51 protein-coding genes and 1 tRNA gene (2 of these 52 cut by a window edge) are annotated in these 57,671 nt (G+C 64.6%); 14 read left to right on the top strand and 38 right to left on the bottom strand.

The window, feature by feature from the left end; translation table 11 throughout:
• Both VGG51_14995 and VGG51_15000 read left to right on the top strand, forming a co-directional pair.
• On the top strand, window positions 1-669 hold the 3' portion of the coding sequence (locus VGG51_14995) for a hypothetical protein (GenBank protein ID HEY1884334.1). The gene continues 327 nt to the left of window position 1, outside the view; only the last 669 of its 996 coding nucleotides appear in the window; its start codon lies off the left edge, out of view; the stop codon is at window positions 667-669.
• The gene (locus VGG51_15000; GenBank protein HEY1884335.1) at window positions 623-1,321 is read left to right on the top strand and encodes an MOSC domain-containing protein; all 699 of its coding nucleotides are present in this window, start codon (window positions 623-625) and stop codon (window positions 1,319-1,321) included. The genes VGG51_14995 and VGG51_15000 overlap by 47 nt, the downstream gene beginning before the upstream one ends.
• 188 nt (window positions 1,322-1,509) lie before the next feature.
• On the opposite strand, the gene recR is transcribed toward VGG51_15000, so the two are convergent.
• Genes recR through dnaX form a run of 3 tightly spaced genes read right to left on the bottom strand, consistent with a single transcriptional unit; the run spans window position 1,510 to window position 4,043 of the window.
• Window positions 1,510-2,109 (bottom strand): recombination mediator RecR, encoded by a 600-nt coding sequence (recR, locus tag VGG51_15005; GenBank protein ID HEY1884336.1) that lies wholly within the window; start codon window positions 2,107-2,109, stop codon window positions 1,510-1,512.
• Window positions 2,106-2,414: a YbaB/EbfC family nucleoid-associated protein gene (locus VGG51_15010; protein HEY1884337.1), complete on the bottom strand. Its 309-nt coding sequence runs from the start codon at window positions 2,412-2,414 to the stop codon at window positions 2,106-2,108. Before VGG51_15010 ends, recR begins: the two co-directional genes overlap by 4 nt.
• Before the next feature lie 18 nt (window positions 2,415-2,432).
• A complete protein-coding gene (dnaX, locus tag VGG51_15015; protein ID HEY1884338.1) occupies window positions 2,433-4,043 on the bottom strand; it encodes a DNA polymerase III subunit gamma/tau in 1,611 nt (536 codons plus the stop codon).
• A gap of 142 nt (window positions 4,044-4,185) precedes the next feature.
• Between dnaX and VGG51_15020 the strand changes: the two genes are divergently transcribed.
• Both VGG51_15020 and VGG51_15025 read left to right on the top strand, forming a co-directional pair.
• Window positions 4,186-5,823: an ATP-dependent DNA helicase RecQ gene (locus tag VGG51_15020; GenBank protein HEY1884339.1), complete on the top strand. Its 1,638-nt coding sequence runs from the start codon at window positions 4,186-4,188 to the stop codon at window positions 5,821-5,823.
• Window positions 5,816-7,417 (top strand): pilus assembly protein N-terminal domain-containing protein, encoded by a 1,602-nt coding sequence (locus VGG51_15025; GenBank protein HEY1884340.1) that lies wholly within the window; start codon window positions 5,816-5,818, stop codon window positions 7,415-7,417. The genes VGG51_15020 and VGG51_15025 overlap by 8 nt, the downstream gene beginning before the upstream one ends.
• Here the strand turns inward: VGG51_15025 and VGG51_15030 are convergent.
• The 28 genes from VGG51_15030 to VGG51_15165 all read right to left on the bottom strand — a co-directional run bounded on the left by VGG51_15030 (window position 7,414) and on the right by VGG51_15165 (window position 40,413).
• Window positions 7,414-8,439 (bottom strand): glycosyltransferase family 1 protein, encoded by a 1,026-nt coding sequence (locus tag VGG51_15030; GenBank protein ID HEY1884341.1) that lies wholly within the window; start codon window positions 8,437-8,439, stop codon window positions 7,414-7,416. The genes VGG51_15025 and VGG51_15030 overlap by 4 nt on opposite strands.
• Window positions 8,436-9,263, bottom strand: a complete 828-nt coding sequence (locus tag VGG51_15035) for a hypothetical protein (protein HEY1884342.1) — start codon at window positions 9,261-9,263, stop codon at window positions 8,436-8,438. The genes VGG51_15030 and VGG51_15035 overlap by 4 nt, the downstream gene beginning before the upstream one ends.
• A 49-nt stretch (window positions 9,264-9,312) precedes the next feature.
• On the bottom strand, window positions 9,313-10,236 hold the full coding sequence (locus VGG51_15040; GenBank protein HEY1884343.1) for a hypothetical protein: 924 nt from the start codon (window positions 10,234-10,236) through the stop codon (window positions 9,313-9,315).
• Window positions 10,237-10,389: 153 nt separating this feature from the next.
• Window positions 10,390-10,794, bottom strand: a complete 405-nt coding sequence (locus VGG51_15045; protein ID HEY1884344.1) for a hypothetical protein — start codon at window positions 10,792-10,794, stop codon at window positions 10,390-10,392.
• A gap of 14 nt (window positions 10,795-10,808) precedes the next feature.
• Entirely contained in the window at window positions 10,809-11,747 is a 939-nt protein-coding gene (locus tag VGG51_15050) for a DUF3084 domain-containing protein (GenBank protein ID HEY1884345.1), read from the bottom strand.
• Window positions 11,744-12,847, bottom strand: a complete 1,104-nt coding sequence (locus VGG51_15055; protein ID HEY1884346.1) for an LptF/LptG family permease — start codon at window positions 12,845-12,847, stop codon at window positions 11,744-11,746. The genes VGG51_15050 and VGG51_15055 overlap by 4 nt, the downstream gene beginning before the upstream one ends.
• Before the next feature lie 7 nt (window positions 12,848-12,854).
• The gene (gene lptB, locus VGG51_15060) at window positions 12,855-13,598 is read right to left on the bottom strand and encodes an LPS export ABC transporter ATP-binding protein (protein HEY1884347.1); all 744 of its coding nucleotides are present in this window, start codon (window positions 13,596-13,598) and stop codon (window positions 12,855-12,857) included.
• Window positions 13,595-14,143 (bottom strand): LPS export ABC transporter periplasmic protein LptC, encoded by a 549-nt coding sequence (lptC, locus tag VGG51_15065; protein HEY1884348.1) that lies wholly within the window; start codon window positions 14,141-14,143, stop codon window positions 13,595-13,597. The genes lptB and lptC overlap by 4 nt, the downstream gene beginning before the upstream one ends.
• Complete coding sequence (locus tag VGG51_15070) at window positions 14,143-15,333, bottom strand: O-antigen ligase family protein (protein HEY1884349.1); 1,191 nt, start codon at window positions 15,331-15,333, stop codon at window positions 14,143-14,145. The genes lptC and VGG51_15070 overlap by 1 nt, the downstream gene beginning before the upstream one ends.
• Complete coding sequence (locus VGG51_15075; GenBank protein ID HEY1884350.1) at window positions 15,333-16,496, bottom strand: hypothetical protein; 1,164 nt, start codon at window positions 16,494-16,496, stop codon at window positions 15,333-15,335. The genes VGG51_15070 and VGG51_15075 overlap by 1 nt, the downstream gene beginning before the upstream one ends.
• Window positions 16,493-17,236 (bottom strand): metallophosphoesterase, encoded by a 744-nt coding sequence (locus VGG51_15080; protein ID HEY1884351.1) that lies wholly within the window; start codon window positions 17,234-17,236, stop codon window positions 16,493-16,495. The genes VGG51_15075 and VGG51_15080 overlap by 4 nt, the downstream gene beginning before the upstream one ends.
• A gap of 7 nt (window positions 17,237-17,243) precedes the next feature.
• Window positions 17,244-18,353: a hypothetical protein gene (locus VGG51_15085; protein HEY1884352.1), complete on the bottom strand. Its 1,110-nt coding sequence runs from the start codon at window positions 18,351-18,353 to the stop codon at window positions 17,244-17,246.
• A 12-nt stretch (window positions 18,354-18,365) separates the two neighbouring features.
• On the bottom strand, window positions 18,366-19,133 hold the full coding sequence (gene lpxA, locus VGG51_15090) for an acyl-ACP--UDP-N-acetylglucosamine O-acyltransferase (protein ID HEY1884353.1): 768 nt from the start codon (window positions 19,131-19,133) through the stop codon (window positions 18,366-18,368).
• A gap of 14 nt (window positions 19,134-19,147) precedes the next feature.
• Window positions 19,148-19,621, bottom strand: a complete 474-nt coding sequence (fabZ, locus tag VGG51_15095) for a 3-hydroxyacyl-ACP dehydratase FabZ (GenBank protein HEY1884354.1) — start codon at window positions 19,619-19,621, stop codon at window positions 19,148-19,150.
• A 10-nt stretch (window positions 19,622-19,631) separates the two neighbouring features.
• Complete coding sequence (gene lpxC, locus VGG51_15100) at window positions 19,632-20,453, bottom strand: UDP-3-O-acyl-N-acetylglucosamine deacetylase (GenBank protein HEY1884355.1); 822 nt, start codon at window positions 20,451-20,453, stop codon at window positions 19,632-19,634.
• Between the two features lie 33 nt (window positions 20,454-20,486).
• Window positions 20,487-21,509: a UDP-3-O-(3-hydroxymyristoyl)glucosamine N-acyltransferase gene (gene lpxD, locus VGG51_15105; GenBank protein HEY1884356.1), complete on the bottom strand. Its 1,023-nt coding sequence runs from the start codon at window positions 21,507-21,509 to the stop codon at window positions 20,487-20,489.
• A gap of 8 nt (window positions 21,510-21,517) precedes the next feature.
• Window positions 21,518-21,925: a hypothetical protein gene (locus tag VGG51_15110; GenBank protein ID HEY1884357.1), complete on the bottom strand. Its 408-nt coding sequence runs from the start codon at window positions 21,923-21,925 to the stop codon at window positions 21,518-21,520.
• Window positions 21,922-23,184, bottom strand: a complete 1,263-nt coding sequence (locus tag VGG51_15115; protein HEY1884358.1) for a hypothetical protein — start codon at window positions 23,182-23,184, stop codon at window positions 21,922-21,924. Before VGG51_15115 ends, VGG51_15110 begins: the two co-directional genes overlap by 4 nt.
• A gap of 19 nt (window positions 23,185-23,203) precedes the next feature.
• Entirely contained in the window at window positions 23,204-24,007 is an 804-nt protein-coding gene (locus VGG51_15120) for an OmpH family outer membrane protein (protein ID HEY1884359.1), read from the bottom strand.
• A gap of 31 nt (window positions 24,008-24,038) precedes the next feature.
• Window positions 24,039-26,261: a POTRA domain-containing protein gene (locus VGG51_15125; GenBank protein HEY1884360.1), complete on the bottom strand. Its 2,223-nt coding sequence runs from the start codon at window positions 26,259-26,261 to the stop codon at window positions 24,039-24,041.
• A 230-nt stretch (window positions 26,262-26,491) separates the two neighbouring features.
• Window positions 26,492-31,720 carry a translocation/assembly module TamB domain-containing protein gene (locus VGG51_15130; protein HEY1884361.1) on the bottom strand — a complete coding sequence of 1,743 codons (5,229 nt, stop codon included), beginning with the start codon at window positions 31,718-31,720 and terminating at the stop codon, window positions 26,492-26,494.
• 110 nt (window positions 31,721-31,830) lie between these two features.
• Window positions 31,831-33,726, bottom strand: a complete 1,896-nt coding sequence (gyrB, locus tag VGG51_15135; protein HEY1884362.1) for a DNA topoisomerase (ATP-hydrolyzing) subunit B — start codon at window positions 33,724-33,726, stop codon at window positions 31,831-31,833.
• Between the two features lie 7 nt (window positions 33,727-33,733).
• Window positions 33,734-34,561: a DUF721 domain-containing protein gene (locus VGG51_15140; protein ID HEY1884363.1), complete on the bottom strand. Its 828-nt coding sequence runs from the start codon at window positions 34,559-34,561 to the stop codon at window positions 33,734-33,736.
• Entirely contained in the window at window positions 34,555-35,664 is a 1,110-nt protein-coding gene (gene recF, locus VGG51_15145; GenBank protein ID HEY1884364.1) for a DNA replication/repair protein RecF, read from the bottom strand. Before recF ends, VGG51_15140 begins: the two co-directional genes overlap by 7 nt.
• Before the next feature lies 1 nt (window position 35,665).
• Window positions 35,666-36,781 carry a DNA polymerase III subunit beta gene (gene dnaN / locus VGG51_15150; GenBank protein HEY1884365.1) on the bottom strand — a complete coding sequence of 372 codons (1,116 nt, stop codon included), beginning with the start codon at window positions 36,779-36,781 and terminating at the stop codon, window positions 35,666-35,668.
• 239 nt (window positions 36,782-37,020) lie between these two features.
• Window positions 37,021-38,370: a chromosomal replication initiator protein DnaA gene (gene dnaA, locus VGG51_15155; GenBank protein ID HEY1884366.1), complete on the bottom strand. Its 1,350-nt coding sequence runs from the start codon at window positions 38,368-38,370 to the stop codon at window positions 37,021-37,023.
• An 862-nt stretch (window positions 38,371-39,232) separates the two neighbouring features.
• Window positions 39,233-39,328 (bottom strand) — tRNA-Leu (locus VGG51_15160).
• Window positions 39,329-39,336: 8 nt separating this feature from the next.
• Window positions 39,337-40,413 (bottom strand): P63C domain-containing protein, encoded by a 1,077-nt coding sequence (locus VGG51_15165; protein ID HEY1884367.1) that lies wholly within the window; start codon window positions 40,411-40,413, stop codon window positions 39,337-39,339.
• A gap of 70 nt (window positions 40,414-40,483) precedes the next feature.
• Between VGG51_15165 and VGG51_15170 the strand changes: the two genes are divergently transcribed.
• From VGG51_15170 to mrdA, 9 genes are all read left to right on the top strand, one after another.
• Window positions 40,484-41,341: an IS1 family transposase gene (locus tag VGG51_15170; GenBank protein ID HEY1884368.1), complete on the top strand. Its 858-nt coding sequence runs from the start codon at window positions 40,484-40,486 to the stop codon at window positions 41,339-41,341.
• Between the two features lie 2,131 nt (window positions 41,342-43,472).
• Window positions 43,473-43,751, top strand: a complete 279-nt coding sequence (gene rpmA, locus VGG51_15175) for a 50S ribosomal protein L27 (GenBank protein HEY1884369.1) — start codon at window positions 43,473-43,475, stop codon at window positions 43,749-43,751.
• Between the two features lie 66 nt (window positions 43,752-43,817).
• Complete coding sequence (gene obgE, locus VGG51_15180) at window positions 43,818-45,083, top strand: GTPase ObgE (GenBank protein ID HEY1884370.1); 1,266 nt, start codon at window positions 43,818-43,820, stop codon at window positions 45,081-45,083.
• Complete coding sequence (nadD, locus tag VGG51_15185) at window positions 45,080-45,688, top strand: nicotinate-nucleotide adenylyltransferase (GenBank protein HEY1884371.1); 609 nt, start codon at window positions 45,080-45,082, stop codon at window positions 45,686-45,688. Before obgE ends, nadD begins: the two co-directional genes overlap by 4 nt.
• A complete protein-coding gene (locus tag VGG51_15190) occupies window positions 45,666-46,091 on the top strand; it encodes a DUF3465 domain-containing protein (GenBank protein HEY1884372.1) in 426 nt (141 codons plus the stop codon). The genes nadD and VGG51_15190 overlap by 23 nt, the downstream gene beginning before the upstream one ends.
• A complete protein-coding gene (locus tag VGG51_15195) occupies window positions 46,088-46,681 on the top strand; it encodes a Maf family protein (GenBank protein HEY1884373.1) in 594 nt (197 codons plus the stop codon). The genes VGG51_15190 and VGG51_15195 overlap by 4 nt, the downstream gene beginning before the upstream one ends.
• Window positions 46,682-46,771: 90 nt before the next feature.
• Window positions 46,772-47,521, top strand: coding sequence for a rod shape-determining protein MreC (gene mreC, locus VGG51_15200; protein ID HEY1884374.1), 750 nt, complete (start codon window positions 46,772-46,774; stop codon window positions 47,519-47,521).
• Window positions 47,522-47,558: 37 nt separating this feature from the next.
• Complete coding sequence (mreD, locus tag VGG51_15205) at window positions 47,559-48,029, top strand: rod shape-determining protein MreD (GenBank protein HEY1884375.1); 471 nt, start codon at window positions 47,559-47,561, stop codon at window positions 48,027-48,029.
• On the top strand, window positions 48,026-49,882 hold the full coding sequence (gene mrdA / locus VGG51_15210; GenBank protein HEY1884376.1) for a penicillin-binding protein 2: 1,857 nt from the start codon (window positions 48,026-48,028) through the stop codon (window positions 49,880-49,882). The genes mreD and mrdA overlap by 4 nt, the downstream gene beginning before the upstream one ends.
• On the opposite strand, the gene VGG51_15215 is transcribed toward mrdA, so the two are convergent.
• Together VGG51_15215 and VGG51_15220 are read right to left on the bottom strand one after the other, a co-directional pair.
• Window positions 49,879-50,196, bottom strand: coding sequence for a hypothetical protein (locus tag VGG51_15215; GenBank protein ID HEY1884377.1), 318 nt, complete (start codon window positions 50,194-50,196; stop codon window positions 49,879-49,881). The two genes, mrdA and VGG51_15215, sit on opposite strands and share 4 nt — an antisense overlap.
• A gap of 16 nt (window positions 50,197-50,212) precedes the next feature.
• Window positions 50,213-53,422: a hypothetical protein gene (locus VGG51_15220; protein ID HEY1884378.1), complete on the bottom strand. Its 3,210-nt coding sequence runs from the start codon at window positions 53,420-53,422 to the stop codon at window positions 50,213-50,215.
• A 131-nt stretch (window positions 53,423-53,553) separates the two neighbouring features.
• On the opposite strand from VGG51_15220, the gene VGG51_15225 reads away from it, so the two are divergent.
• On the top strand, window positions 53,554-54,750 hold the full coding sequence (locus VGG51_15225; protein HEY1884379.1) for a pyridoxal phosphate-dependent aminotransferase: 1,197 nt from the start codon (window positions 53,554-53,556) through the stop codon (window positions 54,748-54,750).
• Here the strand turns inward: VGG51_15225 and trpS are convergent.
• The 5 genes in view from trpS to VGG51_15250 are tightly spaced (at most 48 nt apart) and all read right to left on the bottom strand, a layout consistent with a single transcriptional unit that may run on beyond the window.
• On the bottom strand, window positions 54,740-55,738 hold the full coding sequence (trpS, locus tag VGG51_15230; protein HEY1884380.1) for a tryptophan--tRNA ligase: 999 nt from the start codon (window positions 55,736-55,738) through the stop codon (window positions 54,740-54,742). The two genes, VGG51_15225 and trpS, sit on opposite strands and share 11 nt — an antisense overlap.
• 48 nt (window positions 55,739-55,786) lie before the next feature.
• Window positions 55,787-56,518 (bottom strand): hydroxymethylpyrimidine/phosphomethylpyrimidine kinase, encoded by a 732-nt coding sequence (locus VGG51_15235; protein ID HEY1884381.1) that lies wholly within the window; start codon window positions 56,516-56,518, stop codon window positions 55,787-55,789.
• Between the two features lie 11 nt (window positions 56,519-56,529).
• Window positions 56,530-57,180, bottom strand: coding sequence for a thiamine phosphate synthase (locus tag VGG51_15240; GenBank protein ID HEY1884382.1), 651 nt, complete (start codon window positions 57,178-57,180; stop codon window positions 56,530-56,532).
• Window positions 57,153-57,335, bottom strand: coding sequence for a hypothetical protein (locus VGG51_15245; GenBank protein HEY1884383.1), 183 nt, complete (start codon window positions 57,333-57,335; stop codon window positions 57,153-57,155). The genes VGG51_15240 and VGG51_15245 overlap by 28 nt, the downstream gene beginning before the upstream one ends.
• 8 nt (window positions 57,336-57,343) lie before the next feature.
• Window positions 57,344-57,671 carry the end of a ParB/RepB/Spo0J family partition protein gene (locus VGG51_15250; GenBank protein HEY1884384.1) on the bottom strand. Its footprint extends 533 nt past the window's final position, so the window shows 328 of its 861 coding nt (coding positions 534-861); its start codon lies off the right edge, out of view; its stop codon occupies window positions 57,344-57,346.

The following is a 57,671-nucleotide window of genomic DNA, read 5'->3' on the forward strand; positions in this document are numbered from 1 at the left end:
CTAGCGATTACGGTCGACGCGCTCGGCACGCCGTCGGGCCCCGCGAACCTTCCGGCGCGCGGCACGTGGGGCGAATACGTCGTGCAGTGCCTCGACGCTGCCGCGTTGCGGGCGCGAGTCTTTCCGCATCTCGTCGAGTCGGCGAACGGCGTCGAAATCGCGGTGGGCCGCAATCTCCCCGTGCTGCGGGAGAGCGTTGCCGCCAAGCTGACGCGCGACGCGGCGCAGCGCGCGCTGAAAGTTGCGCTGGCAAGCGCGTTGGTCGATCATATACCGGTCGTCGGACTCGTGCTGGGGGCCTTCGCATCGGCCGGAGATATGGTGGCGATCACCGGCATCCAAGTCATGCTGATGCTGCACATCGAAGCCGCCTACGGCCGCGATCCGGACGTCGGACGCACGTGGCAGCTATTACCGGTCATCGGTGGAGGTTTCGGCTGGCGTACGCTCGCGCGCGAGCTCTCCGGCTTCGTTCCGATCGCGGGGATCGCGATCAAAGGCGCGATCGCCTATGCCGGAACGATCGTCGTCGGCGAAGGCGTTACGTTCTACTACGAACATGGGCGCTATATGAGCAAGGGTCAGGCGGCCTCGCTCTACAGCCGCACGAAAGCAGACGCGCTTGCGCTCGCACGCGAGCTCCTGCGGAAGCTGCGCAATCGTTCCTAAATCTCTGCGCGCAGCTTCGCAAGCCGGCGTCCTGCTCGGTTCGCTGGAAGCGCTGCGGCGCTATCCCGTGAAGAGCCTGCGCGGCGAGCCGCTGGATCGCGCCGAGGTAGAGCAATCGGGAATTCCGGGCGATCGAGCCGCTGCGCTTTTCGCGCGAGAGGGCGCGCGAGAAGGCAAGACGTACCGCGGCAAAGAGAACGATCGGCTTCACCTGCTCGACGAGGCAGAGGCGGCTAAGGAGCTTGCGCGTGCGCGCGGCCTCGGCCTCGAGATCCGCCGCGACGAGCACTTCTTCGACGACGCGCCGCTCTCGCTGATCGTCGACGCCTGGCTCGCGGAGGTGAGCGCCCACATCGGCTATCCGGTGCAGTGGGAACGCTTTAGGCCGAACTTCTTCGTCCGCAGCTTCGAGAATGCGGCGCCGCTCGAACGGGAACTCGTCGAACGCGAGCTTCTGCTCGGCGCGGTGCGCCTGCGCGTTCGCGCTCCGATCGGGCGGTGCGTCACCGTGACGTACCACCCAAACGGCGAACCGAGCGATCCGCGGATTCTCGAGTACGTGGCGCAGCAGCGCAGCAACCAGATGGGGATCTACTGCGACGTCGTTGCGCCGGGTGTTGTGCAGTGCGGCGACGCCTTGCGGCTGCTCTGACTCGGCCTCTAAAAACAAACGAGGCGCCGATTTTTTACTCTCGGCGCCTCGCGTCCCACACCCACACCCGGTGTGCGCCTAGAATAGCGCGGCACGCCGAAGCCCACCCTAGTTAAAGCTGACTAGACCGCACGGCACTTCCAAACGGCACGTCCAAGCGGGACAAGTTTCCCTATTCCGCGCGGGCTCTACATCGCTCGGCGGCCCTCGATCGCTTTGGCGATCGTCAGTTCGTCGGCATAGTCGAGCTCGCCGCCGATGGGCAGGCCGTAGGCAAGGCGCGTGACCGCGACGCGCAGCGGCTGGATCAAGCGGGAGAGATAGAGCGCGGTCGCTTCACCTTCGGCATTCGGATTGGTCGCCAAGATGATCTCCTGCGGGTCCTCGCGGCCGATGCGTTCGACGAGTTCTTTAACGTGAAGCTGCCCCGGCCCGATGCCGTCCATCGGCGAGATCAATCCGCCCAGCACGTGATAGCGGCCCTTGAACGCGCCGGTGCGCTCGATCGCGTACACGTCCTTCGCTTCGGCGACGACGCAGATCGCCCGCGCATCGCGCTGATCGTCGGTACAGAACTCGCACGGATCGAGCTCCGAGAGCGAGTAGCAGATCGAACAGAAGTGAACCTTGTCTTTGACGGCGAGGATCGCTTCGGCTAAGCTCTGCGCTTCGTGACGCGGGCGGTTCAACAAGTGAAAGACGAGGCGCGCCGCGGTCTTCGGGCCGATCGTCGGCAGTTTGCTGAGCTCGTTGATGAGAACGGCGACGGGATTTGCGACCGTCGTCACATCAATCCGGGAACGCGCACGCCGCCGGTGACCGACGCCATCCGTTTTTGAGAAGCGTCGTTGGCCTTGCGCAGCGCGTCGTTGACGGCGACCATAACCAAGTCCTCGAGCGTCTCGATGTCCTGCGGATCGACCGCCTCTTTCGCGATCTTCACGCGCTTGAGCGTTTGATCGCACGTGACGTCAACGGTCACCGATCCCCCCGCGGCGCTTCCGGTTACGACGGTCGCGGCGAGCTCTTCTTGGGCCTTCGCCATCTCGGCTTGCATCTTCTTGACCTGGGCCATCAACTGCGCTTGATTCATCTACAAACCTTTCGGGTGTCAGGGACCTGAACGTATGCGTTCGTTTGCATAATCGAAGAGCGCGTCGGGATCGTCGGGTTCGCGGTTCGGCTCGGATCCGGCGCCGGGAGTCGCTGCCGGAGCCTTTGCGCGTCCGGCGCTCGAATCCACCCGCAGCGTGACGCGCAGCGGAACCCCCAACACGTCGGCGATCGCGCCCTCGATGATCTTGACGTGCTCGCGCAGCGCGTCGGCGCTCCAGCCGTTGGGAAAACTCAAGACGATTGCGTTGCTTTCGAGCGATTCGATCGCCGCCCGCGACAACGGCGCCCGCAAGGATTGCCGCTCGCCTTCGATCTTGCTGCGTATGCTCTGCCAGGCGGCCCGGACCTTTTGCAGTGAGAGCGCGCCCGGGGGCGTCGCCGGCGCCTTGGGCGCGGAAAGCTTGGGTGCTTGGGGTGGGATGGCCGGTGCGACGGTCGCCGCCGTTTGGTCAGTCTTTGCGGCCGCGCCGCTCAGCCGCTCTTCCAGCGCCCCCAAACGCGCCGAGAGGCCGTCGAACGTCGGGTCCTCGCCGGCTAATACGTAGCGGAGCAGCGCCGTTTCGAGTTCGAGACGCGCGTTGCCGCCGGAGCGCGCGAGCGACTGCGCTTCACCGAATACGCGCAGCGCGCGCGTTAGCGTCGCCTGTGAAAGACCGGCCGCCTGTGCGGCGACGCGCTGTGCGTCCTCCGGCGCCAGGTCGCGGACGACGAGTTCGGGGTCGATGCGCGCTACCAGCAGATGGCGGAAGCTTGCGATCAATGCGCGGGTCAAGACGGTAAAATCCGTCCCCGCTTCGCTGGCCGCCTCGATCTCGCGCAAAGCGCTCGCAGCATCGCCCGCGAGGATGGCGTCGACGAGCTTCGCGGCGTACTGCCGCCCCGTCGAGCCCAAGGCAAGGTCCAGCGTCGCAACCGTGGCCGTTTCGCCGCTGGAGAACGCGGCGAGCTGCTCGAGCATCGTCAGCGCATCGCGGAGACCGCCGTCCGCTCGATAGGCGATTGCCGCCAGGGCCTCGTCGTCGATCGGGATGTTCTCGGCCGTCGAGATCTCGCGCATCCGCTCGATCATCACCGGAACGGAGATGCGCCGAAACGTGTAACGCTGGCAGCGCGAGAGAATTGTGACCGGAAGCCGCTCCGGCTCGGTCGTAGCGAGGATGAACACCGCGTGCGGCGGGGGCTCTTCGAGGGTCCGAAGGAACGCATTGGCTCCTTCCTTGGTTAGCATGTGAGCCTCGTCGACGATGTAGATCTTCATGCGCATCGTCGCCGGCGCAAACTTGACCGCTTCCCGTAAGGTCCGGATCTCGTCGATGCCGCGATTGCTGGCAGCGTCGATCTCGAGCACGTCGAGCGCGTTGCCTGCCAGGATGGCCAGACAGTTGTCGCAGGTGTTATCTGGGGTCGGGGTCGGACCGGCCTCGCAGTTGATGCAGCGTGCTAGAATTTTGGCGGCGGATGTCTTGCCCGAACCGCGGGGTCCGGAGAATAGGTAGGCGTGGGCGAGCTTTCCGCTATCGATCGCCGAGGTAAGGGTACGAACCACGGAGTCTTGCCCGACGAGGTCGGCAAATGTGCGGGGGCGCCAGGTGCGGTACAGGGACACGGGGGCTCAACTTAGCCGACCGTTTGGTGGCGCCTGCCGGAGGGTACGGGTGAAACGAGTCGCCGGGGGAGACGGTTATGGAGAATGCTTCCCAGGGGGCGGTGGTTCGATTTCGCTGGGGTCCACTTTAAGAAAGATGCCCGTGAATCTGCGCGCAGCACTTCAAGAGAAATTCGGATTTGATGATTTTCATCCGGGTCAGGAAGACGTCGTTTCTCGCGTCTTAGCCGGCCAGGATACGCTGGCTATTCTTGCAACGGGTGCGGGCAAGAGCTTGACGTACCAGCTCCCCGCGCTGCTGCTCGAGGGTACGACCGTCGTCGTCAGCCCACTCATCGCCTTGATGAAGGATCAGCTCGACATGCTGCGCGAGCGCGGGATCACCGATGTCGTCGCGCTCAACTCGACCCTCTCCGAAGATCAAGAGCTGCGCGCTCGCGAACGCATCGCCTCGGGGACCCTCCGCATCGTCTACACGACGCCCGAAAAGCTCGAGGACGAGGCCTTCCTGCGGCTTCTCAAGTCGATCGCGGTACCGCTCTTCGTCGTCGACGAAGCGCACTGCATCAGCCAGTGGGGACACGATTTCCGGCCGGCCTATCTCGCGCTGGGCAGCGTCATTGCCGCGCTCGGCCACCCCACCGTGCTCGCGCTAACCGCTACCGCGACGCCGTCGGTCCGCGAAGACATCCTGTATCAGCTCGGACTCGACCAAGTCAAGCCGATCGTGCGCGGATTCGATCGCCCGAATCTAATCTACGAAGCGCGCAAGGCCGACAAGGAGGCCGACAAGCTGCGCATCCTCTCGACGCTGTTTACCGGAGATGACGCGCTCGAAGGGACGGGCATCATCTACACCGCTACGATCAAGAACGCGCTGGACGTGCAGCACTACCTGCGCACGGAACTCGGCATTCCCGCCGCCGTCTATCACTCCAAGCTGCATAAAGAAGATCGCACCTCGGTTCACAATCTGTTCATGGACGAGGCGATCCGCGCGGTCGTCGCGACCAATGCCTTCGGCCTGGGCATCGACAAGCCGAACATCCGGTTCGTCCTGCACTACGACCTGCCGGGTTCCCTCGAGGCTTATACGCAAGAGGCGGGGCGCGCGGGCCGCGACGGCCTCGACTCTCGCTGCATCCTAATCTACCGCATGAGCGATACCCGAGTGCAGAACTACTTCCTCACCGGGAAGTACCCCGACGTCGAGGAGGTGCAGCGCGTCTTCGGCACGATCGAGGTCTTCGGCAATCAGCCGGGGGGCGTCTCGATGGTCGATCTTCGCAAGATTCTTCAGCTCCCGCTGACCAAGCTCAAAGTAATCCTGGCGCTGCTCAAGAAGTCCGGCTATATCGAGCACGCGGGCAAGTCCGCCTACGGCTTGACGGAGGCCGTGCGTAAGCACCGCGATTTGATCTTGAACTTGGCAAACTACGACACTAAAAAGTCCTACGACCAGAGTAAGCTCGCGATGATGCTGCAGTACGCGGAGACCGTCTCCTGCCGTCGCCGCTTCATCCTGAACTATTTCGGCGAAGACTTCGACCGGACCAACTGCGGCGCGTGCGACAACTGCATCGCGGCGTTGGCGCGCGGAACGGACGAACGCGCGGCGACCGGCGGATTCCGGATCGCCGATGTCGTCTCTCACGCGAAGTTCGGCATGGGAACGGTGGAGCGCGCCGAGCGGGATTTGGTGACCGTGCTCTTCCCGAGCGTCGGTTATAAAACGCTGTTGGCATCGGCGGTACGCCATGCCGAAGCGCAAATTGCGTAGGCTGGCGCTTCTCGCCGCCCTAACAGCGCTCTGCGCCACGGCGCAAGCCCAAACACCGTCTCCCTCGCCTTCAGCTTCGCCCGCCCCCTCGCCGGCGGTTAGCGCGACGCCCGGAGTACCCGGGCAAGGTCCGACGCCGCCGCCGATCACCGTCGAGCCGGCGGCCGCCTCCGTTCCGGTCGGCTCCGCGGTGAACGTGATCGTCGGCTCGGCGATCGCGCCGATCGCCGTCACCGTCGCCGATCCCAGCGTCGCTACGGCGGCGATCGATCCGGCCTCGCAGCGGCTGGTGATCGTCGGCAAAGCGGCGGGCGCAACGGTGATCACCCTGACCGACGCCCGCGGCGTTCGTCGCGACGTGCCGGTACGCGTTGCCTTCTTTGCCGGTACGATTCCGGCGAGCCTGCCCGTCGATATCACGGGCGATCCCGCGGCGGCCGCCTTCGTGCGCGAGCAGGTCGCGCGCGAGATCAAGAACGCGACGAAGATCCGTCCCGGGGCACAAGTAATCGTCAGTTCCGATGACGTTCCGTTTCACGGGACGCTCAATCAAGACGACGTCGCGGCCTTCGACGTTCCGGTGCTCATTCAGGCGCGCGACGCCTTAGAGGTCGACGGCTCTACGCACGTCGAGGTCCGAAACATCGCCGTGCCGCGCATCTCGCCCGATTCGCTGATGGTCAGCGACTATCCGGAGCGCTTGACGGAGGTTGGCACCCTCTTTACCGCCGATCTGCGCTCGGCCGCACCGTCGCGTTTTCTCTACTTCCATTACAATCCGCCGGGACAGCCCGATCGCCGAATCGTTCTGCGCGCGCAGAATCTCTCGCGCGAACCCTCGATCGTTCAAATGATCAGCGGCCGCGGCGGCCCCTCCGCCAACGAGATGGAGGTCGGTCACGTCGCGACCAAACGCTTTCTGATCGATCTGGTACAGAATCAGGGACGCCTGATCACGATCGACGGATCGACCTCGGCGAATATCGTCGTCCAGGATCTTCCGGCCGGAAGCATCGTCTGCAATCTGCTCCAGTTGCGCGTGCTCTCGGGCGGAAACGTTCACCTCACGCTGGTCGCCCAAGATGCCACGGCCAATCCCGACGATCCGATCGCCGTTGCGGCGCTGCTCGAGGGAGCTCGCCAACACGCACGCGGCATCTACCCGATCGCCGAGTTTCACTTCGCGACGCAGTGGCGCGTCGACTCCGATTACTTGGAGCTGCCGATCGGCCATCTTCCGCTCCCCAACGATCTGCATGGCCAAGCGCTGGCCGGCGACTACGGCGTTCTCCAGTCCTTTGTCGTAAACGTGCAGAACCCGCTCTCGTCTCCGCAAACGTTTGCGATCTACGAAAACCCGCGCGGCGGGCGCGCGACCGGCACCTACATCATCGACGGGGTCCTCGTGCAATCGCACCAAGTGCCGGCGTACTCCCGATACAAAGTACGCCAATACGTCGTTCCCGCGCACGGCTTCGTCCGCGTAACGATCGTCACGATGCCGGAGGCGGGCTCGAGCCTGCCGCTGCGTTTGATCTTCGCACCCGATGACGGAAGCGTAGCGCCGGGCGGCCCCGGCTCACCGATTTACTAGGAGCCCGCGACGCTTTCGTAGATGCGCTGCATCGCCGCGGCGCTCGATTCCCAAGAGAACCGCTCGATCGCGCTGCGCCGAACGCGCGCCGCATGCGCCTCGGCCTCCCCGCTCAACGCCGCCGTCAGCGCCGCTATCCAGGCGCGCTCGTCGCCGACGCCCGCGACCACGGCGTCGTCGCCGGCGATCTCCGGAAGCGAAGCGCAATCCGAAACGACGCACGGAACTCCGGCGCAGAGCGCCTGCGCCGCGGGATAACCGAATCCTTCGTAGCGCGACGCAAGCGCCACGACCGCGGCTTCCCCGTACAGCGCTAGGAGCTCTTCGCGGGAGACGTACCCGCGCAGTTCCACTCGCGGCGCAACGTTGAGACGCTCGGCGAGCGCCGTGCACTCGGCGGCGTACTCCGTCTGCGGTCCCACCGAGACCAAACGGGCGCCGTCCAACTGCGGCAGCAGGCGAATCAGCAGTTCGAGGTTCTTTCGGCGTTCGACGGTTCCGACGGCAAGGATCGTGCGTCCGTCGCCGGCACCGCGCGCGATCTCGCAAAACTCGGGCGAGACGCCGGGATACACGACCCGCACGCTTTGCGTGGGGATGCCGCCGAGCACTTCCAGCAGAGCTCCTCGCGAAAACGACGAGTCGACGACGATCGCGGCGGCCGCGCGATACTGTGCGAGCGAAAACCTTCCGAAATAGTACCGCGCGTAGGCGCGCGCGTGCGCCTGCACGTGCAGCCACGCGACGTCGTGAACGGTGACGACGACCGGCATCGGCCGCAGCAGCGGCATCGTCCCCGACGCGCAATGCAGCACGTCCGCCCCGCTCGAGCGCGCACGCAGCGGAAGGACGGTTTGGTCCCAGCGTACGCGCCGGTCGAAGCGCCACGGATCGAGCCGCGGCTCACGCAACTCCACTACGTCGACGCCGCGGCGGCGGAGCGCCGCCGCCAAGCCCGTCACGTACTCGCCGATTCCCGTCGCCGTGCCGACGCCTAACTGCGCGTCGAGCGCGACCCTCACCGCAGATCGCGTTCCAATGCACGAACCATCAACGAATGCACGTCGAGCGCGCGTGCGCGCGCCAAATAGAGCTTCGCGGTGAACCGGTCGCCGTTTTCAAAGGCGATCACCCCGAGCCCCGCGACGGCATCGGCGCTGGTTGGATCGATCGCGACCGCCTGCCGGAAGAGCTGCGCGGCGCGCGCGCGTTCGTCGAGCAGATCGGCTTGATTGGCGTCGGCGATGACGTAGCGTTCCGAGAGCGGCGCTAGGCGTGCCGCCGCCTCGAACTCGGCCAGTGCTCTGCGCAGCCAAGCCCGCTGCGGCGCACTTCCGGGCACCTCTCTCCAGGCCGTTTCATTGGCAAACAGACCCATCTGCCAATGCGTTTGCGCGAGGGCATCGGGATGTGTGGTGCGCGCGCTCAAACGCCGCGCCAAGAGAGCCTCCAGGTCGTAGGCAGCCTGTGGATCGCCGACGGCGCGCCGTTGCGCTTCCGCCGCGACGGCGCCGGCGTCGAAGGCCGCCAGCGCGTACTCGAACGCGAGCTGCCGCGAGCCCATTGCACGTGCGGCTTGGGATAGAAGCTCGTCCCGATTCGACGAGGCGGGCAGGCGCAGTGCGTAGTGCTGTGCCGCGGCAGCGTCACCTCGCTCGAGCGCGAGCTGCGCCAGCGACGACTCGACGTACGGCGCCGGCGCGATCCGGTCGAGGACGAGATAAACGCGCTCGCCGAAGTCCTGGGGAATTCGGTGCGGAATCGTGTGCGGTGCCGCCGCGCGCGCGTCGAGTGCCTCCGACGCGAACTGTACGAGCGCGAGAGCGACGAGCAGCGACGTCAGCACGGCAGCGACCGACGCTCGAAAGAACGAGAGCGGGCGCGACTGCAGCGGCCTAAAACTTGACGGTAAAGTTGACGTCTTCGCCGGTTTGCGTGTAGCCGTTGAGCGGGAGAACGCTCTGCCCGTACCGGTTCTGGTATGCAGAGACCGAGAGGGTGCTCGACGAGGAGGGAATCGTATAGGTGAGCCGCCCGATATAGGAGTTGTTCGCTGCGTCGAGGTTCTCGAGGCCCGGCAGGACGTAGCCGCCCGAGGATCGCTGTGCGTCGTAGTTCAGATTCAGCGTCAAGCCGTGAATGACCGGAACCGCCAGACCCGCGCGCAAAGAAACCTTATTCGAGCCGGCATAGTTCGGCGCGGCCAACGCGGCGTTGGCATCGGGCAGGTGCCACGCGGGTACGGCGGGGGGTGTCGCGGTAAGTCCGCCGATATCGCTCTGAGCCGCCCCTTCGTACTGACCGGAGACGCTGAGATTGAATCCTCTTGACGCTTTGAGATCGGGATTGAACTCCAGCGGAAGATCCTTGGTGAGTGCGGGCGCGGCGGGCGAGGACGTGCTATCGAACGCGAGCGTGCCCGGACCGGGAGAGATGTTCGGCACCGGCGCGACCGGTTGATAGGCGACCGTTAGGAGCGGACTCTGCGCACCCGAAAGCTGCTCGCTCGGCTGTGACGCCGGCGGTGCGAAACGGATCTGCGTAGAGAGGAGGCCGGCGTCGGCCGCGCGCGCGAGATACGATGCATCGGTGCCCAGACTACTCACGGCGATTTGTTGCCGCAGCACGGCGACCGAACCGCCTCCCAGGTTCTGCGGTGTGCTCGAATCGGTTCCCGGTACGCGCAGCGCGAGCTCGTGCAGCGGCGACTCGCTGACGCGATCGCCGTTTTGCGCGGAAAAGGATGCCGTCGAATCTGCAGTTTCGCCGAAGAGGCGCAGCATCAGCTGCGAGGCGAGATCCGGTTCCGACCGTGGCATGGGTAGGAGGTTGGCCTGTGCGGCACGCGCCAACGTTAGCGCGAGTGCTGCGCTCGTTAGGACGGCGACGATCCGACGCACGAAACCTCCGTTCCTCTCCAGTCGATTCCCCGTGCGACGCTGCCGCCTCAGCGTGCTTTTGCGTGGGGTCTGTTAGCTTGGAGGTTGAGCGCCCAGTCCCCTTGCGAGGAAGCGGCGGGCGATGACGATCGCGGCGTAGTCGTCCACCGGCCGCCCCGGCACCTGAAGGCCGATCGGGATCAGCCGTCGCCAGCCTCTCGGCGGGTGCTCCACGAAGTAGAGGCTTCGGGCCGCGCGGCTCGTCTCGAACTCATCCACCCAGAAAATCGGCAGCTCGAAGCGCTCGACGACCCGCCCAACCGCACGGCCGTTGGTTCCCCGGCCGATCGCAATGCGCTCCACGTCGATCCTTCCGAGCAGCTCGGCCACACGCTGCTCCAGCTCCCCGACCGGCTCGATACCGGCTTCGAGGACCGTGCCGAGCGCCGAGAGCACCGCATAGCCGGCCTTGCGGCGCCCCGGGTCGATGGCCAGCACCGCCCCGTCCGCGCTCACGGCCGGGGCGTCAGGACGATCACGATCGGGATGCCGCCGACGTGCGGATAGAAATCCTCGGCGACGTACGCGGTGAGCAGAAAGGTGCCCTGGCGGGAGATTCGCTGCTGCATCTGCTGCGCGTCGGGAATTAGCTGAAGCGGCTGAATGTCGGTAAGGAACGTGGGGAGCTGCAGCCGCCGGGCCGTGATCGAGACGTAGTTCTGCAGCTGCGAAAGCGCGATGTTGATGCTCGCGCCGCTCTTGCCTGGGATCACGAGCTGCGCGATCGTGTCACCCTTGCGAAAGTAGCGGATGTCCGGCGTCACGTTGATCGCGAAGTGAATCTGGTCGTTTTCGAACAGATTCTGATCCGAGGTTACGGTGAGCATGACGTTTGCCTGCGAGAGCTTCGCCGCGGTCGTCAGATCGTTGGCGACGCCGCTGAGCTTCTTGTCTACGTCGGGCGGCAAGACGTACGGGCGCAGCCCCAAGCGAGGATAGGTCGCGTTGACGTACTTCACCGCAAAGAAGTAGTAGTCGCGAATCGTCGACAGGCGCTGCGCGGGTGACGCCGACTGGCTGATGATGCGGTAGAACGGGACCATTAACGTGTCGACCGGAAAGACGAGCCGCCCGCTGTTGACCTTGGTTTCGAGATCGCGCTGGCGAGCCTGGAGTTCCCCGATCTGGGCGTTGATCGAATTGAGCTTGAAGAACGCCGTCTTCACCTGTTGCGAGGCAAATATCGCGCCGAGCGTGACGACCAGGGCGATCACCATACCGGTCGCGATTGCGACGATCGTCGACGTGTAACGCGGGCGTATTCCGAACAGGCTCAAGCGCCGGCGGCCTACCTGATGGCCGACGCGATCGCCGACGTAGGCGACCGCACCGGCGATCGCCATGACGAACGCGACGTTGCCGATCCCGCGGACGATCTCGACGAAGCTCATACCATTGCGGCTCGGCGCAGCCGGAACAACCCGATCGCGGTGAACAGCAGATTCGGCATCCACGCCCAGAGTGCGGCCAGCGTTAGCATCGCTTCGCCCGCAAACGAGCAGATCGTCATGACGACGTAGTAAACGAAGACGATGGCCAACGAGAGCCCGAAGCCGAGGCTCGTGCTGCCGCTCGACCGGATCTGTCGCAATCCAAACGGTATGGCGATGAGAATGAAGACGAAGCTTGCAAAGGGCCGCGCCAGCTTCTCCTGATAGGTCGTAACGTACTTGCGGCGCTCGGTCTCGGTTAGCTGGCCGGAGCGGACGACGTCGGCGATCTCCGATCGGCTCATATTCTCGGGATCGTCGTTGCTCATGCGCTTGACCAAATCCGTTGGCTTTTCGCCGATTTGGACCTCCTGGAACGGGATGTGCGGCTCGGAGAGCGTCGTGCCGTCGGGACTGAAACGATAAACGCTGGAGTTCTCCAGCGTCCACTTATCGGCGCCGAACTCGGCCCGGTCGGCAAAGATGATCTGGCGGGGCTCGTTGTGGTTGTCGTATTGAATCAGCGTTACGTGGAGCAGCGCGCGCGAGTTCGGCTCGTACGCGGTCGCGATCGTCATCTGTCTTCCGCCGCCGGGCAGCGGGGCCGAAACCGTCAAGTCGCGGTTGAACGCGCTGATGTGATTGATCACGCCGTTTTCGATCTCCGTGAGCTGATCGTTGGCATACGGTACGACGCTCTCTTGGAGATAGTACGTGACCACCGACATGACGATACCGACGGCCAACAGGGGCGCCACGATTCGGGTGAAGGTAATTCCCGCCGCCTTCATCGCGGTCATCTCGCTCTCGCCCGAGAGTCGCTGAACGGCGAGCAGCGTGCCGAGCAGCAGCGCCATCGGTATCACGAGCACGACGTCGGCCGGCAGCGACCAAAGGAAGACCGTCAGCGCAGCCCACAGCGGCGCGTGATCGTTGCTCACCAGCTTGCCGATGTTCAAGATCTCGGTCGCCGCGAAGATGAGCATGAATGCCGACAGGCCGAAGACGAACGGACCGCCCAGCTCGGCCAGCATATAGCGATCGAGAATCGTAAAGCGCACTAGCGGCCTATAACCGGAATCCTTCGCCGAGATAGAATTGGCGGGCGATCGGGGAGTCGAGGACTTCCTGCGCGGAGCCCGAGACCTCGATTCGCCCGTTGTTGAGGATGTACGCGCGGTCCACGATCGCGAGCGTTTCGCGTACTTGGTGATCGGTGATGAGGATCCCGAGACCGCGGTCGCGCAGCTGACGGATCATCGCTTGAATATCGGCGACGGCGATCGGATCGATGCCGGTGAAAGGCTCGTCGAGCAAGAGAAACGAGGGTTCGATCGCCAGCGCCCGGGCGATCTCGACGCGCCGCCGCTCGCCTCCGGAAAGACTGTCCCCGCGCGCATCGACGAAAGCGCGTAAACCGAACTCTTCGAGCAATGCCGGCAGCCGCCGTTCGCGCTCGTCGTGCGGCACGCCGTTCTGCTCCCAGATCAGGCGGATGTTGTCGCCGACGGAGAGCTTGCGAAAGATCGAGTTCTCCTGTGCGAGATAGCCGACACCGTTGCGCGCGCGCGCGTACATCGGCGCGCCGGTCAGATCGATCTCGCGATCGCCGTTGGTCAGGAGCACGCTTCCGCCGTCGGGTTTGACCAGGCCGACGACCATGTAGAACGTCGTCGTCTTGCCGGCTCCGTTGGGCCCGAGCAGGCCGACCACTTCGCCCGTCTCTACCCCGGCCGTAACGCCGTTGACGACGGTGCGCTCGCCGTAGCGTTTGACGAGCCCGCGTACCTTGATCGAGGGGACCTGGCTCATTGCATCCGCATGTGCGTCAGCGAAATATCGGAATCGAAACTGGACCCGGTTGCGCGAAAGCCTTTGGGGTCGGTAATCACTACGTTGCCGTCTCCGTGTAAGCTAGCGTTGTCTCGACGATAAACGAGCTCGTCGCAGTGCAGCGTCATCCCGGCCGCTGTGTGAGCCGCCACGCCGCCGGTCAACGTGACGGTGTTCGCGGTCTGATCGACGACGGCTTGCGGAGCGCTGGCCGTGATCCTGGAGCCTTTCGGGTCCCGAAACGTAACCCGGGCATCCGAGAAGACCGAGCGCATGCTGTTCTGCGGGCCCTTGCTCTCGTACGAGCTCGCCAGCAGATCGTAGTTTATGCGGTTGTGGACTTGCTGAATGAAATGGATGGGACGATCTGCCGTGCCTTTCCCGGTGACCACGAGGGTGAGCCCGGCGCCCTTGGCGTGCGGCGTTGCGCGTGGCCGGGGCGATGGGGACCTTTTGGGCGCCTGCGGGTTGCACGCGCACAGCGTCGTTAGAACGAGCGCCGCAGCCGTTCGAATGGGCCGCACTAGGGAACCTCGCGAGAGGCCGCCGTGGCAAGCGCGAGCGCCAACGTGGGCATCCATAGTCCAAAGATTACCACGCTCACGGTGTCGATCAGGCCTTGAACGCCTACCCCGACCAGGCCGGCAGCGATGCTGCAGGAGAGCAGCGCTGCCGATGGCGTGGCGGTCGCCAGCCGCCGCTGCAGTTCTTGCACGAAACGCCACATCGTCCAGGCGACCGCGGCGACGCCGACGAGACCGAACTCGGCGAAAAACGTGAGGTAGAGGCTGTGAGCGTGGAATGCCGTCGCATCCCCGTCCGGCGCGCGTACCAGCGCGTAGAGATGCGAGAAGTTGAACGGGCCGACACCCAGCAGCGGGAAGCGGTTGATGATCTCGATCGCCGCCTGCCAAATCGAGAGGCGCGTGTAGTCTTCGCTCGGATCGTGATGCGCGTTGAAGACCAGCACGATCGCCAAAAGGCCGGCACAGGCGACCCCCGCCGCAACCGCGGGACGACGAGTACGCACAGCGACCAGGAAGGCCGCCGCCGCCGCCGCGCCCATCCATCCGGCGCGCGAAAACGTCATCACCAGCGCAATGAGTCCGACGCCGAAGACGCTCCATGCCAACGCTCGAATCGCCGGCAGACTGGCAACGCGCGCGACGGCAAAGGCGACCGGCAGCAGCACGATCAGGTACCCGGCGAGCTCTCCGGGCAGGATGAACGTTCCGGTCGCGCGCCCGTGCTGCAGCGCATAGAGTGCCGCCGGTACGCGCAGCACGACCGTTGCGATGGCAACCGCCGCCGCGATGCCCCCCGAGAGGAGATACGCGCAGAAGAGCGATGCCGCCGCATAGCGATCGCCGTAGAAGCGCATGATCGAGGAGTGCCAAATGATGCCGAGCCCGCCGATGAAGGTGAAGAGCAGACCTGAGCGCGGATCGAAGCCCAGGCATCCGGCGAGCAATCCTGCGGCGAAGATCGAGAGCAACGGTAGAAACAGCGGCTGCGAGCCGCGCAGCGGATATCGCGCGAGCATGACGATCGCGTAGACGGCAAGGATGCAGCAGCCGCCGAGCACCGCGAGCGTCGCCGGAATAGGCAGCAGCGACACACCCGGAAACGCCACCCCGGTCAGCGCGATGAAGCTTGGAAAAAGCGGAAGCGCCGAGTAGATCAGCGCGAGGCCGGGCGGAATGAAGCGCCGCATCAGTCGCCGCGCGCGAGCGCCAGGATAGTCGCGGCAATGCGCCGCGCGCCGCCCGGGCTCCCCATGCGCGCGCGCCCGATTTCGGCCATCCGCCGGCGTCGATCGGGATCGTTCAAGAGGTCGAGAACGCCGCTGACCGCCGTGGGAAGATCGCCGGGAAGTACGGCGAGCGCACCGTCGAGCAGGCCCTGCTGCCGCCGGCGGTACCAGCGGGACCCGGCGTCGCGCTCGCGATCGAAAGCAACGACCGGAACGCCCGCCGCCGCCGCGCCTTCGTTGGCCGTCCCGGCCTGTCCGAGAACGAGGTCGGCGCGCGCGAGCACCGCGCCGAGCGGCCCGTTCCACGCCCGCACGACTGCTCGCCCGTTTGCCGAAAGCGCGAACGGGATTCGCGCAGAGAGTGCGCCGCTTACCTCCCATCCGGCGCGCCGCGCTTGCGTTGCGAAGCGCTGCGGATCGAGCCCCGCGGCGATCGAGAGCACGGCCCCCGCCGTCGGATGCGCGACCGCGATCTCCGCGACGACCTGCAGCAAGAAGGCGCCATCGCCGTATGCGCTGGGGCGGCTGCCGGGGAAGAGCGCGAGCGCCGGATCGAAACCGGCGTGCGCGCGGGCCGCGTCGGCATCCCCCGCGTTACCGAAGAGATCGACGATCACGTTTGCGCTTGGCTCGACGCTCACTCCGTCTTCGCGCAGCGCACGTGCCGTCGCGTCGTCGCGTACGAAACACGCCTGCGCGCGCGAGAGCAGGCGCTTTTCGAGCCGTCCGTAGGGCGCCACGCTCACGCTTTTCGCCGTGCCCACGAAAACCGTCTTCGTTCGCGCGCGCCGCGCCATCGCCAAGCAATAGACGTCGCCCACGGCAACCACCGCGTCGTACGATCCGCGCACCGAGCCCAGAAAACGCCGCTGCGCCGCCACCAGCGATAAAAGCCCCGCGCGCAAATCGCGCAGCAAGTTGCCGACGTTGCCCATCGCGATCAAACCGCCGCTGGGCATCGCGCGGCGCGGCCCAACCTCTCGCATCGACTCGGCCGCGCTCGCGCCCACCAACGCGAGATGGTCGCGGATCGATCCGGGCTCCATCGCGCGCATCTCGAGGGCGATGCGATCGGCGATGGCCGCCTCGCCGTGTCCGTTCGAGACGAAGAGCACGCGCGTCACGATGCTTCCAGCAGCGGCAGCAACGCGAAGTCGGCGAGCACGAACCGGCCCCGCTCCGGCGCGTAAACGAGTTCGCTGCGCGAGACGAACTCTCCGTACGGGCCGGCGTGAACGATCGGCACGTCTCCGGCGTAGCGCGGCTGCGCGAGCGTGTCGTGGCTATGCCCGCCCAGCAGCAAATCGATCCGGGGTACGCGTTGTGCGAGTTTTACGTCGAGCGAGAGCCCCAGATGCGAAAGCACGACGAGGGGCTCGCGCGGCGCGAGCGCGGCGGCGTACGGGGCGATCGCCTCCCACGGATCCAGGAAGCGCCAGCCAAAGACGCGCTCCCAGAGACTGCCGACGGGATACTGCATGATCAGCAAGCCCAAAACGTGCACGCGGTAAGTTCCGCCCACACCGTCGGGCACGGCGAAGCGCAGCGACTGCGCAAAGGGCAGCTCGCGTCCCTTGACGTCGCGCAGGTTCGTGCAGACCAGCGGATAGCCCATCATCCGCGCGCGAGCGCGCAAGAGCGCAAACAGATAGTGGAACTCGCGGTTGCCGATGCTCTGCGCGTCGTAGCCGGCTTCGCGGAGTTCCCCGACGATCGGCTCGGTGCGGTGGTAGACGGTTTGGCTGCCGCGCAGCGAATCGCCGCAATCGAACAAGAGCCCCGGGCGCTGCGCGCGCAGCGCGCGCAGCCGCGGTGCGAATCCCCGATGGTCGTGAAGATCGGACGTATGGTAGATGCGAAGCACGCCCGCGTCAACCGGCGCGCGCGAGTTCGACCGCGAACTTCGCGCAGCGTTCAAGTGCATCGCTCGGGCCGAGTGCTTCGCGCATCTCCGCATAGTCAGCGTACTGGCGGGCCGAGTCGGTCATGAGCCCTTCGAGCCTCAGGGCGAGACGCTCCGGCGTTGCGTCGTCTTGCAGCAGCTCCGGAATGACTTCACGCCCCAAGACGAGGTTCGGCAGCGTTATGTAGCGATGTCTGATCATGCGCTTGCCGTACCAAATGAGTGCCGGCGGAATCACGTACAGCGCGACCGCGGGAACGCCGAGCAGCGCCGTTTCGAGGACGGCCGTGCCCGAACAGACCCAAGCGCCGTCCGCGCCGCGCAAGGCCTCCGCTACGCCGCGCGCCATCCGCACCCGGTGTAACCCTTCGCGTGCGATCGTCTCGGTGATACGCCGCTGCGCGCGGGCGTTTGCCGCCCCAATCACACCCTCCAGGTTAGGCCGGTGCGCCGCGAGCCGCGCAAATGCCGCCAACAGGAGCGGCAGGTGCCGTCGCAGTTCGCCGCCGCGGCTGCCCGGAAGCATCGCGACCGTTCCCCCGTCGGGCGGCGGCGGCGGCTTTCGCGGACGCAGCGCGTAGCGTCCGGTCAGGGGATGGCCAAAGAACTCGATGCGGCATCCGAGCCCGCGATAAAAATCGTACTGGTGTTTGAAGGCCGTCACCGGAACGCAAGCGGCGCTAACGCGGCGCGCCTTCACCTCGTCGTCCAGCCAGGTCCCCGGCGGAAAAAGGTCGAGGATCGGGCCCGCGTAGTTCATGCGCCGCAGCTGGCGGGCCAGCCGGAGATTGAAGACACCGAAGTCGACGAGCACGACCAGGTCGGGTTTCGACGCGCCGATGTGTGCGGCCGTCTGCAGCATCGCCAGCAGCAGTTTGGGAATGCGTGGAATCGCCGCGGCCGGACCCATGCTCGCCCACCCGCTGTGGTCGCGCCACAACGTGATGCCTGCCGCGCGCATCGGCGCCGCACCGATTCCTTCGAACTGCGCGTCGGGATCGTAACGTCGAATCGCCTCTGCCAGCGCAACCCCGCTGGCCTCTCCGGACGGCTCCCCGGTCGAGATGAAATATTTCAGCGGGCGCTCGTTCTACTTGAGAACGCCGCGTTCCGAAGGCGCCTCTAGGAACGCGATGATCTCGCGGCCCGGATCCGTGGTGACCTGCGCCTTCATCGCTTCGGTCGCTTGTGAGACGTTGAGCTTCGGGTCGTACAAAAGCTTATAGAAGCGCTTGATCTCTTGGCGATCTTCGGGCGAGAAGGCCGCTCGGCGAAGCCCCACGCTGTTGAGTCCGTACGGCTGGCACGGGTTCCCCTCGACGAGGAAGAAGGGCGGCACGTCTTTGGTGAGTTTGCTCATCCCGCCGACCATCGCGTGGCGTCCGACGCGCGTGAACTGATGGATGCCGGTCTGTCCGCCGATCGTAACGTAGTCCGCGACCTGTACGTGGCCGGCGAGCTGCGCGAGATTGCTCATCGTTACGCTGTTTCCTAAAACGCAGTTGTGTGCGATATGAACGTAGGCCAGCAGAAGACAATCGTCGCCGACCGCGGTCACCTGGTCTTGCCCGGTCGCCCGCTGGATGCTGACGTATTCGCGCAGCGTGGTGCGGCTGCCGATCCGAGTGTAGGCGCGCTCCCCGGCGTACTTGCGATCCTGCGACGCGGCGCCGACGGTCGAAAACGGATAGAGCTGACAATCGTCGCCGATCTTCGTCCAGCCGTTGACGACGACGTGCGCCTGCAAAACCGTCCGCGCTCCGATTACGACGTGCTCGCCGACGATACAGTACGGCCCGATCTCGGCATTCTTTCCAATCTCCGCGCTCGGATGAACGATCGCGCTGGGATGCAGCACGGAAAGGCCTGCCCTTAAACGTGCAGCACGGTGGAGTCGACCCCAAACATTCGCGGGTCGGAGACGATCGAAAACATGATCTCGGCCGAACACGCGAACTGGCCGTCGACGGTCGCTTCCGCGTTGACCCAGCCGATGTTGCGTTTGTGGCGCAGCATCGACACTTCCATATCCAATCGGTCGCCGGGAACGACGGGCCGGCGGAACTTTGCCTTGTCGATGCCGGCGAGATAGGGCGTCTTGCGAGAGAACTCGCCGGGTTCGAGAATCATCGCGCCGCCGAGCTGCGCGAGCGCTTCGATCATGTAGACGCCCGGTAAGACCGGATTACCGGGAAAATGCCCGGCGAATATCTGTTCGTTGTAGGTAATGTTTTTATAGCCGCGCACGTGGACCATGTGCTCGAACTCGAGGATGCGGTCCACGAGCAGCATCGGGTAGCGATGCGGTAAGATTTCAAAGATCTGACGGATATCGAGTTCAGCCAATCGTGCTCTCCTAGGCAGACGGTACGCGCAATTGCGTACGCAGGACGTTGGTGATCGTGCAGTGCAGCTCGTGCCCGCTTTTGACCGCGACGATCTCGCATAGCGGCCACGCTCCCAGCAACGCCAGGTCGCCGATCAGATCGAGCACCTTATGCCGCACCGCTTCGTTGGGCCACCGCAGCGGCTGCATCGGACCGTCGGGTCCAAAGACCAGGGCGTTGTCGAGGCTTCCTCCGCGCGCCAGCCCGCGCTCCAAGAGCGCTTGCACCTCGTGCAGATATCCGAAGGTGCGGGCACCCGCGATCTCGTCCCGGTAAGCGCTCTCGTCGATTTCGCTGCTGAAATACTGGGTGCCGATCGGCTCGGGGAAATCCGCCATAAAGCGCACTCGCCAGGACGGCGACGGGAGCGCGGCGATCAGCTTGTCGCCGTCGCGCACAAAGACCGGCTCGGAGAGTTCCAATCGCCGGCGTTCTTGAGACTGCGCCTCTAAGCCGCAGGCATCGATGGCCGCCACGAAGTGTGAGGCGCTTCCGTCGCAGACCGGTATTTCGGGTCCCTCGACTAGGATTTCACAGTTTGCGACCCCCATCGCGAAGAGCGCGGAGAGAAGATGCTCGGTCGTCGAGATGCTCACGCCGTCGCGGCCGACAACGGTCGCGCGGGTCGTGTCGACCACGTATTCGACCGTCGCGGGAATCCGGACCCCGCCGGCGACGAAGAACAGGCCCGCGTCGGCTGCTGCCGGGCGCAGCTCGACGCGACACGGCGCTCCGGTGTGAAGGCCGACACCCTCGAAGAAGAGCCTCTCGCGAAGCGTCGTTTGCATCATTGAAATCGGTACGCGGGCCTCTTCGGAGGTGCCTTAGTTTTTTCTTGAGGACGAGCGCTCCAGGGCGTCGACACGATCGAACAGCTTTGGCAGCTTGCGAATCATGACCTGTCGCCGCAGCTCGTCGCGGTGATTCTGCGCGGGCTGACCGGAGATCGTTGCTCCGTCTTCGACGTCGTGCCAGACGCCGGTTTGACCGGCGATCGTGACGCCGGAACCAACCGTGATGTGCCCTTTGAATCCCACTTGTCCCGCGACTCGGACGTAGTCCCCGATCGCCGTAGAGCCCGCCAGCCCCGTCAACGACGCAATGACGCAGTGCTTTCCGATCCGGCAGTTGTGCCCGATCTGAACTAAGTTGTCGATCTTCGTTCCGGCGCCGATGACCGTCGAACCCGTCTGAGCCCGGTCGACGCACGTGTTGGCGCCGATCTCGACGTCGTCTTCCAGCACCACGTTGCCGACCTGTGGAATTCGTTCGGCGCGACCGCCGACGAACGTCCAACCGAAGCCGTCGCTGCCGATGACGCAGCCGGAATGCAGAACGACCCGATCGCCGACGACGCAGCCCGGCATCAGGCTCGCATTCGGCTTGACCCAGACCGATTCGCCGAGCGCGCTCCCCTCTCCGATATAGGCGCCGGCGCCCACGACGCTCCCTGCTCCGATCGAGACGCCGCTGCCGACATAGGCATGGGCTTCGATGTAGACATCTTGCGCAAGCGATGCGTCCGGCGCGACGAATGCCGCCGGGTGCCGGAACGGCCCGCGCGGCCGCGGCGCGCGTAGACTTTCGAGCAGCTCCGCCAACGCCTGACGCGCGTCCTCGACGACGAGCAGCGGCTTGGGCGCGTCGGGCGCTGCCAGCGACTCTTCGATCAAAACCGCGGCCGCAGCGCTGCGCCAGGCCGCGGCGAGATACGTTGGTGAGGTCGCAAAAGTCAGCGCGCCCGGCCGGGCGTCGCCGATGCTTGCAATCGTTTCGATCGGAACGGTGCCGTCGCCGACGACGCGCCCGCCGACGCGCCGCGCAAGGTCCTCCAGCGTGCCGAGCACGGGATCCTCTAGACTCCCGGCGCGGGAGTAGCTTTCTCCGTGATGTTCATCGACTTTTCGATGTCGCTGGTGATGTCGGTGCCCCCGTAACCGACGCCCTCACGGGTCAACACCAGCTTCATCTGGTTTTGCGCGGCGATCTTCCCGGCGGCGTCGCGAATCTGCTGCGAGAGCTGGTCGGTGATCTTTGCGTATTTGCGCTGCAGCGCCGCCGCATCGCGCACTCGCCGCCGCGCGCTCTCCCGTCGCGAGGCGATCGACCGCTCTTCGGAGACCAGTTGATTTTGATAGCCTTGGTACTCGGGCCAGTTGCTCACGATTCGCTGCACGTCCACCAGCCCGATCTGGCTGTGCGCCGCGCAGCCGGCGAGCATCGCTGCAAATGTGATGACGATGGCGTATCTATTCTTTTTCACTCGTGTTGGCTTTCAACGTCGCTGATGACTTGGGATGTCATGTCGTATCCGCCGGCAGCGGCCCAAACGTTAACGAAAACGATGCTGAGCCCGCGATCCTTGGCGACGCGGACTGCGTCGCGCTCGACCTGACCGACGATCTGTCCGTACAGCTCGGCGCGGCGCTTCTGCAGTGAGGTGAGTTCCCTGGCGGCCGCTCCGGTGGCTCCGACATCGGCCCCGTGAATGGCCGCGAACTGGCGGTCGAGATCGGCTTTCGTGGCGTTGTATTCGGCGAGCGTCTTGCCCGCGTCGGCTTGGAACTGGCTTGCGTACTGGCGCGCAATCTTGGCGATCTGCGCGCGCACGCCCGGCGAGAGGTTCGGAGAGGCAGTAGCCGGCGCCAGACTGCGCAGCTGCGATCCAACCTCGCTGCGGTGCTCTTCGAGTTTCGCCCTCGTTTGGGCGGTGATCGTGCCGACCTGGGAGCGGATTGCGCCGGAGGTTTGGCGATCCAACTGCGCCTTGTAGGCCCGCAAGGTTGCCGCGTCGCTGCCGCGCAGAGCGTCGACTTGTGCCGCCTCCTTTGCGTTGATGGCGGCGAGCTGTTGCTGCGCCTGTTTGCGAGCCTCGGGGTCCATGGCGAGATTCGAGAGGCGCATCTTGATCGCTAAGCGTGCACCGGCATCCTGCTGCGTAAGGCGAAGCGACAGATCGGTCTCGTTCTGCTGAAGCTCTTCGGCCTTCGCGCGATACTTCTGCGCGGCTTGCGTCTCGAGCTGACTGGCGATCGAGTTGGTCGCTGCATTGTCTTGCGAGATGACGTTCTGCTGATAGGCCTGAAGGTCGGCGCTCGCGGCCTGGGCGGCCTGCTGCGCCTGCGCGGCCGAGGCGCCGCTCATCTGCTGGGCGGCGAGCGCGCCCCCGCCCGGGACCCCCGCGGCATCCAGCGCCGACGCCACCGCTTGCTGCTCGCGGAGCGTGTAGTCGCGCTGCTTTTGCGCCAGGATTTTGTTGGTGCGGTCCTGCGCGGCCCGCAGCTCCCGGTTGAGCTCCGCCGTCTGCGTCGCGATTTGGCGTGCGGTCAGCGGCACGTGCGGGCCGGAAGACTGAAGGTTGATCGCCGCGATCGCATCGTCGATCTGCGATAACTGCGGATAGAGCGGGTGGCGCTTGACGGCTTCGTCGAGGCGGACGTAACCCGTGCCGCGGATCGCGGCCGAGTGCACGTTGACGCCGCAGCCCGACGGCAAAACCGCGGCAGCGAGCGTCGCTAGCATGCCAAGCAATGCTGCGGCACTATTTCGAGAGCTCATTCTGGACATCCGTGGTGATGTCCGTGCCTCCATAAACGATATCGGCGCGATCGACGACGAGCAGCAGCTTCTTTCTGCGCGCGACGTCGGCGGTCGCCGACTTCGTGGCGTCGACCAGCGGTTTGAGCAGCTGATCCTGCTTATCGGAAATCAACTTGTTATAGGCGGTGAGGACTTGCTGCTTGTCGCTGTTGCCCCTCGCCTCGGCCATTTTCGCGGCGTAAAGCTGTCGCTGCGTACTCTCGAACTGCGACATCTGCTGATTCGCGGTCTGCACCTTCGGAATTCCGTCGAGCGCACTCTGGTCGACGAAACCGATCTCCGACGGCGGCGGGGAGGCCGCCGCTGGGGAGACCGCCTGCGGGCTCGAGAAAATCGTCTCAACGTCTTTGGTGATGTCTTGGCCGCCGTAAATCACGATTCGCTTATCGACCACGACCGAGGCGTTGTGTGCTGCCGCAACCGCCGCGATCGCCAGCTGCACTCGCTGGAAAAGCGGCCCGACGACTTCACGCTGCTTGTCGTTGAGCTGCTGCTGAAACTGCATCGTTATCCTCTGCTTGTCGGCATCGGACCTGGCGTGGGCGATCTGCGCGTTGTACTGCGCGTCCATCTGAGCCTTGAACCCCGCGAGCTGACGATTCGCGCTCAAAAAGACGGGCAGGTTGGCGACGTCGGCTTGATCGACGAAGGCGACGTCGGTGAGGTCGGCCGCTATGGCGCCCGGCATAAGCGAGGCCGCCAGCAGCAATGCGGCGGCGCTGAGAATAATTGATCGAGTTTTCATCTTCCTTCTCTGAAGCTTCGCGCCGGGGCGCCTAGAAGCTTTGCCCGATTCCGAAGCTCGTGTGCGTACCGTAGAGACCCTTGGCAAAATCGATGCGCACCGTTCGGAGGCCCAGCTGCGGCACGTCAAAGCGGATGCCGGCGCCGGCATCGCCCAAAAGTGCCCAGTCCGAGGGGTATCCGGTGATCCGGTTGGTGTAGGGATTGAGCAGCGGATAGGCTCCCCGGATTCGATAGTCGAGTTCGTCGACGAAGAACGCCAGGGTTATACGGCGGTCGAGCGCCAGCGGCTGGCGCAGCTCAATCTGACCGAGGTACGCATTGGTCGCGTAAAAGACTTGGTTATAGCCACGCATCTGCTGGTCTGAAAACGTAAAGAGCGAGCTCGGCGGAATGACGCCGGTCGACAGGTAGCCAACGCCGTGAACGCCGATGGTCGCGTCCCGCAGAATCGGGAAGAACTTCGCGAGATCGATCGTGCTCTGCGTAAAGGAGAAGTTCGAGCCGAACGTCGGCGTAGATAACGTCGTGTTGAGCAGCGCCTTCACACCCTCGCGCGGATTAAACGGATCGTCGAGCGTGATCGACTGCAAGCTCAATCCGGTCGTGATGAGATTGTACGGCGAGCCCGTGTTGACGTTGGCGATCGAGGACGCCGCGATACCGAACGAGCCGCCGTACTGATTTTGCGACGAACTGATCGGCGAGGGCGACGGCCCCACGAAGATGTTCGGCTGATTGCCTTGGAAATAATACGGTGACGGGACGTTCGTGTCGTACCGGATCTTCTCTCCGGTGACCGCAAATGACAGGATCGTGTAATCGCTGAGGCGGCGGCCGACGTTGCCGGTGACCCCGTTGGAGCTGGACGTGCTGGTCGCGACGATATTCCCAAGCTGCTGCGAGCTCGAGCTCGGATAGAGCGTAACCGGGATCGGCACGTTTGGATTGCTCGCGACCGAGCTTCCGCTTCCGGTGATGCTATAGACCGGATAATAGTACGTAGAGTGGTTGAAGAAGATCGACCCCCCGGCGGTGTAGCGCTGTCCCTGGGGGGTATTGCCGAGGTAGGGGATCGACAAGTTGAGCTGGGCGACGCCGGTCCGAGCGCCCTCCTCAAACTGAATTCCAGCCGAGTTGCCGGTGCCGTGCAGGTTGGTATCGGTTAGGCCGAGCGTCGCATAGAGGCCCAGGCCCGTCAAGCCGCCCGAATAGCCGAAGCCCACCGAGGCCGACGCGGTACGCTGCTCGGTGACGTGCCAGACGACCGTGACGTCCTGCGGCTTCTTCGGGTCCGGGCCCGGCTTGATGTCCGGCTCGACCTTCGAGAAGAAGTTCAGCGCGTTGAGGCGCTCGTAGTCGCGTTTGATCGCGTCCGTATTGAGAACCATGCCGGGGCGTTCCCGCAGTTCGCGGCGGATGACGTTGTCCTTCGTTCGGGTGTTGCCGGTGATCTCCACGACCTCGATGCGCGCGACGTAGATATTGTATTTCACGTCCGCCGTCCCGGCTTTGAGATCGATCGACGAGGGCACGATGCCGCCTTCGAAGTTTCCGAGCTCGAGGTGGAAGCGGTTCTCGTAGAGCTTCTGCAGCGCTTTCGCGTCGGCGTCGCGAACGGCGTTGGAATAGACGCTGCCCTCTTTGAGCGTCAGTGCCGGCAGAATCAGCTGCGGCGGGAGCAGGGGGTCGCCGCCGATCTCGATGTTCTTGACGATCAAGCCTTCTTGAATCGTCAGCGTCAAGGCGCCGGTCTTCGAGTCGAGATTGATATCTTTGACGTGCGTCGGCACCTGGCCGCCGTAGCCGATGCGCTCGTAGTAATTATTGATCTTCAGTACGTCTTGCCGGAAAGTATTCGTGTTGAAGACTTGGCCGACGGAGAGGTCCATGAGCGCCGAAAGCGTGTCGCTCGGCACTTTCTGATTTCCGGTGAAGTCGATCTTCGTAATAACCGGATTCTCGACGACGCGATAGGTGATGGCCACACCGTTGGGACGCGCGCGTACCAGCGGCGGCGCAATATCGGCGAAATAGCCCAGAGCGTTGATTCGCGCGAGATCGTCTTGGACGGTCTTGGGATCGTACGGCTGCCCCGGCCGCGCCCCGATCACCGACATGATCGTCGACGTCGGAACGTGGAGGTTGCCGGTGATGTCTACGGACACAATCTTCGGAGCCGCGGGCGCGGGCGCGGCTATCGCGGGCGCAAGGCTCAGCCGAAGCATCGCGAGCAGCGGAAGAATGATGCCCAAGCGCCATCTGCTTGCGCGGACGCGTCGGGGGTCAAAGGTCATCTGAAAAAGTTGTTCTCAATCTGCTCTCGACGTGGCTGGCGTGTTTAGCACGGGCACCTCGCTGCAAGCATATCGCCTGCGGCCCGGCACGCCCTGTTCCTTCCGCCTTCGCCGGGGTCCTTGCTCCGTTGCCGATGCTCCAACGCGTGCTTAATCAAGGGAACGTCTGGAGCGAATGGAGCGGCAGATCACCAGAAATAGTGCTGCAGGGTAAGGCTGAAGCCGCTGTTACCGAGCAACGGCTGGCCGACGAGATAGCCGGCGCTGTAACCGATCGGCGAGCCGGGGAGCTGTAAAAGTTTTGTCGGGCCCGATTCGTAGAAGAAGTTGAGATTTGCCGAGGTGCTCGGCCCGGGCTGGAGCACCAGTCCGAACGATTGTACTTGAGGAAGCCCGAAGGTTACGGCGTACACGGCGCTGACGGCTTTGCCGAGCAAGCGCGTGGCGGTCAACCCGACATTTCCATAATAGCCGAGCGTCAGATTGATGCTCGAGAGCCCGAGCCCTTGGCCGATCGTCGTCTCCACCGGCGCCAGGAGTCCGGCGGTGAACTGCGCGTTGAGAATGTTGAAGGCTTCCTGGCCGACGGTGATGCTGCTGTTCTGCGAAAGCGTCACGTTCGGTATCGGCGAGAGCGTGCCCAGCGGTGTAATTCCGGCCGGCTGCTGCCGGGCCAGCAGCTGCTGGCGGCTGAAGGAGATGCCGCTGACGAAGCCGCCGAGCGGCGCGATGAGCGCGAGGATCTGATCCCGCGTGTAACCCGCGGGGGTCGAGTCGAGGCCGACCTTTAGGTCGGCGATCGGACCATTCACCGTTATGGTTACGTCCGCGCTCCCGTAGGGATTGCGGGCCCGGTCGGGATCGGGATTGACGACGGTCGTGTTCGCGACGGCATGAAGCGTGGGAAGCACGCCGTCGGCGGCGTTGAACCGAACGCTCGCCTGCTGGACACGAAAGGCGCGATCGAAATAGGTCAGCGTTCCGCCGGTAGACTCGAACGTACCCTCTAAGGTCGGCGTGGCGAGCGTGCCGGCAAGCCTGACCGACCCGCTCGTTCCGATATCGAGTCCGGCGCCGTAGCCGCTCCCCCGGACCCTGACGTTCTTGCCGGCCGTCGCTCGCACGTCAAAGGCAAGCGGCAAGTCGAGCGCGTGCCCTGAACCCGACTGGGTCGCGGCTCGCAGGAATGAGGCGAAGGGTAGGGCGGCATTGCTTAGCGTCACGCTCCCCGAGAGCAGGGCCAGACCGGCCGGCTGTTTTGCCACGGTTAGGGCCGCGTCGAGCGTTCCGCTGCCGTAAGCCGGAAGGTCCAGTTGCGCCCCCCGCGCGATGGCCTTGAGGCCAATGGAGAGCCCGCTGGCGGAAAGACCCGAAGGGAACGATACCTTGCCCGACCCTGAGAGAAACCCGCTGCCGGCGCGCGCCGATGCCCGGGCGAGCGAGGCCGAGGCGTGATCGAAGACGATATCCGCCACCATCTGCGTGATAGGAACGCGCTCTAGGTCGCTGACGTACGACCCATTTGACAGCGAGACGCGGCCGACGACCGCGGGACTGCGCAGGGTTCCTGAGATACCGAGGTGCCCGTCGAGCGATCCGGTCATCTTCGTGTTCGCGCCGAGCGTATCGGCGAAGATTCCGGGATCGAGGCCGACGACGTCGACGTCGAAGCTCAATGGCTGATCCATCGTAATACCGAGCGGCGCGAGCCGCAGCGGCACGGCCCCGGTTAGGCTCGCCTCGCCTTTTTTGAAGGTCACCCCCGCGTTCGAGAGTACGAGCGCGTTGCGGCGCAAGCGCAGCTCCCCGAAGAGCGTGGAGATCGGAATTCCGTACGCTTTCACGCCGGTTCCGTCGAAGCCGGCAACGAACGTCGGCGCGCGATACGTTCCGCCGATGGTCAGCGTGGACTCGAATGCGCCGCTGACCGGAATACGCACTCGCGCAGAATCGTAGACGAGCTCGGCCAGCCGGTTTGTCGCCGCGTAGACCCGCAGATCGAGCGGCTGCGACGCGTCGAGACCGAACGTACCGGATGCGGTTGCGGTGAGCCCCGGCGTCTGCAGCTGGGCTTGGTCGACGACCACGCGCTTGCCCGCGGCGTGCAGCGTCACCTTCGCCGTATCGAGCCTGAGCGGTCCCAGCGTACCGCCGGAAATACCGGCATAGCCGCTCACGCCGATCTGGGGAAACCGGCCGTGAACCGTCGCCTCCCCGGCGGCGCGTCCGGTAATCGGAAACGCCTGTATTCCGAGCGCCGGCAGCCAGAATGACAGGTCGAAATTGCTAACGCCCGCGGCGAGATCGTAGCGCGAGCGTTCGAGCGTGTCGAGCCACTGCGGACCCGGTACCAAGTCGATCGTGCCGTGGGCGTGCATCTTGCCTTCGCTGCCGCCGACCGTCAGCATTCCGTTTACCGAGTTGCGCGCGCTCGACCACACGGCGCGCGTGTCGCCGATCGGCAGATTTCGATAGCGAAAGCTCCGGATATCGATATTGCCGCTCGTCGTAATGCGGGCCCGCCTCGAAGCCGCCGCGATGCGCACGCTGCCGTCACCGTCGAGCGTGTCGCCGGTATCGAAAAAATTGTTGAAATCGGAGAGATCGGCGTACGGCGCCTCGACTTGCATCGCTTGGACGTGCGGACGCGAAACGGCATCGAAACGCGCCTTCGTCGTGCCGACGACCACCGAACCGCCGCGCATGCTGACCCCCGCTCGATCCGCGGTCAGCGCGGCACTCGCGTCGACGAACGGGAGGCCGTTGACCTCGCCCGCCGGTACGCCGATCGCGCCGCTTACCGTCGGCGAAGTGCTTCGCCCGCCGATGTGCAGGCGCGCGTTGAACGAGCCGTCGGTCATGTAGTTTGGAAGGCCGAACGCGTGCAGCGTGCGCGCGATCTGCGAAGCGGCAACGTCGGCCGAGAGCGAGTAGCTCGGCGAGCCCGAGGTCAGCGAACCGATGCTCCCGTCTACTCGTGCATACGTGCCGCCAAGCGATCCGAGCATGCGCTTCAGCCCCACGGAGTCGCCGTGAAGATCGATCTCGGAGTCACCCGAGAGAGAAAACTGTGCGACGCGCGAGCCGTTAACCGCCACGCCCCCGAGAAAGCTCGGGATCGGCGAGCCGGCTGTTAAGTCTCCGCTCGCCGAGATCGTTCCGCCTTCGAGCGGTAGGCCGATGCCGCGCAGCTGTGACGCTGCCAGCCGATTGGCAACCAGCGAAAGCGCACCAACCTTAGCGCCCGGCCCGAGCGCAAGCGTGCCGGCGGCCACCACATCGCCGCCGGCGGCGTGCGCGTGCGCCGAGTAGATTCGCAGCCGGTTTCCTTCAACCGCCAGCGTCATACTGGCGCGATCGATTGGAATGCTTCGCAGCGTGGCACCGGGCATCGCAAGATCGGAACCGACGACGACGATCCGCGCCGCTTCGACCGCAATCGCGACCTTGCCGCTGACCGGCCCGCGGCCGTCGATGGCGTTGCCGAGAAACGGAGCGAGGCCTTCAAAGGTGCCGCGATACTTCCCGGTCGCGACGAAGCGCCGCGTCGAAAAAGCGCCGCTGCCTGCAAATACGCCCCACGGGCCGTCGGCTTGCAGACGGTTGATCGGCGCGTTCGCCAGAGTGCCCGCCAGCGAAGCCCGCAGGCGGGAGAAGGGAACTCCGGCGATGCTCGTGTTCGATGCGTGCACGACGCCGGCTAAGACGATGTCGTTGCCGGAACCCCCGCCCGCAAGCGATGCGCCGAAGAGCCCTCCCTCGATCTTCGGCATCTGCGGCAGCGTCAAGTTCGGAAACGCCTGGTAGCGCGGCGCGTGCATCGCTAGGCGGTCGGCGGTCATCCAAAATGCGCTCGTGCTCCTCGGACGGTCGAGCAGGTATGCACCGTCGAGGCTGCCGCGCGGCGTGTGCAGCCAGAACGGGTCGACGAGCGCGGTCCCGTTGCCGTTCATCTGGACGAGCGCGGCCACGCGACCGACTCCACGTGCGGAAGCGGCGCTGCCGAGCACGTGAAAGCGCAGGTCGTTGCCGCTGGCGGCCGCATCGATGACGATCGGCTCGTCGCCGAGCATCTCGTCGAGGTAGGGCAGCCGGCTCGCCGGCCCGGCGACGTGGACGCCGAACTCCGATTTGAGGTGCGCGCCGGTTTGCAGCCTCCCGCGAATCGCCATCGACACACCGCCGTAGCGGGCGAGCAGCGGCACGAGCGCAACGACCTTGGAGTGATAGACGACGCCGGCCGCTACGTCATCGAACGGCAGCGCGCGATAACTCGCGTGCGGCGCGGTCGCATTGGCAACGATCAGCGGATCGTTGATTGGACCGCGCACCGAAACGCCGAGCGTCGCCTTACCCGCAATCGGCTGGTCGCGCGTGAATGAAAACGCCTCGCGCAAATCGGCGAGGTTGCCGTGACCCCACACGGCCAGACGCAGCTGCGCCCCACCCGTGAGCGCTCCATTGAGATCGAAGATTCCCCCGCGAATCTGCAGCGGGATCTTCGCCAGCGTCGCCCGCGCGCCGGTTACGAAGAACGCGTTGTCGACGACGTTGAGCCGGGCATTGATGCCTTCGATCGGAATCGCGAGCGCGTTGAAGGCGAGGCGCGCATCTTGGACGTCGAGCTTCAGGCTCACGTGATACGCGGGCGGCACGCCCGCCTCTAGGCCGAGCGCGTAAACGACGGCGTCGAAGTTGCTCGCGCCGCCGCGCAGGATTACGACGTCGGGGCTCTGCGCGAAATAGTTCGACAGGGCGCGCAGCGGAAAACGAGCCGCCTTGGCGTGATGCGCGGCGAAGCCGGCCGCCACGTCGATTCGCCCCCGCACGGTGAACGGCTCGCGCCGCCGGCGCTCTTCAAACGCGCCTGCGACGCGATAGCTCGTCACCGCCGCCGAGTCAATGCTGGCCTCGGCGTTGATGCCGTCGATGCGTATCGTGCGCGCGCTTTGGTCGAAGGCCGTCGGCTCCCGCAGCACGACTTGCGCGTCACTGACGCGCGCGTGGAAGTGCAGCGGCACGCGGTTGACCGGCTGCGGACCGGACGGCGGCGGGCCGGCGCCCGGCAACGCGATATCGAAGCTGCCGTCACGAAATCGAGTAAGCGTTAGCTTGACGCCGACGGCTTCGACGTCGACGAGTCCGAAGCGATGCCGGCTGCCCGGAAAGAGGTCGCGCAGGGAGTAACGCAGCGTGATGCGCTTCGCGCGCAGCAAGGGCTGCGACGCGCGCGCCACCGAGAGCCCGGCAATCACGGCCTCATCCCGGTCGATGTGCAGGCCGCCAATGCGCAGCTGGTAGCCGGCAATCCCCGCACCGGCCACGAGGGCGCCGCGCAGCATCTCGTGGCGCTTTGCGACCGCGAGCCCGACAAGTATCGCCGCGGCCACCAGGCCGATTGCAAAACGTTTTCGCACGTAGAGCCCTGAGGCAGTTATACCTCCTGCGCGCGGGTTCGCCCCGCTACGTTAAGCCAGTTCTAAAGTGAAGAAGGTGCTGGCTGCGCCCAAGAGAGTTGCGCCGAAGGTTACAGATCGAGATTCTTTACGCTCTTGGCGTACTCGAAGATATACTGCTTGCGCGGCTCGACTTTGTCGCCCATCAAGTCCGTGAAGATTTGCTCGGCCTCAACGACGTCTTCGACCGTAATCTGTTTGAGGCGGCGGTGCCCCACTTCCATCGTCGTCTCGGCCAGCTGCTCGGCATCCATTTCACCCAGGCCCTTGTATTGCTGAATCGCGTAGTCTTTGCCGTCCTCGCCGACGATCGCTTTGAGCTCCGCTTCGCTGAAGGCCCACCACTGCTTTTTCCCTTTTCGGATGCCGTAAAGCGGCGGCTGAGCGATGAATACGTGCCCTTCCTCGACGAGCGGCTTCATCTGGCGGTAGAAGAAGGTAAGCAGCAGCGTGCGGATATGAGATCCGTCGACGTCGGCGTCGGTCATGATGATGATCTTGTGGTAGCGCAGCTTCTGCACGTTGAACTCGTCTCCGAAACCGGTGCCGAGCGCGGTGATCATCGTGCGAATCTCTTCGTTGGCGAGGACCTTATCCAGACGCGCTTTCTCGACGTTGAGAATTTTGCCGCGCAGCGGCAGGATCGCTTGATTGTTTGGGTCGCGGCCGCCCTTTGCGGTTCCGCCGGCCGAATCGCCTTCTACGAGAAACAGCTCGCTCTCGGCGGCGTTGGCGTTCTTGCAGTCGACCAGCTTGCCGGGCAGGCCCGAACCCTCGAGCGCGTTCTTGCGCCGCGAGAGGTCGCGCGCTTTCTTCGCTGCGTCGCGGGCGCGCTGCGCCTGCATGCACTTTTCTACGATCGCGCGTGCGTACTTCGGATTCTCTTCGAGAAAGAAGTCGAGGCGTTCGGAGACGAGGCCCGCCACGATGCTGCGCACCCTCGCATTGCCGAGCTTGGTCTTCGTCTGACCTTCGAACTGCGGATCCTGCAGCTTCACCGATACGACGGCCGTCAGCCCTTCCATGATGTCGTCGGTCGAAAGCGAGCTGTCGGATTCCTTGAGGAGACCGCGCTTGCGCGCGTACGAGTTGACCGCATTGGTAACGGCCTGACGGAAGCCTTGCAGGTGCATTCCGCCCTCGATCGTCCCGATATTGTTGGCGTAGGAGTAAATTTGATCGGCGTACGAGTCGGTGTACTGCATCGCCACTTCGACGTCGACGCCGTCGCGCTCCGCATGGGTCGAAATGATCGGCGCCAGCGTATCCTTCTTTTCGTTGAGCCACTCGACGAACGAAACGATCCCGCCGTCGAACGTGTAGCTTCGCTCGCGCGGCGTCTCACCGCGTTCGTCGCGCAGCGTGATCGCGAGCCCCCGGTTCAAAAACGCCAGTTCGCGCAGCCGCTTCTGCAGGATGTCCCAGTGGAACTCGCTGACCTCGAAGATCTCTGGATCCGGCTTGAACCACTGGAGCGTACCGGTTCCCTCGGCTCTCGCAGCCTTCTTGAGCTTTTGAACGGTAATGCCGCGCGCGAACCTCATCTCCCACAGAAAGCCGTCGCGCTTTACCTGCGTCAGCATCCACTCCGAGAGCCCGTTGACGACGGAGATGCCGACGCCGTGCAAACCGCCGGACACCTTGTAGCCGCCTTTTCCGAACTTGGCGCCGGCATGGAGAATCGTCATAACGACCTCGACGGCGGGCATCTTCTCTTCGGCGTGAATGTCGGTTGGAATGCCGCGCCCGTCGTCTTCGACCGAGCACGAGCCGTCCGCGTACAGGACGACGCGCACGTTGTGGGCGTAGCCCGCGAGTGCCTCGTCGACGGCGTTGTCGACGGCTTCGTAGACGAGCTGGTGGAGACCGCGTTCGGCCGTATTGCCCACGTACATGCCCGGGCGCTTGCGTACCGCCTCCAGCCCGCGTAAAACCTCGATCTGCTCGCCTGTATAATTCGTCGACATCAAACCTTTATTCGTTAGCGTAAAGTAAATCGTGCAGCTCGTCGCCCAAGACGTTGCGCACGGTTGCCGGGGCAATCTCTTCCGGCGGAAGTTTGCTTCGCAGGACGACGTACGAACTCGCAACCTGCCGCTCGCGGCCATCGCGCGACAGGCGTCCGGCGAGCCTCGTTTGCTCGAGCATTCCCCACCAGCGTTTGAGCAGCTGGCTCCGAAGGCTCTCGTATTCCCTCTTGCATAACCCATCGACGAGCTCGGCCGTTCCAACGAAACCCAGCCAGGGAGCTTCGAAGAGCAGGCGCGCCGTTGCGAGCGCACGCTTTTGGAGACGGGCCGCGCTGCACGTGACGCAATATTGCTCTCGCGCAGGCGCGACGAGCGCGCCGCATCCCTCGCATTCCTTCCACCCGGCTGCCCGCTTGGCCCGCCGCACGGCATCGACGTTGCGCGCAAAGCGCTCCAACGCGTGGTCCGCGCTCGCCGCCGGCGGCTGCGCGGCGCGCTGCGGCGCAGCCCGGTCGCGATTGGGCAGCGGCGCGCCGGTACGCTTGGGCAAGGCTCCCACGCGGAAGCGCAGCCGTTCGATTCCGGCGCTCGGCAGCCTGGCGGCTACGGCGTCGCGGACGCGCTCGGCAAGGAAGCTCAGTTGGTGGCTCCACGCCGCAGAACGCGTAACGACGATCAACGTACCGTCCACGACGCGCGAAGGGCTGGAGTTTTTGGCGACCTCGGCGCCGACGATCTCGCCCCAGCCGGCCTGCAGCAGGCTCAACGGATCGGAGACGGAGCGCGCGTCGGCCGGCGTCCAGCCCGAGATCGCCTGGGAGAGTTTCAGCACGCTGCGTACGCCTCGATGCAAGCCTCCTGCACCCGCGCGACGCACGCACCGGAGTGAAGGCCGGCCGGCAAGTGGGTCGCCGTCACGAAGGCTTGGTCGTACTCGCCGATCTCCGCGAGCAGCGCCGCCGCGCGATCTTCGTCGAGCTCGGAGAGCACGTCGTCGAGCAACAAGAGCGGTGCCTCGTCCGAGCGTTCGCGCATCACCGAATACTCGGCAATCTTGAGCGCGAGCACCGCGGTGCGCTGCTGACCCTGCGAGCCGTACGCAGCCAGCGATGCGCCGTCGAGCGAAAGCCCCATATCGTCGCGGTGCGGACCGGTCAGCGACGTCTTGCGCGTGCGCTCGGCCTCCCGCGTCTGCTCGAGACGTAGTTCGAACGACGCCGCAATCGCTTCACGCGAGGCGCGCTCGAAGAGAACGTTCGGCTCGTAGGTTACGTCGAGACGTTCGTTTCCGGCAAAACGCGCGTGTGCCCGGCCGGCCGCGCGCGCGAGTGCCGCGATCAGGCCTTCTCTGGCCAGCATGATTTCGGTTCCCGCATCGATCAGCGTGCGCTCGTAAACGGCGAGCAGTTCGGCATCGGGCGCGACGGTGCCGCGCAGGAGCGCGTTTTTCTGCTGGACGGCTTTGCGATACCGCGCCAACTCGTGATAGTAACGCGCCTCGGTCTGCGAAAGCGCGACGTTGAGGAAGGCCCGGCGTACGCCCGGGGTGCCCCCCGCCAGCTGCAGATCCGCCGGCACGAACGTAACGACGCGAATGCGCCCCAAATAGCCCGCATAGCGAACGCCGCCGCCGTTGACCGTGTAACTCTTTCTCGTACCGCGCGCACTTTTCTCGATCGTGCAGACCAGCTCGACCCGTCCTGCGCGCAGCAATGCCTCTCCCCGCACGATCGCCGTTTCACTTCCGCTGCGCACCGCGTCACCCTCATGCGACGTGCGGAACGATTTGCCCGTGCCGAGCATCGCGATGCCTTCGAGCAGGTTGCTCTTCCCCTGCGCGTTGGCTCCGACGTAGACGTTCAATCCGCCGGCGGGTTGGAGATCGAGTTGCGCGTAGTTGCGAAAGTTTGATAGCGTTAAGTGCTGCAGGAGCACATCACTGCCGCAGCGGCATCAGCACGTAGAGCTGCTGCCCGCTCTCGAGCGGATCGAGCGGCCGGATCGCCGCGGGCGAGAGCGGACCGAGAAACTCCATCACGACCTTCTCGCTCTTGATATGGTTGAGAATCTCGACGAGATAGCGCGCGTTGAAGGCGATCGCCAGATCCTCGCCGGTCTGCTCGACCTCCACCTCTTCGTACGCGTTGCCCGAGACGTCGGAGCTGGCCGTGACGATCAGCGTTTGGTTGGCGACCGAAAGCTTCACCATGCTGGCGCGATCGCCGGCAACGAGCTCTGCCCGGCGCAGGCTTCCGATCAGCTGGGCCGTGCCTGCGGTTACCGTGCGGTCGAACTTCGCTGGAATAACCTGCTGGTAGTTCGGGTATTGGCCGTCGACCAGACGAACCGTGATCGAGACGTCGCCGCCGCTCATCTGCAGTTGGTTGCTCTGGGCGCCGAGCGCGTTAACCGCGATCTCGTCACCGCCGCCGAGATTACGCGCCACTTCGGCCAGCGCCCGCGAGGGCACGATGAACTTCTCGGGGCCGCTCATCCCCTCGTCGAGGGTCGTCGCGAACTTCGCAAGCCGGTAGCCGTCGGTCGCGACCATCGTCAGCGCTTTTCCCTCCACCTCGAGGAGGGTGCCCATCAGCACGGCGCCGCGAGCCTCTTCACCCGAGGCCGCAAAGATCGTCGCATCGATGCCGTCTCGCAGGCGTTTGCCGGCGATCGTGAAGTGTGAGCCGCGCGCGGCGGCCGGCAGCGGCGGATACTCTTCGGGCGGCAAGGCATGGAAATCGTAGTTGCTCCGGTCGCACTTCACGCTCGCTCGCGTGGGCGTTCCCGTTACCTCCAGCGTTCCCGCGGCCAGGTTGCCGAGGTAGCTCGCGAAGAGCTTTGCCGGTATGGTGACCGAGCCGCCTTCGCTAACCTGCGCCGGGAAGGCGTGTTCGAGGGTCAGTTCGAGATCCGTCGCCCGCACCGCGATCTTGTCGCCGTCGGCTTGCAGCAAAACGTTCGAGAGAATGGGGACCGTCGTGTGCGCGTTGACGACTTTGCTGGCGGCTCCGACTGCGGCCGCGATGTCTTTGGAAGTACAGGCGAATCTCATTGCTTCCACCGTTGGGCGTGGGCTGAGGTTTTCCTAGTAAAGTATAACAGGAAGCCGCAGCAGTAGTAGAGCGGTGTATTCTGAGGACAACTCGGGATTCGTACGACGTGGCTTGGGTTTTTCGCGTGGGATAAAGGTGTGGACGGAGAAGGCCGGCTATCCACATTTCCACCGCGTGCGGGCTCGGAGCCGCTTATCCCCTCCGCGCGGGCGCCCTGTGTGGAAGGCTGTGGCCGAGATCAAGGGTTCTGGCACATTGCGATGAGCTGCCGGATCTTATTGCGGTAGGCTTCATCCCGCTGCATCTGGTCTTTGATCTTGTCGCGAGCGTACATGACCGTCGTGTGATCCTTCTTGCCGAACTCGCGCGCGATCTGCGGCAAGGAGTAGTTGGTCAGCTCGGTCGCGATGTACATCGCAATCTGGCGGGGCGCCGCAAGCCGCTGGTCGCGCCGCCCGTTGTCCATCTCTTTGACCGTCAGCCCGTGCGCGCTCGCCACCGTCTCTTTGATCTTGCCGATCGTAATGCGGTGCAGCGGCGCCGCCGCGACGGCGCTCTTGAGGACGTCGGCGGCGAGATCGGTCGTGATCGGCGCTTTGGTCAAAGAAGCGTACGCGATGACACGGATCAGGGCGCCCTCGAGCTCGCGGATATTCGACGGAATCACTTTGGCAATAAACGAGGTGACCTCGTCGGGAACCGGGATGTTCTCGCTGCCGGCCTTCTTGCGCAGAATTGCCTCGCGAGTCTCGAGATCGGGCGCCTGAATGTCGGTTAGCAAGCCCCATTCGAATCGCGAGCGCAGTCGCGCCTCGAGGGTTTGGATCTCTTTGGGCGGCCGGTCCGAGGAGATGATCAGCTGACGCCCGGACTCGTGCAGCGCGTTGAACGTGTGAAAGAACTCTTCTTGAGTCGTCTCTTTGCCGGCGAGAAATTGGATGTCGTCGATGAGCAGCACGTCGACCTGACGGTAGCGGTTGCGAAACTCCGGCGTGCGGTTGTTCTGTAGCGCGATGATGAACTCGTTGGTGAACTTCTCGCACGTGAGGTAGACGACGTTCGCCGCTAAATTGTCTTGAATGACGCGGTGGCCGATTGCGTGCATCAAGTGCGTCTTGCCCAGGCCGACTCCGCCGTACAGAAAGAGCGGGTTATAGGCGTGCGCCGGCGCGCCGGCAACGGCTTGTGCCGCGGCGTGCGCGAAGCGGTTGGAATTGCCGACGACGAACTCTTCGAACGTATAGCGAGCATTAAGATTGGCGGTGCGGAACTCTTCAAGCGGGCCAGTTCCCGCAACGGGTACCGGGCGAGCCGCCTCTACCGGATCGGCAACCGAAAGCCGCAGCTCGACGCTCGTGCCGAAGAGTTCGCTCAAAACGCCGATCATCTGGGGACGAAGCTTGCTTCCGACCCAGTCCTGAGCGAACTTGCTGTGCACCGCGAGGTGCAGTTCGTTGCCGTGGAATGATATGAACCGAATAGGTTTGATCCACATCTCGAAAACGGGCTTCGAGAAGGTCCGTTCCAACGTATCGAGCGCGGCCTGCCAAAGCTCGTTGGAGATGTCCGAGTTGATCGCAAGCGCCATCCTCTGCGTCCTCTTTCGTCGTACTGCGCCACCCCCGTGAGGGCGCATTGCCTTGGCTTAATGAAGCCGCCTTCCTGCGGAAAATATACACGACCTTATCCACTTATCCACAGGCCGCCAGCAACGCTATTTCGAGGTTTTTTCCAAATTATGTACCGGCTGTTTCCGACTCCGCGAAGTGCCGGAATTGTCCGGCGCCATAAGGCTTCCGCCCCAGTCCTTCAGGCTCGAAACGATGTATTCTCCACAACCTTGTCCACAGGTGTGGAAAGCGGGGTAGTGGTCCCTATTAGATTTATCAAACTTGGGGTGCTTGGTTGGCCAAGCGGGTTGTTAATAATACGGCGGCACAATGCTTTTTCCCATGAAGCGTGCCTCTGCTCGCCTTATCATTTTACTTTTAACTATTGCAGCCGTCGTCTGGCGTTATGCGGCTGTTCAGCAGCGATGGTGGACTTGCAGCCTCAGCCGAATGACTCAGCCCGGCTATTGCTCCCGGGCGGCTCATTTGCTAGCGACAGAGGTGGGGATCGTCCTCCTAATCGCCGCCGCAGCGTTCGTCTGGACTCGACAGCTTCCCGAGGCTTGAGGTATGCTTAAGCTATGCCAAAGCGCTCTGGCAAGCCTCCGGCGGATCCGTTCCAAGCTGCTCACTCCGTCTTCGCCCAAATAACGGGCGAGGAGCCACGAATCGTACCGGATGATAAAGACCCCGCGGCGGTGAGCCTTGGACGTCGTGGTGGCCTAAAAGGCGGCAAGGCTAGGGCCGAAGCTCTAACCGAGGAGCAGCGCAAGGAAAGTGCCCGGAAAGCCGCTGCGGCGCGATGGGCAAAAAAGACCACTACCGAAAGCGGAGAATAGGCGGAGGGGGTGGGATTCGGACCCACGGGGGCGCACCTTGACCGGAGTCCCCGCCCGAATCTAACTCGGGTGCCTTAAGCCGCTCGGCCACCCCTCCGAAGAAAACTATTCGTCGGGATTGTCCCTTTCGTAATCGAATAAGGGAAGATCCACGTAGGGGTCCTTGAGAGGCAACGCCCGGTCTACCATCCGCTTAAAATCCAGCCATGAATCCGCTGCTCGCATGAGCCCCGTCACGGCGTAAAGGTGTCTCTCCAATGCGGGTAGTCCGATATCGTCCGTAAGCCATTGGTGATGCTTTGCGCGACGGCGATTATTTTCACGCGGATTAAGACGCTGCAACTGGGTTAAGAGTTCTGGCGCTATCCGAGCATAAACAAGATCATTCGTGGAGTGAGCCACGGCATGACCAGATTTGCCTGGCCCTTCCCATTCCCATCCACGCAACCGGAACAATTCCTTGTAGAAATCATCGGGGAATCTCTTTGCCCAGGCTGCGAATTCTCGGCGTAAGTATCTATCGAGAATAGCTTGGAGGGCCTCACGGTGCCGAATGTCTTGATAACCTGTAACCTCGTCAACGAGCGCAATGATGCCAACCTTGGCAACCGCTCTAATTATAATTTCTGCGCGAATGCGCGAGAGTTCATAGTGCTTTGGTAGTCCGTTGGCCCGATCGGCATCGAGGATCGCCGTGCATATGTCCACCAGCAGCGTCACCGGATAACCCTTAACTAATGGGCCCCCTCCGCGGCGGCGAAATTCGCGCGGTTTTGCGAGTGCGTCACGCGCCTCCTCAGAGAGGTGCGGAGTGAGCCCGGCTTGCGCTACGAAACGCCTCAACTCTCCGCCGCGGATCGTCAGGGCAAGAGCCTGCATCATTCCGCGTTGGGAAAAGACGCGTTCCTCAGTCGCCAGTACGTAGCAATCGAGTTCAACGTCTCCGAGGTGAAGCAATCGGTCGGCGCTGCCATAAATAGCTTCAGGAATGTCCGGGTCCCATCGAGCGATAGCGGCGCGTCTCGCGATCTCAGAACGCTCAGTCGGCGCGAGGGATCGGGCACGCGCATCGCCCCCTTTCCGCCGCCCTTCCCGCACGTGCTTTTCCTTATGCATATCGTCGCTCATGCTTGCATTATAGAGGTATTTTCTGGAATTGCAAGCATAACCATAGCGATGCATGCCGAACAGACACCATATCGCACACGTGAAACGGCTTGTTATTGCGTGAGCGCTTTGGTATAATGGGACTATGAATCGGCTTCCCTTAGCAAAACGTGTTCAGGTCCTCTCCTGCCTGGTAGAAGGCAACTCGATCCGTGGGACTTGCCGGCTGGTCGGCGTGGACAAGAAAACGATCCTGCGGCTTCTGGAGGACGTAGGCGATGCTTGCGCCGCCTATCACCATGAGGCGATCCGCGACTTAACCTGCGTTCGCGTTCAATGCGATGAGATATGGTCATACTGTCACGCCAAAGAGCGCAACCTGAAACCGCAGTACCGAGACCACGCCGACTATGGCGACCTTTGGACCTGGATCGGAATGGATGCGGATAGCAAGTTAATCGTTTCGTGGCTGCTCGGAAAACGGACCCCACGGGATGCATACCGATTCATGCGTGACCTTGCTAGCAGGATTAAGTCCTTTGTTCAAATTTCCACGGACGGATTAGCGATATACAAAGACAATATCAAACGAGCATTTAAGCACCGCGCCGATTACGGGACCGAGGTCAAGGTTTTCGGCATTGAGGATGCGCGGCAGGAGCCGGATCGTAAATACAGTCCCTTGGTGGTCAAGGAAATGCGCCGCACGGCGGTTTTAGGTGCGCCTGATCCTGACCATATCTCAACGTCCTTCGTAGAACGGCAAAACCTTAATATGCGTATGTCAATGCGCCGGTTCACGCGGCTAACCAATGCGTTCTCGAAAAAGGCGCAGAACCTACACCGCTCGCTTGCGATCTACGTCATGCATTATAATTTTGTCCGGCGGCATCAAACGCTGAAGACTACACCGGCGATAGCGCATGGCGTAACGGATCGTCAATGGACGTTAGCGGACTTGGCGAACCTGCCCGACCTCATGCGTGAAGGTATAGCGGCCTAGGATTCTATTTCAGGCTTGCCGCTGCCGCAGGGGGCGGCGCGGATTGGAGCTTTGTAGGTCCTGGTGATCGGCGCTGACGAGCCCTACGGGAGCCTTCCTGCCGTCTTTCGTCAACCGCGGCATCTATACGGTCAACTTCGCGAACCATATATTCCAAAAGTATGTTAGTTAATTCTGACGCGGAGTAGGTGTAGTCTTGGGCTAGACGCCGAATCTCAGCGCATAGCTCCGGGGTAGGCTTAAGACTGCCACGATCCGCCATCGAGCGTCATTGTACCGCGTAACTGCAGTGTGGGGAAATTTTGTCCCCACAGTGGGGAAGGAGTGGGGACAGGCGCTCCGAATCAAGTCAAACAGACACTCCGCGAGGAAGGCTTCCGATTCACGTCAAACAGATCGGACCCCCTCAAAGTGGAAACCCCAGCGGTATGAACGCCAGGGTCTCCGGGTTACCAGCTAGCGACCGTTACTAGCCCTTAGAGCCCTTCTTGGGCTCTTTCCGTTTCCCACATAGTGGCCGTATCTTCCCGATCCGCGGATCGTAGAAGAAACCGCATGCAGGCCGGTCATCCTTACGAGGCTTTGCCACGCTCGGACCCTCCTGTTGGAGCTGCTAGCCGTCAAGATTGGCGCCTAGGTCACCGCCGTTCAGAGCGATAACGCCTCAGGTCGGTCGGAGGGACACCGACCCTTGGTTTGCCTGATACCCTTTCCGACCGGGATACCTCTAATCCCGTTGACAAAGTGTTAACGCCACAACATCTTGTAGTGACCTGAATAGTGACGCACAACAACTAGCGAACCTGCGTTCGCCCTCCCGGGGAAAGCCTACCAGCCCCACAGGAGCGTCAGGTGGTCGTCGCAACGGTAGCTCGGATCATAGATCGTGCCACCCAGGTATCTGAGACAGTCGATTTCGTCGGAGAAGTGGGACACCGGCGGTGGTGACGGCGTCGGCGGGCACATGAAGCCCGGCGGTGTTGCGCTACAACCCCCGCTGGTGGTCGGCCTTGGGCCCACGGTGACGTACCACGCCGTTCCCAAATGCGGTCGGGCGATCAGATAAAACAGCACGATCGCCAGCGCAATCCAGAAGCCTCGTGGTCCCATAGCCAGTGATTCGTCGCCTCCTCACCCGCTAACCTTACCAACCTCCTTTTGCCCTTGTTCTTGGTAAACCAAGCACCCCGCCTCAAATGGGACCACTACCGAAAGCGGGATGGCCCGTGGGTTTGAATCCGCGGGACAAGCAGCCGAAAAACCGTTAAGGAGCGCTATTTGACAGGGGTAGCCGTTGCTCTTAACCTTGAGAAATGCCTAAGCGCTCACGCAAGCCTCCCGCCGCCCCTCGGCTCGTTCTGCCGGAACGGCCGCCCAGGATCACCGATGACGACGATGACGGCTTAGCGGGGGCCCTCGTGCCAAAGAAGCCGAGGCAGCCGGTCCTCGTCGGTGGGGCGGCAGCTGCACCGCCTAAACGGCCGCGGTGACCGCTATTCGGAGCGCTTCTTCCAACGAGCAGCGGCGGCTACCTTAGCCGCTTCAGTGCGTTGCGCTGCGGTCAAGGCCTTCTTCCTTGCTGGGCCGCCTTTGAGGCCACCACGACGGCCCAAAGCGACCGCAGCCGGGTCCTTACCGTTGCCCTCGCCTGATAGCGTGGCGATCGGGTCGAGGATAGACTTGGCCGCTAGGCTTTCATCGGCCGCAGGTTTGCGTGAGCGCTCAGGCATACCCTAAGCCTACCATGCCGGCACAAGCGGGACCGAGCAGGCTTGCTCGCGGGCTGATTGGAGCTCCCGTCGGGCTCGTCGGGGCTTAGCATTGTGCCTGGGAAGTTCGGTTAAGGCATGTCTGCCCGATCGCCCCGAGCTTTTTTGGCTAGTTACATTCGAGTGCTGGATTTACGGGTTCGTCGTTTACAGCCCGGCCTTCATCGTGGGTTTTGCGAAGCATACTTCGCGCACTTTAGGCTCCTGATCGTGTTGGCGCTCATTTTCACGACTGCTTACCGGCCTAGCTTGCCCCCGTTGCCGTCTTTACGGCCGTCATCTGGGCCGCGAAGACCGCGCCTAGGCCGGGCGGGGGCGAAGGTCATTGCCTTTTGGGCGGGCTCTGCTACAATAGCGCGGCTATGTTCGATTTCGATCTGCAGCTGTTTGCGTCCAAAAAGGGTGCCGGCTCGACCCGCAACGGGCGGGATTCCAACGCGCAGCGTCTGGGAGTCAAGCGCTTCGGCGGCGAGCGGGTAGTCGCCGGCAACATCCTGGTTCGCCAGCGCGGGACGCACTTCTACCCCGGCACCAATGTCGGGATGGGGCGCGACCACACGCTTTTTGCACTCGTCGAGGGGGTCGTGCAGTTCAGCGTGAGCCGCGACCGCCAGCAGATTTCGGTAGTCCCTGCCGCGTAAGGCGCTGCGGACCATCTGCGACTGGGGCCGTTAGGCCCCTTTTCGTTATCCGGCGAAGTAACGAGCGTGCAGTTTATCGACGAAGCCGAGATCGATGTCGCCGCCGGCGACGGCGGTGACGGCATCGTCGCCTGGCGCCGCGAGAAGTACGTGCCGAAGGGTGGGCCGGCCGGCGGAGACGGAGGCCATGGCGGAAGCATCTACCTCGAAGCGACCGCGGAGCTGTCGACGCTCGTCGAGTTTCGCTTTCGCCGCACCTTTTCGGCTGAATCGGGCAAAGCCGGCGGCACCTCGAAGAAATCTGGAAAGAGCGGCGCGGATTTGACGGTCGCCGTCCCGGTCGGCACGCTCGTCTTTGGACGCGCCGGGGACTCACCCGAATCAGTCGTGGCCGATCTTGCGCACGCGGGTGCGCGGCTATTAGTCGCTAAGGGCGGGCGCGGCGGACTGGGCAATCAGCACTTTGCGACGAGCGTTCGTCAAGCGCCGCGTTTTGCCGAACGGGGTGCGCCCGGCGAGCGCGCGCACCTGCGTTTGGAACTCAAGCTCCTCGCCGACTGCGGGATCATCGGCGTCCCCAACGCGGGGAAATCTACCCTGCTCTCGGTCGTATCGTCGGCTCGGCCGAAGATCGCCGACTATCCCTTCACCACGCTCGAGCCGCAGCTCGGCGTCGTGCGCGTCTCCGATGAGGAATCGTACGTCATGGTCGACGTGCCGGGGCTAATCGAGGGCGCACACGAAGGCGCCGGCCTCGGCGACCTCTTCCTGCGGCACGTCGAACGTACGCGCGTTTTGCTGCACTTGCTCGACGGCTCGAAGCCGCTCGACGAGATTCTCGCCGATAAGGAAACGATCGAACACGAACTGCACGCGTGGAATCCGCGATTGCTGGAAAAGCCGGCGATGCTCGTGCTCAACAAGCTCGATCTGCCGAATGCGCGCGAGTGCTTTTCCGAGCTGCAGTCGCGTTTTCCGGGCGTTCGAGGTATCAGCGCCGCGACGCACGACGGCGTGCGCGAACTCGTGCTCGAGGTTTGGCGCACGATCGAATCGGCGCCATTACCCGAGATCGTCGCGCCGCAAGCGGTGCGCATCGAGCTGCGATCTCCCGATGCGTTCGCGATCGAGCGACAGGACGACGGAGCCTTCGTCGTTAGCGGCGAGCGCGTCGAACGACTGGCGGCGATGACGAACTTCGAATCCGACGAGGGGCTCGCGCGATTCGAGCGCGCGCTCGGAAAGATGGGCGTCGAGAAGCGGCTGGTCGAGCTCGGCGCGCAGGAAGGGGATACCGTTCGCATCGGGCCGTACGAGTTCACCTACTCATGAGAGTCGGAATTTTTGGGGGAACGTTCGATCCGATTCATAACGCGCATCTCTTCGTTGCAGAATCCGCGCGCATCTTGGAGCGCCTCGACCGCGTCCTGTTCGTTCCCACCGCCAACGCGCACTACCGCGAGAAGCCGCAGACCGACGCGGCGCATCGCTGCGCGATGATTCTCGGCGCGATCGGGGGCAACGAGGCGTTCGCACTCGACGATACGGACCTGCGTCGCGATTCGACCGGATATACCGCCGACTTAGTCCCGAAGCTAAGGGCGAAGTTCGGTGCGGAGCTCACCTTCATCATCGGTGCCGATTCGCTCGTGAATACCCCGTGGATGCGATTCGACGAAGTGCTGGAGGCGCTGGAGCGCTTCGTGATCGCGCCGCGTGCCGGCGTGCGAGCCGATGCTCTCGCGCGGGTTATCTCGGCGGTTCCAGCCGGGCTGCGCGATCGCGTCAGCTCCTTGAACATGCCGGAGATTCCGGAATCGTCGACGTTGATTCGCACCTTGATCTCGCAAGGCCGCAGCATCCGCTATTTGGTGCCCGAACCCGTTTGGCAGTATATCGTCGCGCAGCGCCTGTATGGCTACGCCGCTGCGCCGTAGGGCGGCGGCTGCGGCGCTGCTGGCGGCCGGGGCGCTTGGCGCGTGCTCCTCGACCCAGAGCCCTGACGATGCCGCAGTCTGCACGGCGTACACCGCGCACCGTTCGGGCGTCGAAGTCGTTGCCGGCGGCACGGTCTCGCGCAGCCTCGGCGTCCGCGCCGGGCGCAGCAGTCCTCACGAAGGCTTTCTGCTGCGGCTGGACTCGGGCTGTAAGCTCGTCGTTCGCGTCGAGGCCAACACCGATTTCACCGGCACGATTGCGCTCTCGCCGGGCGAGCGCGTCGCGGTGAAAGGGGAGTACGAGTACTATCCGCTCGGCGGCGTTATCCACTGGACGCACCGCGATCCGCGCGGGCACCACGAGAACGGATACATCACCGCCGCCGGCACGATGTACTATTGAGACTGCAGCGCATCGTTCTCGGCAGCGGCTCGCCTCGGCGGCTCGAGCTGCTGCGCTCGCTCGGGCTCCAGGTCGACGTCGTGCCGAGCGGTTATGGCGAGCCTCCTTTCGAGCATCTGACGCCCGCAGAGCTCGCTTCGTACCACGCCCGTGAGAAGCTCGCCGGCGTGCTCCACAAACTCGGCACGAGCCCCGGCCTCCCCGTGCTGACGGCCGATACGGTCGTCGATCTCGACGGGACGGCGCTCGGAAAGCCGGGCGACGCGGCGGAGGCAACGCGGATGCTGGGAGCGCTCTCGGGACGCGAGCACGCCGTGCATACGGCCTTTGCGCTGGCGACGCCCAACGGCAGCGAGGAAGAGCGCCTCACGACGCGCGTCCGCTTTTACCCCCTGGAGCCCGACGAGATCGCCGAGTATGTCGCGACCGGCGAACCGTTCGATAAGGCCGGCGCCTATGGCATCCAAGGGCGAGCGGCGTCGCTGGTCGAGGCGATCGACGGCGACTTTTACACCGTCATGGGCCTGCCGCTGGCACGCGTCGTCCGAACGCTTCGCAGGTTGGGATTTGCGCTCCCCGCACCGAAATAGCGTCGGCCCACGGCGCCCACGAGCGGAGTAGTCAGAATCTTCACCTACCGAGACGAACGCAAGCTCTTTGTACTGATCGCGATCATCATCGTGGCGGCTCTGCTGGCGCTGCTTCAGATCGGCGCGCAGCGAATCGGCGCGACCAGTCCAATTGCAAACATCGGCGGTTCGATTTTTGCAGTCGCGCAGAGCGCGATCGCTGCGACGACGCGGACCGCGCGCACGATCGGCACGACGGTGATCTCGCTGCCGCGCTTGGAGAGCGACGGCGTGCGGCTCCGCGACGAAAATCGACGGCTCGCCAAAGAGAACGCGCGGCTTCACGAACTCGCCGCCGCGTACGCTGCGACCACCGCAGTTCGTCCGGTCGTAACGCTCTACGACGGCATCGAGGCCCGCGTCATCGGCTTTCCGCCGGAGAACGAGTCGCGAGCCGTGACGATCGATCGGGGCTCGAACGCCGGGATCCACAAGGACGACGGAGTTATCGCCGCAGAGGGTGTCGTCGGACGCATCGTCTCGGTGTCGCCGTTCTCGAGCACGGTGCTGCTGGTCACCGATTACGCAAGCCGTATTCCCGCCGTCGTGCGGCGCGGGCGCTGGTGGGGCATCGCCCGCGGGAACCTTTCGAGCGTCGTCATCGAGTACGTCGAGCAAGACGCGCCGCTGCGCGCCGGCGACGTCGTCGTCACCGGCGAAGGGCGGTCGTTTCGCTCGGGAGTTCCCATCGGAACGATTGCCGCCGTCGAACGCGGCAGCACAACGCTCTATCAGACGGCCATCTTGAAGCCTTTCGTCGATCTCGGCGCCCTCGACCGCGTTGTCGTCGTCTCGAAGTAAGCCGCACGAAGCCCCGTTCGTCGGACCGCCCTGGTATGTGGCGGCGGCTTGGCTTGTTGCGGCCGTCGTCGCGCAAGCGACGATCGTGCACGCGCTGGCGATCCGCAACGTCGTACCCAGCCTCGTTTTAGTCGTCGTCGTGTGGTACGCGATCCGGGTCGACGCGCGGCGCGCGGCCGTCTATGGTTTGGCCGCCGGCCTGTGCGAAGATGTGCTCTCCCCGGGAACCGGGGCCGCATGGATGCTTTCAACCGGCATCAGCGCCGTTATCGCTAGCATGCTCTCGCGCGGTTTTTTTGCCGACTCCATTCCGCTTGTAACGGGAATCACGCTCGTAGTGACGCTGCTGCGTGCGCTGCTCTTCTGGGTTGCGATGGCGCTTATGGGTTATCCGGCCGGGCTCGGCATGATGCACCTGCACGAGGCGCTCTTCGCGGGACTTCTCAACGCGACGACCGTCGTCGTCGCGATGATCGCCTACCGGCGCTACGACGCCCTCAAGCGGTGAGCCTGCCGCGAACTCCACGGGCCTCGGGATGGCGCCTGCCGGTATGGCGTCTCGCTGCGTTTTGCGCGATCGTCGTGCTCGCGCTCGCGGCTCTGACCGCGCGCCTCATCGAGGTACAGCTCGTTGACGGCGAACGCTACCGCGCCGCCGCGCAAGCGAATCAAATTCGCTTGATTCCGGTCGCAGCGCCGCGCGGAATGATCTACGATCGCCACGGTGCGATCATGGCGCGCAGCAGTCCCTCGTTCGTCGTCGGACTGATTCCCTCGGAGGTGACGGACGCTCGCACCGAGCTCGCGACGCTCTCGCCGATCGTCGGCGTCGACGAGGCTACGCTTTGGGATCGGCTGCTCCGTCATCGCGGCGTTGCGTATCCGAGCTTTGCCGCCGTCGCGGCAAACGAGCCGTACGGTCCGGTCGTACTCGCAAGCGGTCTACCCGTGGCGACCGTCGCGCGGCTCTCCGAGGTGCTTTCGGATCTGCCGGGCGTCGACCTCGAGGTGCAGCCGATCCGCGACTATCCGCAAGGACCGGTTGCGTCGCATCTGATCGGGTACGTCGGTGCGATCACACAAGAAGAGTACGAGCGCCTCAAACATCAGGGATACACTCCCAACGACGTCATCGGCAAGGACGGGCTGGAATTCTCCTACGACCGCTATCTGCGCGGCGTGCCGGGGGGCCAACGCGTCGTCGTCGACGCGACCGGTGCGGTCGTTTCGACGATCAAGTTGGGCTCGAAGCCGCCGATTTCGGGCGACGCGCTGATCACGAACGTCGACTGGCGCTTACAGCGAATCGTCGAAGCGGCGCTTGCCGACGGACTGCGCGCCGCCGGTCATGGCCGCCGCCTCTCGGGCGCGGTCGTCGCGGAGGATCCGTGGAACGGCGGTATCCTCGCGCTGGCGAGTTACCCGAACTACAATCCGAACGACTTCGCCGCCAATCGCTGGAAACGAGTTGCCTACGATTTGACCGACGCGTCGCAGCCCTTGTTCGACCGCGCGATCGCCGCCGCCACGCCGACCGGGTCGACGTTCAAGATGGTGACCGGCTCGGCGGCGTTGACCGAAGGCGTCGTGAAGGTCGATCAGGTCGTCTACGACACGGGCGGTTGGGACTGCGGCGGCTATTACGCGCGCGACATTGCGGCCGGCGGCCTGGGCAACACGACCTTCGTGCCGGCGCTTGCCGCGTCGAGCGACGGTTATTTCTTTCGGCTCGCATGGTGGCTCGGCAACGCACGTCTGCGCAAATACGCACTCGCCTTCGGACTCGACGCCAAGTCGGGGGTCGATCTTCCCGGTGAAAACGAAGGGAACTGGCCGACCAACGCGTGGGAGATGCGCGCGTTCGGCGTCCCGATGGAGCCAAGCGATGCTTGTTTCTTAGGCATCGGACAAGGCGCGATGCAAGCGACGCCGCTGCAGATGGACAACGTGGCCTCAGCCGTGATCAACGGCGGCGCGTTGTACAAGCCGCAAATCGTGCGCGAGATCCGCGGACCGGACGGACGCGTCGTGCAGCGCTTCTCACCGCAGGTAATTCGCCAAGTTCCGGTTACCGATTCGGCGCTCGCCGCGGTACGCGCCGGCATGGCGAAGGTAACCGACCCGGGCGGCACAGCCTACGGTTTGGCGATCGACGGACTGCCGTATTCTGGAAAGACGGGCACGGTGGAAACGGCGGGCGGGAACGGCCCAAACACGACGTGGTTCATCGCCTGGGCGCCCACGGCGCACCCGAGACTCACGTTGGCCGTCTTCGTCGATCGCAGCGGGGGCTACGGCGCGACCGTCGCCGCGCCGATCGCGCGGCAGATCCTCGTGAAATACTTTAACAAAAAGCCCTAGTTTAGCAATTCGAGCGTGCGCGCAAGGCGCGCGGCGCGTTCGCCGCGATGCGTCGCGAAAAAGCGCTCGAGCTCGTCGTTGCGCCCACCCCCGGTCAGGACTCGAGCCGCAGCCAGCGCAACGGCTTCGTCGGAGTCGTCGAGCGCGCGCTGCAGCAGCTCGACCGTCGTAGGATCCTCCACTGCGCCGATGGCGAAGATGAAGTCGACTCGCTGCGCCGCGGAGAGCTTCGAGTACTGGGACGCGATAAAATCGTCGGCGGGCGGTTCTTCCCGGCGAAAAGCGCGCGTGAGCGCGTCGAAGATTCCCGGCACCCCGAACTCCGATACCTTAAGCGACCGAATGCAGCGACGCGACGACCGCATCGAGCGCGGAATCGAGCGCGACATCCTCGTGGTGCGCGAGCACGTCGATGAAGTCGTTTGAATCGGCGTCGAGCAACGCGTCGAGGGCGTCGATCAGCCTCGCGCGATAGGCGAAGAATGCGCCGCCTTGCGACGGCAAAAGGCGCGCGAGCGCCGCCCACGGCGCCGCCGTGGCGAGCGGTGTCAGGGCCAGCCGGTCGCCAAGTTCGCGCAGCTCGACGGGGTCGAGCGCGCCGCGCAGAGCGAGCGCGACCGTTGGCGGCTCCTCCGGCACGCCCCGCGCCGCCGCGGCCTCGGCGATCAGGCGCTCGAGCGTCGACCGCAGCGAGGGCGTCTCCACGTCGCGCGGGGCGATCGCATAACCGGGCAATCGCAATTTGATGAAGAGGCGATCGAACTCGTCGCGCAGGAGTTCTTTTGTTGCGCTGAGAGCGCCGCAGCGCGCGTCGCCGATGGCGTCGGGCAAGAAGGCGCGCAGTGCGAAGATGTGCGTTATCAATCCGCCGAAGCGCGCTTCGCGCAGGAAGCGCGCCGTGCGGCCGAGGCGCTGCGCGGTAAACGCCGTCAGCGTCGCCGTGGTCCCCGCCGCTTCGGCCGCGCTCACGCTTTCGTAAATCTCAAGTGGGCTCTCCGGCTCGCTTTGCGTGCCAGGAGAAAGCTGGGCTAAGGCAAACGCGCCGTTACCCTCGGCGACCGGCGTCGCCGGCGGCAGCGCGACGAAGCGGTCCTGCGTGAGCGCCGGCGCGCGATCGCTCGCTGCCGGACCGATCATTCCGTCAAGTCCGAACGGCAGTCCGGCGATTGCGTTGGCGAAGATCGGCGTCGCGCGAACTCGAAGTTCATCCGAGACGATCTCATCATCGCGATCGCCGTCGTAGCGAACGTGCGCGCTCAGCGCGATCGACGTACCGCCCGCCATGGCGTTGTGAACCACGCTGCGCCAGCGGATCGCGGCTTCGACGCCGGGGTCGACCTCGCTGAGGATGACGCCTTCCCCGCAGCAGACCGGCGGGAGCGCGCCGCCATCGCGGATCGGAACGTCGTTGATCGTCGTGGAGTTGGGAACATAGATGAGCGAATCCGGCATTGCCGTTGCGATCGCGACGAGACGCGCGGTTCCGTCCCCGCCGTTGCGCACTTGCAGCGTCCATTCCACCGTGTCACCCGGCGAGACGACGTCCGCGGGTTCGCTGCGCAGAACGCCGACGGAAAAGTCCGGCTCGGCGCTGGTGGCAATCGTCAAGCGCGCCAGCGGCACGGGAAGGACACCGTCAGCGGTGACAACGCCGTCGACCGTAACCGGCCAGTCCTTGGCGAGTCCTCGCAGCAGACGCAGCCCGAGGCGAGCCCGTGCCGCCGCGCCGGGTGCCAGCTCGCCGAAGAGCAGCGACGACCGCTCGCGCGTCGCGCCGTCGACGCTCTCGAGCCGCGCCTCCGATGAGAGGTAGGTGCGTAGGCGGACGTCGTGCGCGATATCCGTGCCGATGTTGGTCACGAGAACGTCGACGTCGGCGAGCTGATTGGGCCGCAGCACCTGTTCGCCCGCGAGATCCAAACGCGACGACTCCGCGTCGAAACCGGGATGCGAGTCGACGCGCCACGACGCCTCGGGCAGCCGAATCTCGCCGAGCTCGCGCGTGTGCAGGCCGGCGCCGATTCGGATCTCGGTCGCGTCGGCACACGGGGACGGCACGCGAGCGCGCAGCGTAAAGCGCCGCGAGGCGTACGCTTCGATCGGCCCAAGCTCGAGGGTATCTCGATGCGAGCCGACCGAACTGCGCTCGATCGAGAGCCGCGAACCGCCTTCGAAAACGCTGAGGTCTTCGAGCGGCGGCAGGATGCGCAGCCGCAGCACGCCGTCGTTGGCGTCGGCGCTTCCTTCGTTTTCGAGTGCGATGGCCGCTTCGATCTCGCCGCCCGGCGCAACGGTCGCGTTTCCCGTACGGATCAGCGTGTTGCGGCGCGGCGCGAAGGCCGGCTCGGAACGGACGACGACGCTGCACTCTAAACGCCGCTCGTTTTGTGCCCCCGACGGTTCCCAGTCGAGCGTTGCCGTTGCCGAAACGATCGTACCGTTCGCTGCCGGAGCGAGCAAAACGGCGTCGGCGCAGAGCGTGACTCCCGAACCTGTGCCGATCGGGCCGAGCTGGAAACGCAGGTCTTTGCGGCGCTCGCGAACCGGACGGCCGTCGATCGTCGTCGCGCCGCGAATGAAGAGCAGTCCCTCGGAGAGCTCGATCACAGCGGTCACTCTAGACGCCGCGGCAGTTCCCGCGTTGAAGGCGCGCAGCGTGAACCGTACCTGTTGTCCGGGCCGCAAATCCGCAAACGGCGCGGCCCCTAACGTCGTGTGCGGGTCACTGAAATCGGGTGCGGACGCGATCGTGAGCGACGCCGGCTCGAGTGCAAAGCCCGCCGTCTCCTGCGAAGCAATTTCGGCGCGTGCGACGACCTGCGTACCGCCGGCCAACGGGTTGTCGATCGCGAGGCGATAAACCAACGTTGCAGAGGCGCGGGCCGGAAGCGATTGCAGGATGACCGGCGCGTGCAGCCGGTCGAACGGCGCGCCCAGCCCGCGTTCGATCTCACGTCCGTTTAACGCAGCCGAGCCAGCGACGTACGTCGAGTTTTCCGGAATGGGAGCCGCGACGATCACGTCACGTGCGGTCGATTCGCCCGCATTGTGAATGCGAATCGTAACTTGCGCTTGGGAGCCCGGAATGGGATCCGCCAGCGGCTCGATCGCGATTCGCGTCAGCGCGTTGGCCAACTGCGGTTTGCTGCGGGCGACTAGGCGGACGACGTTCGAGCCGGTCGGCGGTAACTCGAACGAGGCAACCGCTGCCTGCAGTTCGACGATCGTACCGTTTTCGATCGCACCCGCGACGCTGTAAGCGATTTCGACGCGGCGCTCTTCATCGGCCGCCACGTCGCCGACGGAGGCGCCGGCGCGAGAGAGCAGGGGCGAGTTGCCGGACTCGTCATCGAGTTCGCGGCCGTTGAGGCGCCCGCTGCCGACGAGATAGACGAGTCCGTCGGGGAGGTTGAAACGAATCCGAACGCCGGTCGCCGTTGCGCCTCCGTGGTTGCGGAACGTGAAGCCGGCCTGGACCGTGACCCCAGGTTCCAACTCGCGCTCGGGCGAAACGACGAGCGTCCGCAGCCGCTCCGGCAACGTCGGTGCTCCAGGCGCGAAAACCTCGGAGAGAGGTCGCATGACGCGGGGACGATTCGCCGCGGGCAACGGCGCTCCCGCGCTCGCCCGCGCCGTGCGTTATATTGTTTTTTAGGAAGGATCGCTAGAGTATGCTCGCAGTTCACGAAGACCGTCTCGCCGCCGCCGTCGCACGGCTGGGTGCGGAGAACGCGTTCGAGATTTTGGCCCGCGCTCGAGAACTCGAAGCTGCCGGGCGCCGCGTCGTTCACATGGAGATCGGCGAGCCCGATTTCGATACGCCGGCGGAGATCAAAAAAGCCGCGGTAGACGCGCTGTACGATAATCACACCCACTACACGCCGTCGAGCGGGCTGCTCTCCTTGCGCGAGACGATCGCCGACTATGCCAGCCGCTTTCGCAACATCACGCCGGCCTGGAACGCCGACAACGTCGTGATCTCACCCGGCGCGAAGCCGGTGATCTGGAACACGCTGAGCGCGCTGCTCAATCCCGGCGACGACTTCATCTACTTCGATCCCGCCTACCCTGCGTACGCATCGGCCGCGAGCTATCTGGAGGCCAACGTGCACGCGATCCCGCTGCGCGAGTCGCGCAACTGGCGCATGGACCTCGACGAGCTCGCCCGCCGCGTCAGCGCGAAGACGAAGCTCGTCGTGATCAACTCGCCCCACAATCCCACCGGCGGGGTCCTGACGCGCGGCGACCTGGAGTTTATCGCCGACCTGGCGCAGCAGTACGATTTTCTCGTTCTCGCCGACGAGATCTACAGCCGCAATTTCTACCTCGACACGCCGTTCTTGTCGATCTCGTCGCTGCCGGGGATGCGGGAACGGACGATCGTCGTCGACGGTTTCTCGAAGGCGTACGCGATGACGGGCTGGCGGCTCGGTTATGCGATCCTGCCCGAACGGCTGGCGCGCACGGTGACGCTCTTCAACAACAATACGTTTAGCTGCGTCGCCACCTTCGTCCAGATGGCCGGGATTGCGGCGCTGACCGGATCGGACGAGCCGGTGCTGCGAATGAACGAGATCTTTCGCCAGCGGCGTGACCGGCTCGTGAACGGCCTCAATCAAATTCCCAATGTCTCGTGCTTACTGCCGGAAGGCGCGTTCTACGCGTTTCCAAACGTCTCGTCGATCACGCAGGACGACCGCGGTCTCGCCAAGTTTCTCCTGGAGGAGGGCGGCGTTGCCTGCGGCGGCGGCTCGTCGTTCGGAGCGGCCGGCAAAGGTTATCTGCGATTCTCTTATGCCGCCTCGCTGGAAGATATCGACTGGGCGCTGGAATCGATCGAGCACAACCTGCGCAAGTTCAAGGGGTAAACTTCATCGCGCGCCGCACGTCGGCGAGCGTATCGGCGGCGATGGACCGCGTACGAGCCGTCCCGTCGTCGATGATCTTTGTAACCACTGCGGGATCGCTGCGGTACTGCGCGTAGCGCTCGCGCACCGGGCGAAGATACGCGTTGAGCGCTTCGGCGAACTCGGCCTTATCCTGCACGCAGCCGAGGGCTCCCGAGCGGCAGCCTTCGGCGATCGCGTCGAGCCGGAGCGGATTGACGAAACGCCATAAAGCAAAGAGCGGGCAGATCTCCGGACGGCCCGGGTCGCCGCGCCGCACCTTGAGCGGATCGGTCAGCATCGAGCGCACCTTCTGCGTGGTCGTCTCCTCGTCGTCGGCGATCAGGATCGCGTTGTCGTAGGATTTGCTCATCTTGCGCCCGTCCGTGCCGGGCACTTCGGGAAACTCGGAGAGCGTCGGCTTCGGCTCGACGAGGATCTCGCCGCCCTCGCCGTAGAGATGATTGAACCGGCGGACGATCTCGCGCCCGAGCTCCAAGTGCGCGACCTGGTCGCGACCGACCGGCACGTATTGACCCCGCACGACGGCGATGTCGCAGAGCTGCAGCAGCGGGTATCCGAGAAAGCCGTAGGTCGCGATGCTCTGACCGAGCGCCTCGATCTGCCCCTTGTACGTCGGTACGCGTTCGAGCCACGAGACGGGGGTGATGATCGAGAGAAGCGTGTGCAGCTCGGAGATTTCGGGGACGCCGGACTGCAGAAAGATCGTGCAGCGCCTGGGGTCGACGCCGGCGGCGAGCCAAACGGCAACCATCGCTTCGCGCGCGTCGCAAACGACCTGCGGATCGGCGAACTGCGTGGTGTAGGCGTGCAAGTCGGCGATTTCAAAGAACGCGTCGTCGTTCTCGCAATATTTTTCCCACTGCGTGAGAACGCCGACGAGATGGCCGAGATGAAGCGGGCCGCTGGGCCGCATTCCCGACATCACGCGCCGTTTGATCGGATTCATCCGCGCGTCAATGCGGCTAGCCGGCGCCCAATGCCTCTCCGGCAGCGCTCAGTGCTTTGCGATTTCGGCCCGCACGAAGGTGCGCGCGGCACGCACCGCCTGGCGCAGCGTGCTGCCCGCGGCAAGCTCGCAGGCCAACGCCATTGCGAGCGTGCAGCCGGTGCCGTGCATCGAACCGGCAATTCGCGAATCGCTCAGGATCTCGACGCCGTCGCCGGAAGCAAGCACGTCGACCGGCTCACCTTCGAGGTGGCCGCCGGTGAGCAATACTGCCGCCGCGCCGCGCTCGCGCAGCCGGCGCGCCGATTCGCCCATGGCGTCGCGGCCGACGGGTCCGCAACCCAAGAGGTAGGCCGCCTCCGCGAGGTTCGGGGTGAGGATGACGCTGGGCAAGCGCGCCAGTTCGTCGCGCAGCGCCTCGCCCGCCGCCGCGTCGGCAAGCTCGCCGCCGCTGCTCGCGCGCAAGACCGGATCGACGACCGCCGGTAACCATGGCCGTCGCGCGAGCGCGGCCGTAAGCGACGCAACCGCGCGCGCCGTAGGCAACGCGCCGACCCGCACCGCACCGGCGCTCTCCCACGGCAGCACCTGGATCTGACTTTCAAACAGGTCGGGGTCGACGGGCCGCAGCGCGACGACACCTCCGGCATCCTGCGCGCTGATCGCCGCCACCGCGGTGAAGACCCGCGCCCGCAGGGCGCAGCCGACGACGAGGTCGCGGCCGACGCCCGCGACGTTGCAGGGATGGGTCGTGCCGATCGAGATCACGATGCTCGCCATTGTTGCCGCCGCTACCCGCTGCCGGACCACGCGCGCAGAAGCCGTCGCGCGGCTTCGTTTGCATCGGGCGCGCAGAGCGCGGAGATGACCGCCGCCATCGCGACGCCGGTTTCGCGCACCGCCGCCAGGTTCTGCGGACCGATGCCGCCGATCGCGGCGACCGGCAGGCGCGTCTGCGCCGCCAACGCGCGCAGGCCCCCCAGACCGATCGGCGCGCCGGCATCGGCCTTCGAAGAGGTTGCAAAGACGGAGCCGATGCCCAAGTAGTCGACGTCGTTGCCGGCGCGCGCGACTTCGCCGGCATTGCCGCACGAGAGCCCGATCAAACGCTCTTGCACCGCCGCGCGCAAGGCGGCCGGCTCATCGAACCCCTCGTCGCCGGGGCCGAGGTGAACGCCGTCGCAATCGAACTCGACGGCCCGCCGCCAGTCGTCGTTGAGTATGAGGAGCGCGTCGTGCCGGCGCGCGAGCGCGTGCAAGCGGCACAGTGTCTCTGCACCGAACGCGCTCTTCGGACGATACTGAACGATCCGAACCCCCGCTTCGAGGATCGCTTCGGCGCGCGCGACGACGCCGGCCTCCTCGTTGAGAATCGCATAGATTCCGTGTAAGCGCGCGGCGCGCTGCGCGCGCGTTACACGCGAGGGCGCATCCGCTGCCATAGCACGATGTTGGCGACTACGTAGGCGATGTAAACGACGGCAACGACGATGGCAAGCGCGATACTATGACGCGCGAGCGAGAGCGGAACGAGTATTCCGAAACAGAGAACGCCGGCCATCAGCAGCGCGACGATACGCGAGACCGGAAAGAGCATGAAACCTCCTACGATTCCTGCGGCAGCAGCAGATCGCCCAAGCGCACGAGCTCGCCGTCGTTCTGAAAACGCAGCTCGATCCGGCCGCCGCGGCCGGTGCGGACGAGGGCAACGTGCGTACCGAAGCGCTCGCGCAGGCGCCGTTCGAAATCGTCTTCGTCGGGGGAGAGCCCGCGCGGTACCCGATCGTCCTTATGGCGCGCCGGCGCGTCGGCGTTTGCAAGCCGCTCGAGACTGCGTACCGTCAGTCCTTCGTTTACCGCGCGCCGCGCGAGCGGCATTCGCTGTGCATCCGGCGCCGCCAATAACGCGCGCCCGTGGCCGGCGGAGAGTTCG

This window comes from Candidatus Cybelea sp. (genome assembly GCA_036489315.1).
Classification (GTDB): domain Bacteria; phylum Vulcanimicrobiota; class Vulcanimicrobiia; order Vulcanimicrobiales; family Vulcanimicrobiaceae; genus Cybelea.

Bases quoted from the DNA above. Each gene is read 5' to 3' on its own strand.
- VGG51_15010 (HEY1884337.1), bottom strand. From the start codon at position 2,414: ATGAATCAAGCGCAGTTGATGGCCCAGGTCAAGAAGATGCAAGCCGAG.
- VGG51_15040 (HEY1884343.1), bottom strand. From the start codon at position 10,236: ATGCCACGGTCGGAACCGGATCTCGCCTCGCAGCTGATGCTGCGCCTC.
- VGG51_15050 (HEY1884345.1), bottom strand. From the start codon at position 11,747: ATGAGCTTCGTCGAGATCGTCCGCGGGATCGGCAACGTCGCGTTCGTC.
- lptB (HEY1884347.1), bottom strand. From the start codon at position 13,598: ATGAGCCAGGTCCCCTCGATCAAGGTACGCGGGCTCGTCAAACGCTAC.
- VGG51_15070 (HEY1884349.1), bottom strand. From the start codon at position 15,333: ATGCGGCGCTTCATTCCGCCCGGCCTCGCGCTGATCTACTCGGCGCTT.
- lpxC (HEY1884355.1), bottom strand. From the start codon at position 20,453: ATGATGCAAACGACGCTTCGCGAGAGGCTCTTCTTCGAGGGTGTCGGC.
- VGG51_15115 (HEY1884358.1), bottom strand. From the start codon at position 23,184: ATGCTAGCGACGCTCGCTGCCGCGGTTTTGCCGTCGGGCTGCGGCGTC.
- VGG51_15120 (HEY1884359.1), bottom strand. From the start codon at position 24,007: ATGAAAACTCGATCAATTATTCTCAGCGCCGCCGCATTGCTGCTGGCG.
- gyrB (HEY1884362.1), bottom strand. From the start codon at position 33,726: ATGTCGACGAATTATACAGGCGAGCAGATCGAGGTTTTACGCGGGCTG.
- dnaN (HEY1884365.1), bottom strand. From the start codon at position 36,781: ATGAGATTCGCCTGTACTTCCAAAGACATCGCGGCCGCAGTCGGAGCC.
- dnaA (HEY1884366.1), bottom strand. From the start codon at position 38,370: ATGGCGCTTGCGATCAACTCGGACATCTCCAACGAGCTTTGGCAGGCC.
- VGG51_15165 (HEY1884367.1), bottom strand. From the start codon at position 40,413: ATGCATCGCTATGGTTATGCTTGCAATTCCAGAAAATACCTCTATAAT.
- VGG51_15170 (HEY1884368.1), top strand. From the start codon at position 40,484: ATGAATCGGCTTCCCTTAGCAAAACGTGTTCAGGTCCTCTCCTGCCTG.
- rpmA (HEY1884369.1), top strand. From the start codon at position 43,473: ATGTTCGATTTCGATCTGCAGCTGTTTGCGTCCAAAAAGGGTGCCGGC.
- nadD (HEY1884371.1), top strand. From the start codon at position 45,080: ATGAGAGTCGGAATTTTTGGGGGAACGTTCGATCCGATTCATAACGCG.
- VGG51_15190 (HEY1884372.1), top strand. From the start codon at position 45,666: ATGGCTACGCCGCTGCGCCGTAGGGCGGCGGCTGCGGCGCTGCTGGCG.
- VGG51_15225 (HEY1884379.1), top strand. From the start codon at position 53,554: ATGCTCGCAGTTCACGAAGACCGTCTCGCCGCCGCCGTCGCACGGCTG.
- trpS (HEY1884380.1), bottom strand. From the start codon at position 55,738: ATGAATCCGATCAAACGGCGCGTGATGTCGGGAATGCGGCCCAGCGGC.
- VGG51_15235 (HEY1884381.1), bottom strand. From the start codon at position 56,518: ATGGCGAGCATCGTGATCTCGATCGGCACGACCCATCCCTGCAACGTC.
- VGG51_15240 (HEY1884382.1), bottom strand. From the start codon at position 57,180: ATGGCAGCGGATGCGCCCTCGCGTGTAACGCGCGCGCAGCGCGCCGCG.
- VGG51_15245 (HEY1884383.1), bottom strand. From the start codon at position 57,335: ATGCTCTTTCCGGTCTCGCGTATCGTCGCGCTGCTGATGGCCGGCGTT.